The sequence below is a fragment of the Nocardia cyriacigeorgica genome (genome assembly GCF_010868145.1).
Taxonomy (GTDB): domain Bacteria; phylum Actinomycetota; class Actinomycetes; order Mycobacteriales; family Mycobacteriaceae; genus Nocardia; species Nocardia cyriacigeorgica_D.
The window spans coordinates 184,391-225,849 of the sequence record NZ_JAAGUY010000007.1; the positions used below are offsets into that span (position 1 = coordinate 184,391).

The 41,459-nt window shown below is 67.2% G+C and carries 42 protein-coding genes and 1 pseudogene (1 of these 43 cut by a window edge); 17 read left to right on the forward strand and 26 right to left on the reverse strand.

What is annotated here, in order from left to right:
* Positions 1 to 220 carry the 3' end of an oxygenase MpaB family protein gene (locus GV792_RS12100; protein WP_163824159.1) on the forward strand. It extends 629 nt beyond the left edge of the window, so only the last 220 of its 849 coding nucleotides appear in the window; the start codon falls outside the window, past its left edge; it ends in the stop codon at positions 218 to 220.
* Between the two features lie 10 nt (positions 221 to 230).
* Here GV792_RS12100 and GV792_RS12105 read toward each other — a convergent pair whose 3' ends face one another.
* Positions 231 to 857 (reverse strand): TetR/AcrR family transcriptional regulator, encoded by a 627-nt coding sequence (locus GV792_RS12105; protein WP_163824160.1) that lies wholly within the window; start codon positions 855 to 857, stop codon positions 231 to 233.
* A 130-nt stretch (positions 858 to 987) separates the two neighbouring features.
* On the opposite strand from GV792_RS12105, the gene GV792_RS12110 reads away from it, so the two are divergent.
* Positions 988 to 1,845, forward strand: coding sequence for an oxygenase MpaB family protein (locus GV792_RS12110; RefSeq protein WP_163824161.1), 858 nt, complete (start codon positions 988 to 990; stop codon positions 1,843 to 1,845).
* Between the two features lie 10 nt (positions 1,846 to 1,855).
* On the opposite strand, the gene GV792_RS12115 is transcribed toward GV792_RS12110, so the two are convergent.
* The 5 genes from GV792_RS12115 to GV792_RS12135 form a co-directional block, all read right to left on the reverse strand.
* The gene (locus tag GV792_RS12115; protein ID WP_256668415.1) at positions 1,856 to 2,758 is read right to left on the reverse strand and encodes a proline dehydrogenase family protein; all 903 of its coding nucleotides are present in this window, start codon (positions 2,756 to 2,758) and stop codon (positions 1,856 to 1,858) included.
* 44 nt (positions 2,759 to 2,802) lie between these two features.
* Positions 2,803 to 4,443 (reverse strand): L-glutamate gamma-semialdehyde dehydrogenase, encoded by a 1,641-nt coding sequence (pruA, locus tag GV792_RS12120; protein WP_163824163.1) that lies wholly within the window; start codon positions 4,441 to 4,443, stop codon positions 2,803 to 2,805.
* 72 nt (positions 4,444 to 4,515) lie between these two features.
* Positions 4,516 to 5,613 (reverse strand): succinyldiaminopimelate transaminase, encoded by a 1,098-nt coding sequence (dapC, locus tag GV792_RS12125; protein ID WP_175582965.1) that lies wholly within the window; start codon positions 5,611 to 5,613, stop codon positions 4,516 to 4,518.
* A gap of 35 nt (positions 5,614 to 5,648) precedes the next feature.
* Positions 5,649 to 5,972: a ferredoxin gene (gene fdxA, locus GV792_RS12130; protein ID WP_163824164.1), complete on the reverse strand. Its 324-nt coding sequence runs from the start codon at positions 5,970 to 5,972 to the stop codon at positions 5,649 to 5,651.
* A 109-nt stretch (positions 5,973 to 6,081) separates the two neighbouring features.
* Entirely contained in the window at positions 6,082 to 8,667 is a 2,586-nt protein-coding gene (locus GV792_RS12135; protein ID WP_163824165.1) for a bifunctional FO biosynthesis protein CofGH, read from the reverse strand.
* A gap of 99 nt (positions 8,668 to 8,766) precedes the next feature.
* Here GV792_RS12135 and GV792_RS12140 point away from each other — a divergent pair, with 99 nt between their 5' ends.
* Together GV792_RS12140 and GV792_RS12145 are read left to right on the forward strand one after the other, a co-directional pair.
* Positions 8,767 to 9,264 (forward strand): PH domain-containing protein, encoded by a 498-nt coding sequence (locus GV792_RS12140; RefSeq protein ID WP_163824166.1) that lies wholly within the window; start codon positions 8,767 to 8,769, stop codon positions 9,262 to 9,264.
* A gap of 76 nt (positions 9,265 to 9,340) precedes the next feature.
* The gene (locus GV792_RS12145) at positions 9,341 to 11,119 is read left to right on the forward strand and encodes a PH domain-containing protein (protein ID WP_163824167.1); all 1,779 of its coding nucleotides are present in this window, start codon (positions 9,341 to 9,343) and stop codon (positions 11,117 to 11,119) included.
* A 52-nt stretch (positions 11,120 to 11,171) separates the two neighbouring features.
* Here GV792_RS12145 and GV792_RS12150 read toward each other — a convergent pair whose 3' ends face one another.
* The 5 genes from GV792_RS12150 to typA form a co-directional block, all read right to left on the reverse strand.
* A complete protein-coding gene (locus GV792_RS12150; RefSeq protein ID WP_163824168.1) occupies positions 11,172 to 11,627 on the reverse strand; it encodes a hypothetical protein in 456 nt (151 codons plus the stop codon).
* The gene (locus GV792_RS29025; protein ID WP_175582958.1) at positions 11,624 to 11,782 is read right to left on the reverse strand and encodes a hypothetical protein; all 159 of its coding nucleotides are present in this window, start codon (positions 11,780 to 11,782) and stop codon (positions 11,624 to 11,626) included. Before GV792_RS29025 ends, GV792_RS12150 begins: the two co-directional genes overlap by 4 nt.
* 10 nt (positions 11,783 to 11,792) lie before the next feature.
* Positions 11,793 to 12,680, reverse strand: coding sequence for an N-acetyl-1-D-myo-inositol-2-amino-2-deoxy-alpha-D-glucopyranoside deacetylase (gene mshB, locus GV792_RS12155; protein ID WP_163824169.1), 888 nt, complete (start codon positions 12,678 to 12,680; stop codon positions 11,793 to 11,795).
* Positions 12,677 to 14,413, reverse strand: a complete 1,737-nt coding sequence (locus tag GV792_RS12160; protein WP_178124425.1) for an ABC transporter family substrate-binding protein — start codon at positions 14,411 to 14,413, stop codon at positions 12,677 to 12,679. The genes mshB and GV792_RS12160 overlap by 4 nt, the downstream gene beginning before the upstream one ends.
* Before the next feature lie 153 nt (positions 14,414 to 14,566).
* Positions 14,567 to 16,468, reverse strand: a complete 1,902-nt coding sequence (gene typA / locus GV792_RS12165; RefSeq protein ID WP_163824171.1) for a translational GTPase TypA — start codon at positions 16,466 to 16,468, stop codon at positions 14,567 to 14,569.
* A 152-nt stretch (positions 16,469 to 16,620) separates the two neighbouring features.
* Here typA and GV792_RS29030 point away from each other — a divergent pair, with 152 nt between their 5' ends.
* Both GV792_RS29030 and GV792_RS12170 read left to right on the forward strand, forming a co-directional pair.
* A complete protein-coding gene (locus tag GV792_RS29030; RefSeq protein ID WP_175583204.1) occupies positions 16,621 to 16,797 on the forward strand; it encodes a hypothetical protein in 177 nt (58 codons plus the stop codon).
* A 51-nt stretch (positions 16,798 to 16,848) separates the two neighbouring features.
* Positions 16,849 to 17,148 carry a 4a-hydroxytetrahydrobiopterin dehydratase gene (locus tag GV792_RS12170; protein WP_163824172.1) on the forward strand — a complete coding sequence of 100 codons (300 nt, stop codon included), beginning with the start codon at positions 16,849 to 16,851 and terminating at the stop codon, positions 17,146 to 17,148.
* Here the strand turns inward: GV792_RS12170 and GV792_RS12175 are convergent.
* Positions 17,087 to 18,343 carry a mannosyltransferase gene (locus GV792_RS12175; RefSeq protein ID WP_163824173.1) on the reverse strand — a complete coding sequence of 419 codons (1,257 nt, stop codon included), beginning with the start codon at positions 18,341 to 18,343 and terminating at the stop codon, positions 17,087 to 17,089. The two genes, GV792_RS12170 and GV792_RS12175, sit on opposite strands and share 62 nt — an antisense overlap.
* A gap of 360 nt (positions 18,344 to 18,703) precedes the next feature.
* On the opposite strand from GV792_RS12175, the gene GV792_RS12180 reads away from it, so the two are divergent.
* Both GV792_RS12180 and GV792_RS12185 read left to right on the forward strand, forming a co-directional pair.
* Complete coding sequence (locus tag GV792_RS12180; RefSeq protein WP_163824174.1) at positions 18,704 to 19,483, forward strand: Rv1157c family protein; 780 nt, start codon at positions 18,704 to 18,706, stop codon at positions 19,481 to 19,483.
* A 141-nt stretch (positions 19,484 to 19,624) separates the two neighbouring features.
* The gene (locus tag GV792_RS12185; RefSeq protein ID WP_163824175.1) at positions 19,625 to 19,984 is read left to right on the forward strand and encodes a hypothetical protein; all 360 of its coding nucleotides are present in this window, start codon (positions 19,625 to 19,627) and stop codon (positions 19,982 to 19,984) included.
* A gap of 36 nt (positions 19,985 to 20,020) precedes the next feature.
* On the opposite strand, the gene GV792_RS12190 is transcribed toward GV792_RS12185, so the two are convergent.
* The 4 genes from GV792_RS12190 to GV792_RS12205 form a co-directional block, all read right to left on the reverse strand.
* On the reverse strand, positions 20,021 to 20,740 hold the full coding sequence (locus tag GV792_RS12190; protein ID WP_163824176.1) for a DUF1906 domain-containing protein: 720 nt from the start codon (positions 20,738 to 20,740) through the stop codon (positions 20,021 to 20,023).
* A 247-nt stretch (positions 20,741 to 20,987) separates the two neighbouring features.
* Positions 20,988 to 22,130 carry a hypothetical protein gene (locus tag GV792_RS12195; RefSeq protein WP_163824177.1) on the reverse strand — a complete coding sequence of 381 codons (1,143 nt, stop codon included), beginning with the start codon at positions 22,128 to 22,130 and terminating at the stop codon, positions 20,988 to 20,990.
* Between the two features lie 268 nt (positions 22,131 to 22,398).
* Complete coding sequence (locus GV792_RS12200; protein WP_163824178.1) at positions 22,399 to 23,028, reverse strand: CHAP domain-containing protein; 630 nt, start codon at positions 23,026 to 23,028, stop codon at positions 22,399 to 22,401.
* Positions 23,029 to 23,185: 157 nt separating this feature from the next.
* Complete coding sequence (locus GV792_RS12205) at positions 23,186 to 24,628, reverse strand: MFS transporter (protein ID WP_163824179.1); 1,443 nt, start codon at positions 24,626 to 24,628, stop codon at positions 23,186 to 23,188.
* Positions 24,629 to 24,703: 75 nt separating this feature from the next.
* Here GV792_RS12205 and GV792_RS12210 point away from each other — a divergent pair, with 75 nt between their 5' ends.
* The 5 genes from GV792_RS12210 to GV792_RS12230 all read left to right on the forward strand — a co-directional run bounded on the left by GV792_RS12210 (position 24,704) and on the right by GV792_RS12230 (position 28,971).
* Positions 24,704 to 25,183, forward strand: coding sequence for a MarR family winged helix-turn-helix transcriptional regulator (locus GV792_RS12210; RefSeq protein WP_163824180.1), 480 nt, complete (start codon positions 24,704 to 24,706; stop codon positions 25,181 to 25,183).
* 102 nt (positions 25,184 to 25,285) lie between these two features.
* Positions 25,286 to 25,936, forward strand: coding sequence for an ABC transporter permease (locus GV792_RS12215; protein WP_163824220.1), 651 nt, complete (start codon positions 25,286 to 25,288; stop codon positions 25,934 to 25,936).
* Positions 25,929 to 27,101 (forward strand): ABC transporter ATP-binding protein, encoded by a 1,173-nt coding sequence (locus tag GV792_RS12220; RefSeq protein WP_163824181.1) that lies wholly within the window; start codon positions 25,929 to 25,931, stop codon positions 27,099 to 27,101. The genes GV792_RS12215 and GV792_RS12220 overlap by 8 nt, the downstream gene beginning before the upstream one ends.
* An 8-nt stretch (positions 27,102 to 27,109) precedes the next feature.
* Complete coding sequence (locus tag GV792_RS12225; protein ID WP_375154372.1) at positions 27,110 to 27,886, forward strand: ABC transporter permease; 777 nt, start codon at positions 27,110 to 27,112, stop codon at positions 27,884 to 27,886.
* A gap of 140 nt (positions 27,887 to 28,026) precedes the next feature.
* On the forward strand, positions 28,027 to 28,971 hold the full coding sequence (locus GV792_RS12230; protein ID WP_309139102.1) for a glycine betaine ABC transporter substrate-binding protein: 945 nt from the start codon (positions 28,027 to 28,029) through the stop codon (positions 28,969 to 28,971).
* Between the two features lie 122 nt (positions 28,972 to 29,093).
* Here the strand turns inward: GV792_RS12230 and GV792_RS12235 are convergent, their stop codons facing one another.
* Positions 29,094 to 29,543, reverse strand: coding sequence for a MarR family winged helix-turn-helix transcriptional regulator (locus GV792_RS12235; protein WP_163824183.1), 450 nt, complete (start codon positions 29,541 to 29,543; stop codon positions 29,094 to 29,096).
* A 73-nt stretch (positions 29,544 to 29,616) separates the two neighbouring features.
* Here GV792_RS12235 and GV792_RS12240 point away from each other — a divergent pair, with 73 nt between their 5' ends.
* Positions 29,617 to 30,153 (forward strand): MarR family transcriptional regulator, encoded by a 537-nt coding sequence (locus GV792_RS12240; protein WP_256670505.1) that lies wholly within the window; start codon positions 29,617 to 29,619, stop codon positions 30,151 to 30,153.
* A 216-nt stretch (positions 30,154 to 30,369) separates the two neighbouring features.
* Here the strand turns inward: GV792_RS12240 and GV792_RS12245 are convergent, their stop codons facing one another.
* On the reverse strand, positions 30,370 to 30,858 hold the full coding sequence (locus GV792_RS12245; protein ID WP_163824184.1) for an FBP domain-containing protein: 489 nt from the start codon (positions 30,856 to 30,858) through the stop codon (positions 30,370 to 30,372).
* Between the two features lie 92 nt (positions 30,859 to 30,950).
* On the reverse strand, positions 30,951 to 31,496 hold the full coding sequence (locus GV792_RS12250) for a GNAT family N-acetyltransferase (protein ID WP_309138700.1): 546 nt from the start codon (positions 31,494 to 31,496) through the stop codon (positions 30,951 to 30,953).
* 143 nt (positions 31,497 to 31,639) lie between these two features.
* On the opposite strand from GV792_RS12250, the gene GV792_RS12255 reads away from it, so the two are divergent.
* Both GV792_RS12255 and GV792_RS12260 read left to right on the forward strand, forming a co-directional pair.
* The gene (locus tag GV792_RS12255) at positions 31,640 to 32,404 is read left to right on the forward strand and encodes a hypothetical protein (protein ID WP_175584266.1); all 765 of its coding nucleotides are present in this window, start codon (positions 31,640 to 31,642) and stop codon (positions 32,402 to 32,404) included.
* A gap of 126 nt (positions 32,405 to 32,530) precedes the next feature.
* Entirely contained in the window at positions 32,531 to 33,562 is a 1,032-nt protein-coding gene (locus GV792_RS12260; protein ID WP_163824185.1) for an alpha/beta hydrolase, read from the forward strand.
* 16 nt (positions 33,563 to 33,578) lie between these two features.
* Here GV792_RS12260 and GV792_RS12265 read toward each other — a convergent pair whose 3' ends face one another.
* The 5 genes from GV792_RS12265 to GV792_RS12285 form a co-directional block, all read right to left on the reverse strand.
* On the reverse strand, positions 33,579 to 33,791 hold the full coding sequence (locus GV792_RS12265) for a helix-hairpin-helix domain-containing protein (RefSeq protein WP_163824186.1): 213 nt from the start codon (positions 33,789 to 33,791) through the stop codon (positions 33,579 to 33,581).
* 81 nt (positions 33,792 to 33,872) lie between these two features.
* Positions 33,873 to 34,754, reverse strand: coding sequence for a hypothetical protein (locus GV792_RS12270; RefSeq protein ID WP_163824187.1), 882 nt, complete (start codon positions 34,752 to 34,754; stop codon positions 33,873 to 33,875).
* A gap of 230 nt (positions 34,755 to 34,984) precedes the next feature.
* Positions 34,985 to 35,500 (reverse strand): carboxymuconolactone decarboxylase family protein, encoded by a 516-nt coding sequence (locus GV792_RS12275; RefSeq protein WP_163824188.1) that lies wholly within the window; start codon positions 35,498 to 35,500, stop codon positions 34,985 to 34,987.
* A 25-nt stretch (positions 35,501 to 35,525) separates the two neighbouring features.
* Entirely contained in the window at positions 35,526 to 35,954 is a 429-nt protein-coding gene (locus tag GV792_RS12280) for a DoxX family protein (protein ID WP_163824189.1), read from the reverse strand.
* Positions 35,955 to 35,993: 39 nt separating this feature from the next.
* Positions 35,994 to 37,163 (reverse strand): serine hydrolase domain-containing protein, encoded by a 1,170-nt coding sequence (locus GV792_RS12285; protein ID WP_163824190.1) that lies wholly within the window; start codon positions 37,161 to 37,163, stop codon positions 35,994 to 35,996.
* A 291-nt stretch (positions 37,164 to 37,454) separates the two neighbouring features.
* Here GV792_RS12285 and GV792_RS12290 point away from each other — a divergent pair, with 291 nt between their 5' ends.
* On the forward strand, positions 37,455 to 38,333 hold the full coding sequence (locus GV792_RS12290; RefSeq protein WP_163824191.1) for a sigma-70 family RNA polymerase sigma factor: 879 nt from the start codon (positions 37,455 to 37,457) through the stop codon (positions 38,331 to 38,333).
* 27 nt (positions 38,334 to 38,360) lie between these two features.
* Here GV792_RS12290 and GV792_RS12295 read toward each other — a convergent pair whose 3' ends face one another.
* Both GV792_RS12295 and GV792_RS12300 read right to left on the reverse strand, forming a co-directional pair.
* Entirely contained in the window at positions 38,361 to 39,926 is a 1,566-nt protein-coding gene (locus tag GV792_RS12295) for an alpha/beta hydrolase (RefSeq protein ID WP_256671707.1), read from the reverse strand.
* A gap of 284 nt (positions 39,927 to 40,210) precedes the next feature.
* A pseudogene (locus GV792_RS12300) lies at positions 40,211 to 41,459 on the reverse strand (hypothetical protein); the annotation flags it as partial.

The window sequence follows — 41,459 nt, forward strand, 5'->3', positions numbered from 1 at the left end:
CCGTTTCCACCGGTTCGTGACGGCCGGCCTCCTGCCGCCGCACCTGCGCGAGCAGATGGGGATGGACTGGAGCGAGCAGGACGAACGCAGGCTGGATCGCCTGATGCGTGCCGTCGGCGCGGTCGAAGCACGCCTGCCGGTAGCCGTGAAGACCTTCCCGGTCAACGTTTTTCTGACAGATCTGCGGATACGCCGACGCCTCGGCATGCGTCTGGTCTAGCGGTCGCCGATCACGGGATCCGGAACGACACCACCACGTGATCGCGTGCGAATTCCCGCGCCGCCGCGTCGTCATCGAGCGGGATCACCGTCTGCGGCGTCAACGCCAGCGACAGCGCGGTCCTTGCGATCATCTCCGCCAGCGGTAGCGGGTCATAGTCGGGCAATTTGCCCTCTCGCTGCAATCGGGTGATGAACTCGGCAACGTAATCGCGACCCAGGTCGATGACCGGCGCACCCTTGACCGTCAGGTACGGCAGCACGATCTCCGGTTCGGTCTGCAAAAGCCGATCGAGCAGCTTGTTGCCGCGCAGTCCGTCGAGGAAGGCCACGAACAGTTCCACGATCTGATCCTCGGCACCGGCATCCCGCTCGATCTGCCGTTGCACGGCCGCGTCGACACCGTCGATGAACTCACGTGTCTGCTGTAAGCCGACGGCCTGGATCAGGTCGGTCTTGCCCGCGAAGCGCCGATAGAGCGTGGCCAGCGAGAGTCCGCCACGCCGGGCCACCTCGCCCATGCTGGTGCGTTTGATCCCGAAGTCCAGGAACGCGAGCAGCGCCGCGGACAGCACGGTTTGATCCTGATCCTTGCGCTGGGTGCGTACCAGCGGGAGCAGATCGGCCAGCGCCGCCATCTCGGCACCTCCGTCGGATTCGGCGAAACAATGACACACCAAGCATCGCACAATTTCATTCTCGATTGACACACGTTGTGAGCAAATGAGAAAGTTTCCGCGTAACCTTCTCACCGAAATGAGGTCAACGATGACCGCTGTCGCGCCCGCCCCCGGCGGACCCGTCCCCGCGCCCCCGGCGGACTTCGTCGTCGAGGACTACATCGACGGCGTCTCCGCCTTCCTGGGCGGCACTGCCAACGTCATCATGCAGCTGGGTCTGCGGCCGGTGGCCTACGGGGTACTGGAGAGCGATGTCGACAGCGGCAAGGTGATGGTCCATCCGCTCAAGCGGCTGCGCACCACCCTCACCTATCTCGCCGTGGCGATGATGGGCAGCGAGGCCGAACGCGCCGCCTATCGCGACGCCGTCAACAGCTCGCATCGCACCATCCGGTCCAAGCCGTCCAGCCCGGTGAAGTACAACGCCTTCGACCCGACGCTACAGCTGTGGGTCGCGGCCTGCCTGTACTACGGTTTCGCCGATATGCTCGACAAGCTGCGCGGCGGCATCGACGACGCCACCGCCGACGCTTTCTACCAGCACAGCGTCCGGCTCGGCGCCACCTTGCAGATGCGCCAAGAGATGTGGCCTGCCGACCGCACGGCCTTCGACGAGTACTGGGAAACGAACCTGGCCGCCACCCGGATCGATCCGGTGATCCGCGACTACTTCAACGATCTGATCGACCTGAAGATGATGCCGCGGATCGTGCAGGTGCTGTTCGCGCGATTCCAGCGGTTCGTCGTCACCGGTGTGCTGCCGTGGCATCTGCGCCGCGAGATGGGCATGCGATGGTCGGCGCGCGATCAGCGCTGGTTCGACCGGCTGATGCGACTCATCGGCACGGTCGTCACCCGCTTGCCCGAGCGCGCGAGGATGTTTCCACTCAACTTCTACCTGTGGGATCTGCGCAGGCGGATGCGTAAGGGGCTTCCGCTGGTGTAAGCCGGTTCGGTCATCGGCCGGCGAGCGCTCGCAGGAAGAACCCCAGGTTCGCCGGGCGTTCGGCGAGTCGGCGCATGAGGTAGCCGTACCACTGGTTGCCGTAGGGCACATACACCCGCATGGTGTTTCCGGCGACGGCGATGCGGTCCTGTTCGTCGTCCCGGATGCCGTAGAGCATCTGGTATTCGACATCGCCCGCGCCGCGGCCGGTGTCGGCGAGCAACCAATCGGCGGCGGCGATCATTTCCGGATCGTGTGAGGCGACCATCGGATAGCCCTCACCACGCATCAGCACTTCCAGGCAACGCCGGTAGGAGGCGTCGACCTCGCCGCGGTGCTGATAGGCCACTTCTTCCGGTTCCCGGTAGGCGCCCTTGCACAACCGGATCCGGGAGCCGGGGCCTGCGAAGTCACGGCAGTCGGCTTCGGTGCGCCGCAGATAGGCCTGCAATACCGTGCCCAGCCACGGGAATTCGTCTCTGAGCTCGGCGACTGTGGCGAGGGTTGCGTCGGTGGTGGTGTGGTCCTCGGCGTCCACGGTCACCCAGATACCCGCCTGCACCGCCTTGGTGCACAGGGTCCGCAGGTTCTCGGCGGCGATGCCAGGACCGTCGTCGGGCAGCGCTTGACCGAGGGCCGAAAGCTTCACCGACACCTCGAGTGGCGCCGCGCCCGCCGCCCCGAGCGAAACATCCAGCGCCGACAGATCATTGAGCAGCGATAGGTATTCCGCCACCGCCGCATCGGCCTGCGCACGGTCGGTGGTGTTCTCGCCGAGGTAATCGACGCTGATGGCTCGTCCACTCGCCAGCAGCGTCCTGGCCACCGGAATCAGATCCGCCCTTGTCTCCCCCGCCACGAATCGCCGCACGATATCTGCGGTCACCGGCGTGCCGGTGACCAGACGTTTCATCCGCGGCGACCCGGCCGCGGCGAGAATGGCGGGCCGCAGCGGGTTCACGCCTGCGACCCCATATGCGGGTACCGGTGTTCGACCGGCGGTACGAAGGTCTCCTTGAGCACGCGCGGGGCCACCCAGCGCAGCAGGTTCAACGGCGAACCGGCCTTGTCGTCGGTGCCGGAAGATCGCGCACCGCCGAACGGCTGCTGCCCGACGACCGCACCGGTCGGCTTGTCGTTGACGTAGAAGTTGCCCGCCGCGAACCGCAGCGCGGCCGATGCCTGCTCGATCGCATGCCGGTCCCGGGCGAACACCGCACCGGTCAACGCGTACGGCGCCGCCGATTCCACCTCCGACAGCACCGTGGCGTAGGCGCCCGGCTCGGCGTCGTCGTAGATGTGCACCGACAGGATCGGTCCGAAATATTCGGTGGTGAAGGCCTCGTCGCGCGGATCGTCGGACAGCAGCACCGTCGGCCGGATGAACCAGCCTTCGCTGTCGTCGTAGCTGCCGCCGACCGGAATGCTCAGCCCCGCCGACCTGGCGCGTTCGATGGCGGCGACACTCTTGTCGTAGGCGCGCCGGTCGATCACCGCACCACCGAAGTTGGACAGATCCGCGATATCGCCGTAGCTGAGTTTTTCGGTCAGGCCAAAGAAGTCGTCGCCCATCTCCCGCCACAGCGACCGCGGGACGTACGCGCGGGAGGCCGCCGAACACTTCTGGCCCTGATACTCGTAGGCACCGCGCACCAACGCGGTGGTCAGCGCAGCGGGCTCGGCGGAAGCGTGCGCGACGATGAAATCCTTACCGCCGGTCTCCCCCACCAGCCGCGGATAGCCGTGGTAGTTACCGATATTCGCGCCGACCTGGCGCCACAGGAATTGGAAGGTCTTGGTGGAGCCGGTGAAGTGGATACCCGCCAGCCGCGGATCGGCCAGCGCCACCTCCGACAACTCCACGCCGTCACCGGTGACCATATTGATCACACCGGGTGGCAGTCCGGCCGCCTCCAGCAACCGCATCGTGTAGTACGCGGCCAGGGTCTGGGTGGGCGAGGGCTTCCACACCACCGTGTTGCCCATGAGCGCGGGCGCGGTCGGCAGGTTGCCCGCGATGGCGGTGAAGTTGAACGGGGTGATCGCGTAGACGAAGCCCTCTAGCGGCCGGTAGTCCATCCGATTCCAGACACCCGCGCTCGAGCGCGGCTGCTGTTCGAGGATCTCGCGTGCGAAGGCGACGTTGAATCGCCAGAAGTCGATCAGCTCGCAGGGGGCGTCGATCTCGGCCTGCTGCACCGATTTCGACTGGCCGAGCATGGTCGCCGCGGCCACCGTCTCCCGCCACGGACCCGACAGCAGGTCGGCCGCACGCAGCAGGACCGCTGCGCGTTCGTCGAAGGGCAGTGCGCGCCAGCCGGGCGCGGCGGCGATGGCGGCGTCGATGGCATCGCCGGCCTCGGCGTGGGTGATATCGGTGTAGGTGCCCAAGACCTGCCGATGCCGGTGGGGTGCGACGATCTCGTGCCCGGCGCCGATCCCTGGCCGGTGTTTACCACCGATGACCAGCGGTATCTCGACTGTCTCTGCGGAGATCTCGGCCAGCTTGCTCGCCAGCCGCTCCCGCTCGGGACTGCCCGGCGCGTAGGTGTGCACCGGTTCGTTTTCAGGGGCGGGGACAACCGTGACAGCGTCCATAACCAAGGCTAACTCCGGCGCGCAGCACAGCGCAGAAACCACGCCCACCTGCGTTTCGGGCGGCGGGTGGAGCTAGGAACCGGCGAGCCGGGCCGCTGCTTCGCCGATCCGCTCGTCGGTGGCCGTCAACGCGATCCGCACGTGCTCGGCACCGGCGGGCCCGTAGAAATCGCCGGGAGCGGCGAGGATGCCGCGCTCGGCTAGCCAGTCGAGGGTGGTGCGGCAGGGCTCACCGCGAGTGGACCACAGGTACAGGCCCGCCTCGGAATGGTCGATCCGGAATCCGGCGGCCAGCAGCGCGGTACGCAGGATGTCGCGGCGGGCGCGGTAACGCTCGCGCTGCTGGTTCTCGTGCGCGTCGTCACCGAGCGCAGCGGTCATCGCCGCCTGGATCGGGAACGGCACCATCATGCCGGAGTGCTTACGCACCTCGAGCAGTTCGGCGACAAGTTCCGGATCGCCGGTGACGAAGCCCGCCCGGTAGCTGGCCAAGTTCGACGTCTTCGACAGCGAATGCACGGCGAGCAGACCGGTGTGGTCACCGTCGCACACCTCGGGGTCGAGCACCGATACGGCCCGGCCTTCCCAGCTCAAACCCAGATAGCACTCGTCGGAGGCGACGATCGCCCCGCGTTCGCGGGCGAACGCGACCACCTTGCGCAGATGGTCGACACCGAGCACCTTGCCGGTCGGGTTCGACGGCGAGTTGAGATAGATCAGCGCAGGCGACTGCGGACCCAGCTGGGTCAGCCCGTCGGCGCGCGCGATCCTGGTGCCCGCGAGCAGCGCGCCCACCTCGTAGGTGGGGTAGGCGACCTCCGGGATGACCACCAGATCGGCGGCACCGAGCCCGAGCAACCGGGGCAGCCCGGCGATCAGTTCTTTCGTACCGATGACCGGCAGTACCGCGGCTTGGTTTATCCCGGTGATCCCGTACCGGCGCCGCAGCGCATCGACCGCCGCTTCACGCAGTGCGGTTGTGCCGTGCGTGGTCGGGTAACCGGGGACCTCAGCGACCGAGTTCAGCGCGGCGCGGATCAGCGGGTCGACCGGATCGACCGGCGTACCGACCGACAAATCGACGATCCCACCGGGATGCGCCGCGGCCTTGGCCTTCGCGCCGGCGATGGTGTCCCACGGAAAGTCCGGCAGCAGCGAGCTGACCCGCACGCGCGCCGCATTACCGGTATTCGACAACCCTGCGCTCACTCAGACGCCATGGGCGGCAGTTCCTTGATGAACGGCGGGTCGAAGTCGACCTTGCCGACCTTCGTCGCACCGCCGGGCGAACCCAGCTCATCGAAGAAGTCGACGTTGGCGTTGATGTAGCCGCTCCACTGATCCGGGGTGTCGTCCTCATAGAAGATCGCCTCGACCGGGCATACCGGCTCACACGCACCACAGTCCACGCACTCGTCGGGTTGGATGTACAGCATGCGGCCACCCTCGTAGATGCAATCCACGGGGCATTCCTCGATGCACGCCTTGTCCTTCACGTCAACGCACGGTTCAGCGATGATGTACGGCACTGCCGTTCTCCTAGTCTGTCCTCACCTCGGGGGTACTGCGCCCGGCACAAGTATCCCTGGCGCCCCACACGTTACCCTCGGTCAGCCTGCCCTAACTTCGGGCGGGGCTTCAGTGGATGGATAGTTCGAGTCCCGCGACGGGCCCGCGACCCGCGGGAACGCCGTAGGTGGTGGTGCGTTCACGCACCGGACGACCGATGCCCGAGGCGATCTCGGTGAGTTCCGCCACGGTCTTGGCCGACCCGTGCTGGGAGCCTGCCATCCGGGAGATGGTCTCCTCCATCAGCGTGCCACCGAGATCATTGGCTCCGCTTTGCAGCATCACCCTGGTACCGGTGGTACCCAATTTCACCCAGCTGGTCTGGATGTTGTCGATGCGCCCGTGCAGCATGATGCGGGCCAACGCGTGCACCGCCCGGTTGTCGCGGTTGGTCGGCCCCGGACGCGCCGCGCCCGCCAGGTACAGCGGGGCACTCTGATGCACGAACGGTAGCGGGACGAACTCGGTGAAACCGCCGGTGCGGTCCTGGATATCGCGCAGCACACGTAGGTGCCCGACCCAATGTGTCGGGTTGTCGACGTGGCCGTACATCATGGTGGAGCTGGAGCGAATCCCCACCTCGTGTGCGGTGGTGATGACCTCGATCCAGGCCGAGGCGGGCAGTTTGCCCTTGGTCAGCACCCAGCGCACCTCGTCGTCGAGGATTTCCGCGGCCGTGCCAGGGATGGTGTCGAGCCCGGCCTCTTTCAACGCCACCAGCCAGTCGCGCACGCTCTGCCCGCCGCGCGAGGCACCGTTGACGATTTCCATCGGGCTGAACGCGTGGACATGCATCGACGGCACCCGCGCCTTCACCGCCCGTACCAGATCCGCATACCCGGTGACCGGCAGATCAGGGTCGATCCCGCCCTGCATACACACCTCGGTGGCGCCGTCGACGTGCGCCTCCCAGGCGCGGTCGGCGACCTCACCTGTGCTCAGAGTGAATGCGTCGGCATCGCCCTTACGCTGCGCGAACGCACAGAAACGGCAGCCGGTGTAGCAGATATTGGTGAAGTTGATGTTCCGGTTCACCACGTAGGTGACGTCGTCGCCGGACACCTCGCGGCGCAGCCCGTCGGCCAGCGTGGCGACCGCCTCCAGATCGGCACCGTCGGCGGTGGCCAACGCCAGGTATTGCGCGTCGGACAGCCCCGCCGGATCGCGTTCGGCGGCGCGCAGGGCGTCGAGGACGTCGGCGTCCAGCCGCTCGGGGACCGCGGCCAGGTCACGGGCCTGCTCGCGCACGGTGTCCCAGTCGCCGAAGGCGCTGTTGAGATCGCTGCGGGTATCGGTATTGCGGCCGTCGGAATCGATGGCGGTATTGAGGTCTACGCGGCCCGCCGACTCCCAGGACTCGTCGGGCTCCTGCCACGGCAGCCCGACCGGCACCGTATCGGGCCTGGCCAGACCGGTCTCGGGGTCGGTGAGCGCGGCCACATGCGCACCGATCCGCGGATCCACCCACGGATTGCCCGCGAGTACATACTTCGGATGCGCGGAGGTGCGTTCGACCAGCTCGAAGCCTGCGGCGGCGGTGAGCTCGGCGAGGGTGTCGAGGTTGGGCCAGGGCCGCTCGGGGTTGACGTGATCCGGCGTCACCGGCGACACCCCGCCCCAGTCGTCGATACCCGCGTCGAGCAGGGCGGTGCATTCGGCCTGCGAGACCAGGTTCGGCGGCGCCTGCACCGGGACATCGGGGCCCAACAGCAGCCTGGTCACCGCGATGGTGGCCAGGAATTCGTCGATATTCGCGTCGGGGGTGTCGCGCATGGCGGTGTCGCCCTTGGCGCGGAAGTTCTGCACGATCACTTCCTGGATGTGCCCGAACGCCTTGTGCTGCTTACGGATCGCCATGATCGACTCGGCCCGCTCGGCCATGGTCTCGCCGATGCCGACCAGAATGCCGGTGGTATAGGGCACCGAGAGCCGTCCCGCGTCGGTGATGGCGCGCAGCCGGACCGCCGGATCCTTGTCCGGGCTGCCGTAGTGGCAGTTGCCCTTCTCGGTGAACAGCCTGGTCGCGGTGGTTTCCAGCATCATGCCCATGGACTGGGCGACCGGCTTGAGCCGAGAGATCTCCTCCCAGCTCATGACGCCGGGATTCAGATGCGGCAGCAGACCGGTCTCCTCGAGCACCAGGATCGATACCGCGCGCAGATAGTCGAGGGTCGAATCGTAGCCGCGCTCGTCGAGCCACTGCGCGGCCTCCGGCCAGCGGTCTTCCGGCCGGTCGCCGAGGGTGAACAGCGCTTCCTTACAGCCGAGGGCAGCGCCGCGGCGGGCGATATCGAGCACCTCGTCGGGTTCCAGGAACATGCCGCGACCTTCGGCGCGCAGCTTGCCCGGCACGGTGACGAAGGTGCAGTAGTGGCATTTGTCCCGGCACAGGTGGGTCAGCGGGATGAAGACATTGCGCGAATAGCTGATGGTGTTCGGGCGGCCCGCCGATTCCAGGCCCGCATCACGCACCCGCGCGGCGCTGCGACACAGATCGGCCAGGTCATCGCCGGTGGCGTGCAGCAATACCGCAGCCTCGTCGACGTTCAAGGTCACCCCGTCGCGCGCCCGCCGCAGAGCCCGGCGCATGGCCGATGGGCTCGGCGGTGGGGATGGAACGGTCGGCTCGGATAGGTCGATCACGCCCTCGATCATGCGCCACACATCCGGAACTGTCTCCCTCCAGGCTTGTGAGCGTTGACAACTCCCCCGGCGCGCGGGCTATTCCGGGCGCGGCGTGCCACGATGGCAATCATGACGCAGCCGCGCACGATCATGGCCGAGCCGGCCTGGCGTCCCAGTCCGAAGGCGAAGCTGCTGTGGACGCTGCAATCAGTGCTGGCCTGGCTGATCCCGCTGGTGGCGCTGCTGATCTGGGCGGCCTTCGATGCGGGTAACCGCTCGATGCAGGGCACCGTGACGGTGATTGTTCTTGTCGTCGCGGCCGTCAGTATCGGCGTGGTGCCGTGGTGGCGGTACCGCGTGCACCGCTGGGAGGTGACCGACCAGGCGGTGTACACCAGAGCGGGCTGGCTGACCCAGGAGAGCCGCGTGGCGCCGATCTCGCGCATCCAGACCGTCGATACCGAACGCGGGCCGCTGGAGCGGGCGCTCGGGCTGGCGACGGTGACTGTCACCACGGCGTCGTCGGCCGGGGCGGTGGAGATCAGCGGGCTGGAGCTTCCGGTGGCCGAGCAGACGGTGACCCGGCTGACCGAGATCGCGGCCAGGCACCGCGGGGACGCGACATGAGCGAGCGGAGCGAGCGGCGATCGAACACAGCCGAGCATTCGCTCGTGGCCGCGCCGAGCGCCAGCGAGGTGCGGTCATGAGCGAACAGCCCGGTCCGGATATCGATCGCCCCGCTGTCGAGCACCCCGTCGGCGACCATCCGGGATCGGACAGCGACCTGCCGTGGCTCCGGCTGGACAAGCGGATGCTGCTGGTACACCCGGTCGATGAGGTCATCCGTTTCATCCCGGTGCTGCTCGGTACGCTGATCCTCGGTACGAGCAGCGGCAACCACGTGTGGAGCGTCATCCCACTGATCGCGATCATCGCGTATGCGCTGACCCGCTGGTTCACCACCACCTACCGGGTCGGTCCGACCCACGTCGAGCTGCGGACGGGATTGTTGCAGCGCAAACGGCTGTCGGTGCCGCGGTCGCGCATCCGTTCGGTCGATATCGAAGCCGATCTGCTGCATCGGATACTCGGGCTCGCGGTGCTGGTCATCGGCACCGGACAGCACGCCGAATACGGGGAGAAGTTCCAGCTCAACGCCCTCGACGCGGATGTCGTGCCGTCGCTGCGGACCGAGCTGCTCGCGCATACCCGGGTGCCGCGGGTGGCCGCCGATGACCTCGAAGGGCCGCAGGCCGAATCGGAGGCCGTCGATCGGTTCGACAAGGCCGCGGTTCCGGCGGGCGAGTCACGCCAGGAGCGGGTCAGGGAGATCGGGCATTGGCGGCCGGCATGGGTGAAATACGCGCCGCTGTCACTGACCGGGTTCGCGATCGTCGCGCCGATCGTCGGTATCGGTTTCCAGTACGGACTCGGCGAGGTCGTGTTCCGATCCGATGCCGTGCATTCGGTCGAAGGCCGCGGTGTACTGCTGCTGACGCTGCTCGGGTTCGGCTTGGTGATCGCGGTGGTGCTGGTGATGAGCATCGCTGCCTGCGCGCACTATCTGGCGACGTATTTCGGCCTCCGCGTCACCGATAACGGTACGACCCTGCATCTGCGCTACGGCCTGTTCACCACCCGGCAGATCACCCTGGATCTGGCCAGGTTCCGCGGCGCCACCGTCAATGAGCCGCTTTTGCTGCGACTGGCCGGCGGTGCCGCCCTCGAGGCCATCATGACCGGCCAGAACTCGCGGCAGAAGATCCTACCGCAGGCTCCACGAGCCGCTGTCGATCGCACCCTCGCGCATCTGCTGAGCCCGCATGCGGCGAAGTATCCCAACGGGACCTCGCATGCGGCACGGCACGGAACCACCGCCGCACCGGCGCGTGCCAACGGAGCCGCTCTCGCCCCGCCGGGCTCCGACGCCATCGCGGCAGGCACGGTCGCCGGTCCCGCGATCGGCGCGGCACCCGGCCAGGTGGGCCTCACCCCGCACGGACCGGTCGCGCGCCGCCGCCGGTATACCCACGCCATGTGGCCGGTCCCGGTTATCGCGGCCCTGCAACTGCTGCCGATCCTTGCCGGAGAACCGATTTCGCCGTGGTGGTGGCTGCTGCCCGTTGCGCTGGCCCCGATCACGGCGGCACTGGCCGAAGACCGCTATCGCGGCCTCGGCCATGCCGTCCTGCCTGCCACCGCCATCTCACCCACCTGGTTGATCACGCGCTCGGGCTCCCTCGACCGCGACCGCGACTGCCTGGAAGCCCCCGGCATCATCGGCTGGACCGTCCGCCAGACGTTCTGGCAGCGCCGCTCCGGCCTCGCCACCGTCACCGCGGCCACCGCGGCGGGCAAGAAGCGCTATCACGTCATCGATCTACCGCTGGACCAGGCGTGGGCGCTGATCGATGCTGTGACGCCCGGCCGTCTGGGTGAACGTCCGGCCGGCCTTTCCGCCGACGGCGGGTTACACCCCTAGTCACGGCCTTGCTGTGCACGGCCGACCGATCGATCGGCCGGAACGACCCGCGTCAGCGACGGGCTGCCGTCTGCCCCACCTTCGGCCGGTTCGCCTGCAAGTAGACGTAGATCAGGGGCGGCGCCAGACCACACAGCATCAGCAGCAGGGTGCGGGCATCGCTGCCGAGCGCGACGTCACCGCCGGGGCCGGAACTGGCCGCGGCCAGGAACGCGATGGTCCACGCCACGATCGGCGCCAGCATGACTATCGGGCGGGTCGACACCGTACGCGCGCCGAGCACCAGCAGCACATTCACCACACCCGCGAGGAGCGCGGCGATCGGGAATGCGACGCTGCCGAGATACAGGGGCAGGTACAGGACCTCGAGGACCAGCGTGATCACCGCGTCAACGACCAGCGCGATCATGATGAGTGCGCCGAGCGCGATGTTCACGGGCCTGGACAGTCGGAGCCGGGACCGCGGCGGGGCCGGTTCGCCCGCCTGGTCGTCCACTGTGGCGGTCACGCGACCGGCGGGTAGCCGAGCAGCGTCAGCAGATGGCTCTGCATGTCGACGAACGCGTACAGCACCGACATGTAGAGCTCGTGTTGCTGTTGCGCGCCGGGACGCAGGCTTTCCACGAATGCCACGATGGCGTTCTGGAGCTCCCAGTTGTACATGCGATCGAGTTTAGGCGGGGGCGGCGAACAGATCGTGCTCACGTCCGTCCGCCCCTGCCGCCCCGCGCTTGCCCCGGACCAGCACGAAATGTTCCTCGGGCAGCACCGGCTGGGCGATATCGTTCGACAGCGCGAATTCGCGCCCCGAGGGTGCGACGCTGACCTGAGTGGCATGGGCGCGCAGCGCGGCTCGCTTCTCGGCGAGCACATCCGAGACGTCGATCGTGGTGGTGACGGTGCCGCTCGGCACACAGGCCAGCTCACCCTCGGCGGGCAGCCGCCAGCCGGGCGGCAGTGCGCCGGGCAACTCGTCGACGGTGCGGCGGGCCAGCGCCTCGGTGTGCAGGCGCAGCATGTCGGCGTCGGTCACGGTCCAATAGAACTTCGGTGTATCCCAGCCCCGTTCGGCTGCCTCGCGCACCGCGGCGGTGGTGATCTCGTGCGCGCGAACATGATCCGGATGACCGTAGCCGCCATGGGGGTCGTAGCCGACCACCACCTGCGGCCGCAGCTCCAGCAGTATCTCGGTCAGTGCGCCGACCGCCGCCGCGCCCGACCGGACGAACGCGCGCGGATGCTCGGCGCTCGGCGTCCCCGCCATACCGGAATCGCGCCAACGGCCGGCGCCGCCGAGAAATCGGGGCGGTGCCGCGTCGAGTTCGGCCAGGGCGCGAGTGAGCTCGAGGATCCGGTAGCCGCCGAGCTGGTCGGCGTGGCCGGCGGTGAGCTGCGCCCACTGCTCACCGATCACCTCGCCCTCCTCACCGAGCGTGCAGGTCACCACCGTGACCGGAATCCCGCGACGGCGATAGTGCGCGATGGTGCCGCCGGTGGTGATGGATTCGTCGTCGGGGTGGGCGTGCACCAGCAGCAGGCCGCCGGTTGCGGTATCGGTCATCCGACGCGTCGCCAGTTCGCCGCGTCGCCGAAGATGCCGACCTGGATGGCGCCGCTGAGCGAGGCACCGTCCACCGACGGTCCGGACGCTGCGACCACGTTGTCCTGCACGATCGGCAACACCGTCGCCGCCGCCCACAGCCTCGGTTCGGCCCCGGCGAGTACCTTGGCGGTCTCGAAACCCACCAGTGCCCCGTCGATCGCCGGCTGCGCACCCGGATCACAGACACCGGACAGGTTGCTCGGCGCCAGCCGGACCACCTCGGCATCCGGCTCCTGATCCTCCCCATCCGGCCCAGGCGCCTGCACCGGCGGGCAGCCGTAGCGCGACGCCAGCACGGTAGCCGGGTCCGAGCCCGCTACCTCCCAGCCGACGATGGCGTCGATGGTGCCTTCGACCAGTTCCTTGCCGTACAGCTCGTCGCCGGGGACGCTGCGCACGGTGGCGTCGATACCCGCGCTGCGCAACTGATCGGCGGCAGTATTGGCGACCGCGAGCGCGGTGGCGTCATTGGCGACGGCGCCGATGCGGATGGTGAGCGATTTGCCGTCCTTGGCGACCGGCCGGGGGCGCGGTGCGGGCGAGGTCGCCGAGACCGCCGGCGGCGGCTCGGGCGCACGGCCGAACCCGGATTCGGCCAGCAGCGCGAACGCATCATCCTGGCTCGGAGGCGGCGGCGCGGTCGGCACATAGCCCGGATCGGACGGCGAAAGCACTTGTGCGCGTACCGGTTCCACCCAGCCACCGGTCTGTGCGCCGACCGTGGCCAGCAGCGCGGGGTCCAGCAGCGCCAGTACCGCGGTGCGCACCCGTGGGTCGACGAGATCCCCGCTGCGGCCGTTGAGGACGAACTGCAACTCACGCGCCTGCGGCATGATCGCGGTGCGCACCGACGGGATCGCCGCCAGCTGCGCCTGGGTCGCGACACCACCATGTACCAGCGCCATCTGTGCGTCACCGGTGCGCAGCGAATCGGCGACCTGGGCGGGGGTTCCGCCGCGGCGCAACAGAATCTGATCCGGAACCGCGGGCTTACCCCAGTACCGGTCATTGCGTTCGAGCAGAATCTCGTCGCGGCCCTGATCAGCGGATTTGATCTTGAAGCTGCCGCCGGATACCGCGATGCCCTCGGCCAGGGTGCGTTCGAAGCCGCCCGGCGAATCCTTCACCAGATGCGAGGGCAGCAGATTCGCGAACAGCTGACGCCACGCCGGATACGGCGCCGCCATTGTGACGGTGACGGTCTTACCGCCTGCCGTTGAGGCGACATCGGTGATGAGCCGGTACCCCGCCGGATCCACCACACCGGGCTGGGTCGTCATCTGCCGCCACAGGAACCGGAAATCCTCCGCGGCGATCGGCGCGCCATCGGACCAGTTGGCCTGATTGCGCAGCTTGTAGGTGATGGTGAACGGCTGCTGCGAGGTCACTTCGGCCTGCTCGACCAGTGCCGAATCGGGTACCCACAACGTCCCGCCCGGCACCGCCGGATCGGGCACCGGACGAAACGGGCTCGGCAGCACCATCGAGCTCACCGCCGCCGTCGCGGGCGACTGGTCCGAGCGCAGATGCGGATTGAACCCGATGCCGATGTCGTCGATGGCCACCACAACGGTGCTCTTACCCGGCTCGGCAGGTGTCGTCTTCGGGCTGTCGGTGCTCTCGATGGGCGGCGGGGGGTTCGCGGTACAACCGGCGACCACCGGCAGCAACGCCGTCATCACCACAAGCATTGCGCGCCACACAGCGCGCCGTCGCGCCCCCGAATTCACCCTCGGCACTCTACCTCGCCACCTCGCGCTCGGCCGTCCACGCGAAACCGCCGGGCGCTCGGCCCGGCGGTTTCGGTGTCTGACGATCGGTTTTGCCTCTGTCCGAACGCAGTGTTACTGCGCGGCCGCCCGGTCACGAGCCTTACGGCGCGACAGTTCACGAGCCCGGTCGTTGGCGGCGAGCACGACCTTGCGCACCCGAACGACCTCGGGGGTGACCTCGACGCACTCGTCGGCGGCACAGAACTCCATGGCGCCCTCGAGGTCGAGCTGCAGCGGCTTGGCCAGCGTCTCCATCACATCGGCCGTGGAGGACCGCATGTTGGTGAGCTTCTTCTCACGGGTGACGTTGATGTCGAGATCCTCGGCCCGCGGGTTGATGCCGACGACCATGCCCTCGTAGGTATCCGCACCCGGCTCCACGAAGAACTGGCCACGGTCGGCGAGCTGGATCATGGCGAACGGGGTGACGCTGCCCGCGCGGTCGGAAACCAGCGAACCGGTGTGGCGCGCCCGGATCTCGCCCGCCCACGGTGCGTAACCGTGGAAGACGGCGTTGGCGATGCCGGTGCCACGGGTCTCGGTGAGGAAGTCGGTACGGAAACCGATCAGGCCACGCGAGGGCACGATGAACTCCATGCGCACCCACCCGGCGGCGTGGTTGTTCATCTGGACCATCTTGCCCTTGCGGGCGGCCAGCAGCTGGGTGATCGCACCGAGGTACTCATCGGGGCAGTCGATGGTCAGCTCTTCGTACGGCTCGTGCACCTTGCCGTCGACCTGACGGGTCACCACCTGCGGCTTACCGACGGTCAGTTCGAAGCCCTCGCGGCGCATCTGCTCGACCAGAATGGCAAGCGCCAGCTCACCACGGCCCTGCACCTCCCAGGCGTCGGGGCGGCCGATATCGAGCACCCGCAGCGAGACGTTGCCGACCAGTTCCTGATCCAGCCGCGACTTCACCATGCGGGCGGTCAGCTTGTGGCCCTGCACCCGGCCGACCAGCGGCGAGGTGTTGGTGCCGATGGTCACCGAGATGGCGGGCTCGTCGACGCTGATGCGCGGCAGCGCCACCGGCTCGTCCGGATCGGCGAGGGTGTCGCCGATCATGATCTCCGGGATGCCCGCGACGGCGACGATATCGCCCGCGACGGCCACCTCGCCCGGCTGACGCTCGACGCCGATGGTCTGCAGCAGCTCGGTGATCTTCACGTTCTTGATGCCGTCGGCATGCATCCAGGCCACGTTCTGGCCCTTGCGCAGCTCGCCGTTGTGGATGCGGACCAGCGCGAGACGGCCGAGGAAGGCCGAGGCGTCGAGGTTGGTGACGTGAGCCTGCAGCGGGGCGGTCGCGTCACCCTTGGGGGCGGGGATGTTCTCGAGCAGCACCTCGAACAGGGCGTCGAGGTTATCCGCGTCGGGGGCCTGGCCGTTGTCCGGCGCCACCTTCGACGCCTTGCCCTCACGACCGGAGGCGTAGAGGACGGGAAGGTCGAGGGCCAGTTCGGCGGCCTCGGCGGCGTCATCGTCCAGGTCGGAGGCCAGGTCGAGCAGTAGATCGTGGCTCTCCTCGACGACCTCGGTGATCCGGGCGTCGGGACGGTCGGTCTTGTTCACCACCAGGATCACCGGCAGCGAGGCGGCCAGCGCCTTGCGCAGCACGAACCGGGTCTGCGGCAGCGGCCCCTCGGAGGCGTCGACCAGCAGCACGACACCGTCGACCATCGACAGGCCGCGTTCGACCTCACCACCGAAGTCGGCGTGGCCTGGGGTGTCGATGACGTTGATGACGGTCACCGAGCCGTCGGCATTGTGCCGGTGCACCGCGGTGTTCTTGGCGAGAATGGTGATGCCCTTCTCGCGTTCCAGGTCACCCGAGTCCATGACCCGGTCGACCAGTTCGGCCCGCTCGGCGAAGGCGCCGGATTGGCGAAGCATGGCGTCGACCAACGTCGTTTTACCGTGGTCGACGTGGGCCACGATGGCGACGTTGCGAAAATCGCGTGCAGACGACACGCTTGTTCCTCCTGCTGTTGGGTAGATGGTGGCGACGGTGCTCTGCAAACAGGTGGAGAATGGAACTCACCGGGCATCGCGGCCAGATACACCCTACCGGCACCCAGGTGCACCTGGGATCCCACATTCGACTAAGGGTAGGCTTACTCGCCATGGGTAAGGTCAAGGCAAAGAAGGTGTCGAGCCTCAAGCCGAAGAAGAAGTGCTGTCGGAAGAAGACGCGCTGCCTGAAGTGCCCTGTGGTCATCATGCGGATGAAACGCCTGGAAGCGGCGGGTGTCACCGGCAAAGATCTGAAGAAGGGCCTGAAGAAGGCGCGTGCCGCCTGAGGATTTCCCAACCCCGGCCATGATCGTGCGCAAGCGGGGTACAACGAGACAATGACCACTACCCCATTGCTCTCCGACACCGAAATATCCGGGGCACTCGCCTCGCTACCCGAGTGGACCCGTTCCGGGGATTCCATTTCGCGCACCATCAAGGCGGCCACCTTTCCGGCCGGTATCGAACTGGTGCGCCGGGTCGCCGTCGCGGCCGAAGCCGCGAATCATCACCCCGATATCGATATTCGCTGGCGAAAAGTCACCTTCACCCTGTCGACGCACAGCGAAGGCGGACTCACCGCGTTGGATGTGGCGCTGGCTCATGAGATAGACGGGCTGGCCGCGCAGTCCGCGTGAGCAGCCGCGGTGAGCAGATGATCCAGACGAACATCGCCAGCACGCCGATGACGTCGACCGTCCCCAGCCAGGACAGCACCCACGGCCTGGGGATGGTCCAAATCGAGTCCTGGAAGAACGACAGCACCCACGGTGCGCCGACCAGCGCGGTCACCAGCCAGTAGCCCGCGAAGACGCGCGCCCCCGGCACCTCGCGCAGCGGCCCGTACAGCAGCCACAGCACCGTCGGCAGCAGCCAGACCCAGTGGTGTGACCATGAGATCGGCGAGACGAGCAACCCGAACAGCTGCACCATCAGCAGCGTGCCGAGCCGGTCGTCGGGCCCGAGCGCACGCCAGGCGAGCACCGCGAGCACCGCAACGAGGACGACCGAGGCCAGCCACCACGGCCCGGTCTCGACGTCGTAGCCGAGCAACCGGCTCAGCGCGCCACGCAGCGACTGATTCCAGACCGATCCGACAGGCCCGATCCGGTCGGCGTCACCGAGCAGGGTGCCGAAGTAGCGCCGGGTCTCACCGGCCGAGATGAGAAAGCTGAGTCCGACGGTCGCGCCGAAGACGGCCGCCGACCACACCACCGTCAGCCAGCGTCGCCGGGCGAGGAAATACAGTCCGCTGATCGCGGGCGTGAGTTTGATACCCGCGACGACACCGATGAGCGTGCCCGAAATCCACCAGCGCGCACTGCGCACCGCGAGCATCACCGCGAACACCAGGAAGACGTTGACCTGCCCGTAGTCCATGGTGGTGCGCACCGGCTCCAGCCACAGCCCGATCGCGGTCCAGGTGATCGACGCCGTACGCCAACCCGGCTGCCGCGCGGTCTCGGCGCCGAGCAGCAGTTCCAGCGCGATCCGCACGATGCCGTACAGCGCCGCGGCAATCGCCAGCAGCCACGCGATGGCGACCAGCGTGAACGGCAGGTAGTGCAGCGGGAAGAACACCACGGCGGCGAACGGCGGATAAGTGAACGGCAGCGGGAAATCCGGCGTCTTCTCCGCGTAGGTGAAGTCGTAGAGCTTATCGGTGAGCAGTGCCGCCGAGCCGTCGACGTAGACGTGCAGGTCGACCAGGTTCATTCCGTTCGGTGCGAAGAGCATCCACAACAAACGGGCGAGCACCGTCGCGACCAGCGCAGCCACCGCCCAGCGGGTGTGCGTGGCCCAGCGGTGCGGTTCGGCCGATCGGGCCGGCACGGCGGGCGGACGTACGTCCGTCCGAGCGCTCTGCGGGTTCAAATGCGGGACTTTCGATTCGGCCGGGGCTGCCGATCGGCGATTCGGCGGCCTGGAGTGGAAGGCTCCGACTACATTAACCGCAGCGAGGGCCGACACCACGCCGCACCTGGCACACTCACCCTCGAACCACAAGTAACATTTACATCAACATCCCCACCAGTAACATCGATCGGCGCTACCTTCTGATAACACGTTCGTCCACGGCGCGCATTTCCGGCACCGCTGCTGTACAACGTGCGGCGTTGTCCTTAGAGTGACCCCGAAACGACGGCTTTTCAGCGTCGACCAGATGTACCCGAGGTAAGGACGGCAAGACCAGTGCTTCGCACCCGAGGATCGCGGATCGCCTTGTCCGCGCTCGCCATTACGGCGAGCGCCATGCTCGCCGCGCCCGCGACGTCCGTCGCGGCTCCGGCCCCGGCTCCCGCCGCGGTGCCGAACAGCGTCCCCATGGTTCCCGAGGGCGTCCCCGTGGACGCGCTCGCCGCCCTGACGCCTGCCATCGTCGGCCAGATCGCGGCCGCCGAGATCGCGAGCCCGCAGGCCACGCTGCTCGACCAGGCCAAAGCGCTGCTGGCCACCCTGAATCTGCCGCCGCAGATCAAGGCGACGCTGGAACGCATCATCAAGTTCCTCGACGGTAGTGGCGGCGGAGGCCCCGACCTACCGGAGCAGGGACCGGCCATCGCGCAGTTCCTGTACCCGACCATCGGTAAGGGCTGTATCTCCGCCTCCGCCGATTCGGTCGGCACCGCTCTCGCGGTTCCCGGCCCGGCGCAGCTGCCCCCGCCCGGACCGCAGGCCGGCCAGACCGGCTTCGTGTTCACCGCGCTCGGCACCAAGTCGCCGACCGATGTGCAGAACCCGCCGATGACGGTGCAGTGGCTCAACCTCGACACCCGCCAGTCCGGTGTCCAGCCGCTGACCAACGAGGCGAAGATCAACCCGGATGGCCCGGCCACCCTGTCCGCCATCGCGAACACCGGCTCCGGCCGGATCGTCGCGGTGATCGGCGGTTCGCTGACCACCCAGGCTGCCGACGCCGAACCGCGCACCTGCAACTTCCTGCCGACGCTGGGTTTCTTCACCGTGGCTTGAGTTTTTGCTCTTCGAGGCCCGGCAGCATCGCTGCCGGGCCTCGTTGCCGTTCAGAGCGGTTCTGACCATGGCATGGTCAATGGTTAACGAATCGCGGAACACCTCTCCCGAACCGCCCATCGCATGTGGTAGACCGAAGCAATGGCGACTATCGAGCGTTCGATGAAGTCCCGCGATTCGGTCCGCAGCCGGCGTTCACGCCGGTCGATTCTGTCCATCCGGTCCGAAGGTTCGATCCTGTCCATCGGCTCCGCCTACTCGATCCTGTCCATCGGCAGCGTCGGGTCGGTGCTGTCGATCGGTTCGGTGGGCTCGTTCGCCTCGGTGATCTCGTCGGGGTCATTCGCCAGCCTCGGTTCGGCGCTGTCCGGGCTGTCTCGCTGGTCGCTGTTGTCCTGGCTGGGTAACCACGAGGCACCGGAAACCAGGCCCGCGTTGCGCGTGGTGCCCGATGACGAGCCGGATCTGCGGGTGGCGCCGGTCTGCCACTGCCAGACATAACGGCGGCTGTCCGCCCTGACGACCGACGACCGGTGGCTACCAGGCCCCGTATTCGGCGATGAGGACGTTGTTGAGGTCGACGCCGATGCCGTCGATGGTGCGGTCGTCGATCTCGAATTGGTGCAGATGCGCCGCGGCATTCACATGCCCCTCCGGCGTACCCCAATCATGCTGCCAGTACCAGGAACCCAGGCCCGCGGCGACGGCGAGGTCGATGGTGGGCGAGTTCGCGTAGACGCCGGTGTTCTCCCGGCCGACGACGGCATGCCAGCCGAGCAGATAGGGCGCGATCATGGTGGCGAAATCGGCGGCGGAGGGGTTGTCGTCGATCGACGCGTAGATCGGCGCGCCTTCGGGGCCACCGGCCGCCATATGCAGTTCCAGGCCGCGTTCGGCGTGCCGCTTGCCCGCTTCCAGGCCGCCGCGCCAGTCGGCGGTTGGACCCTTGCCGAACTGATAGCAGGACACGATCTTCAGTCCGGCCGCATTCAGGTTCTCGACTTCGGAGGCGAGCAGCGGCTTGCCTTCCATCCATTCCGCGCCGGGACGACGGTCGGAAACGTAGCGAATGACACCGATATGGCCCGCATCGCGGATGGCGGCGGCGGAGGGGACTCCGGCGGCGTAATCGACGAGGGTGCCGAGGGAATCGGCGCCCGCGCGTGGCGCTGTGAGGACGGGGGCTCCGAGGGAACCGACCACGGCCGCGGCAGCCGCGTAGCCGAACAGATCACGCCGGGACAGAGATGAACGCATCGCAGGACTCCTTCGCGCCCCCCAGCCGACCCAACTGTGTTCAATTCGTGCCGATCGCGGCGCCCTCCGTGGTTTACGCTCCGCTGCCGCCTCCGGGCGCGTCGCTCACGACACAGCGTGCCCGGCGCACCTTCCCCAAGTGTCACTCGCGCGCCGGGGGCCTCGAACGTAAACTCATTTCACCACATTCACATGCGAATCGCCAGACCCACTGGGCACTCTCATCACTCGTGCCACAGCAGGGTGTTCACACGCTGCCGTCGATGCGCGCGGCCACGTCGATCGTGCGGCCTGCCGGGTCGGCCAGCTCCTTGCGCACAACCTGCGCGACCTGTGCGATCACCTGTTTGCGGATACCGGCCAGCACGCCGAGAGTGGCCGCACGCATGCCGACCGCACGGAATTCGAGCCGGATGTCACTGCGGTCCGGCGGTGGCACGTCGATGACGATCAGCAGCGGATCCGCCGCCCGTGCCGTGAGGACCAGCGGTATACGCACGTCGGCGCGGTAGCGATTGGCTTTGAGCACATCGACGGTGATATCGAGCCACACCGGTAGCAACAGATCGAAGGTGACATCGGAATGGTCGGGATCGGGGCGCGGCCGTTCGGTGAGTTCTGGCAGTCGGACGGCGCCGCGCACGGTCACCGTCGCCGAGTCACGCGGCCCGGTGCGGAACGGCCCCACCTCGATCGGACGACCCGACAGGCCTTGTACCACGTCGAATACCCGCTCACGGGTGACGATCAGCGGGAAGAAGCGGTGGCCGAATTCGTCGTAGCCGATCCACTCGAATTCGCGGGCTCCGCGATGCTTCGACGGCACGCCGGCGACCATCGATTCCACGTCGAAGATCCGGGAGCTCCGCGCCTGCGGGTCGGCGAGCAGGGCGTTGACCCGGTTGGCGATCTCCCGCTGGAGGACACCGGCGATCGGATCCAACAGCCATTCACCGGCGGTGTCCACGGCCTGTGCCCGCAACACCACGCTGACGTCGGCGGGTCTGATGGGCGGAATATCGATGACGATGAGCAGCGGCGCCGCGGTGCGGGCGTGCAGGGTCATATCGATGGCGACGACCGTCTCCAGGCGCAGTTTCTTCCCGCCGAGCAGCACTTTCACCGACAGCGAGACCGGAACCCGCATCTCGAAGGTGACGTGCGGGCCACGGCGGACCACCACCGGGCGACCCACCTTGCCCTCGGCAACCAGACCGGCCAAACCGGCAGGCCCCACGGAGAACGGGCCGAATTTCATGCCTGTGCCCGCGATGCCCGCGACCGCCGCCTCGATCCGGTCGGTCGTCACCGCATGGGTGACGAAACGTTCGCCGAATTCGGCGTAGTCGATCCAGGGCGGATCCTTGCGCGCTTGCTCTATCGGCTGCATCAGACGTTCCGAGACCCTCACCTCCAACGGACTGTTCGACACGGTACGCGATGTGGGTGTCTACCAGACCGCATGTTGGTGACGGCCATGTCGTGAGATGAATGATCCCCGTCCTGCCGATGAGGGGACAGCAGGACAGGGATCGGCGGCGGCGCTGCCGGGCGCCTCCGGGGTACATGCTAGGCGCCGAAACCCCGTCCGACGAGCCCCTTGATGTGCGAGAAGCGGTTTCGGAGCTTCTCGGGCCACTGCTGGCTCGGCCAACTGATCAGATCCGGCCATAACCAACCACACCGGGGACTTCGGCGAGGGTGAATCGGTGGATGCGCACCGTGCCGAACTCATTACCACCGATGGTGGTGACCACACCGTTCTCGGAGCTCAACACGATATTGGTGTGCTGAGTGAAGGGGCTGCTATCGCTGTAGAGCAGGACGTCACCGGCGCGCGGTTGATATTCGGCATCGATCGGAACGAATCGCCCGGCGGACTCGTAGTACTCCTGCAGCGTGTACACCCCCGGGATGCGCCACGACCCCGAATGCGGATTCGACAGCGGCGCTCCCGCTTCCCGCATGACCCAGCTGACGAAGTCGGCGCACCACGGTTCGGTGATGCCGTCGGCATACTTCGGCCCGTCTCCCGGATCACTGAACTCCCGCTCCAGCACGGCCACAACCTGCGCCTGTTGCGGTGTCAGAGCCGAGGTATCGATCTCAGGGAACCGTCCGAGCGATTCCCCCACGACCGCGCCGCCCGGACTCCGCTCCTGCCACCAGCGGACACCGGCCAGGCTCGCGACGACCAGCGCGATGATCACCGCGCCGACCACTACCCATCCAACAGGACCGAGGCCGCGCCTGCGCGTCCGAACCCCTGTGACTCCCCGCTCCGCCATCTCGGCTCCATTCGTCCCCGGGCTCCACACGATGCCCTACTTGATTGGACGTTCGACACGGCGCTTCGGTTCCCCGGCCCGCGAGACCAGGACGACCGAACGCGTCGGCGGCGGGCCCGAACAGCCCCGCCGCCAACACGTTCGGTCGGTCTGTGCGCTATGTGGAGACCTCGGCCTTCGCCTTGTTCCCCATCGGGATCAGGGCGGTCAACACGATCGCCACGACCGCAGCCGCCACCGAGATGAGGAACGCGGTATGGAAGCCATCGCGTGCGGGCAGCGAGTGCCCTGCCAGCGTGATGGTCATATTGGCCAGCACCACACTCATCACCGCCGCCGACGTGGAGGTTCCGATAGAGCGCATCAGCGAGTTGAGACCATTTGCCGCGGCGGTCTCGCTGATCGGCACCGCGCCCATGATCAGTGCGGGCATCGCGGCGTAGGCCAGACCGACACCCCCGGCAACGATCACTCCGGCAAGGGCGATCTGCCACACGCTGTTCATCATCACCAATGCGCACAGATAGCCGATGCCGATGACGGCCGACCCGACGGCCAGGGTGAACTTCGGCCCGCGCGCGGCCGATAGCCGCGCAGACACCGGCGACAACAGCATCATCACCAGCCCGCCGGGTGCCATCGCCAGACCCGCCTGCACCATGGACAGCCCGAAGCCGTATCCGGTCGCCTCCGGCGCCATCAGCAGCTGCGGGAAGGTAAGCGACATACCGTAGAGCGCGAATCCGACCGCCACCGACGCGATATTGGTGAACAGCACCCGCGGCCGCGCCGACACCCGCAAATCCACCAGTGGCGAACGCTGACGCAACTCGAACGCACCCCAGCCGAGGAACACCAGCACCGAGACGGCGAACAGGCTCAGGATCGAGGCACTACCCCAACCCCAGTCGGCACCCTTGCTGATCGCGATCAGCAAGGCCAGCAGGGCGATCGACAGCCCCGCCGCGCCGCCGAAATCGAAACGTCCGGGTGTGCGTACCGGCGACTCCGGTACGAAAGCGATCACCGCGACCAAGCAGAGCAGGCCGAGACCGGCCGAAATCCAGAACAGCACATGCCAGTCGGCGTTCTGCGCGACGAAGGCCGAGAACGGCATCCCGATCGCACCGCCGACACCGAGCGTCGCGCTGATGGTCGCCATGGCCGCACCCACCCGCTCCGGTGGTAGCTCATCGCGAATGATGCTGATGCCGAGCGGAATCGCACCGACCGCCATACCTTGCAGTGAGCGGCCGATGATTGCCGGGAGCAGCGCGGTGGACAGCGCACAGATGATCGATCCGATGATCACGGCACCCAGATTCACGAACAGCACCCGGCGCTTGCCGAACATATCGCCGAGCCGGCCGCTGATCGGGGTGGATATCGCACCGGCCAGCAGCGTCGCGGTGACGACCCAGGCCGCGTTGGACGCGGAGGTGTCCAGGTAGGTCGGCAGCGACGGAATGATCGGGATGACCAGCGTCTGCATCAGCGAGACGACGACACCCACCGTCGAGAGTGTCGCAATGAGGACAGCGGGCGCGGGTGTGCGCCGGTTGTCGGTCGTGTTCGACGACACGTCGGCTACAGCGGTCATGAATGTGTACGATACATATTATGTGTATGGTGCACAATTTGGATTTCGCGTGACACGCGCGACATAGTGGTGGCCATGTCCGATTCGGGTGATTTCGGTTCGGCGGCGGAAAAGCCGCTGTCAGGGCTGTCGTTCGAGCTGACCCTGCTGTCCCGCCACACCCCCGCGTCGCGCCATCCCCGCTTTCAGCTGGACCGTTCGGCGTTTCTGATCCTGACCCGGCTCGACCTCGGCTGCCCGTTGAGCCTGCGCGAACTGGCCGAAGCCCTGCGCCTGGACATCTCGACGGTGAACCGGCAGGTCGGTGCGATGCTCGATCAAGGGTTGGTCGAGCGCGTACCCGATCCGGATGGTGGCGTAGCCCGCAAAGTCCGTCCGAGCGACAAGGGCCGGGAACTGCTCGACGCCGACCGCACCGTCGGCCGCGACGGCATCGGCCGAGTGGTCGCCGATTGGCCCGCCGCGGACGTCGAGCAGTTACACCAGCTCATCAGCCGGTTCAACCAGTCGGTGGAACGCCTCGAAGGCAATCCCTGGCCGCGGCCCAGCTCCTGACCGCACACGCGAATCACGCACCGAGACCGTCGAATACCGCGCGGCGCACGGCCCGGTCGATACACTGACCGCGACGCCGAGGGATTCGGGGAGGCGGAAACTCTGGACACGCTGTGGACTTTCGTGGTGAACCGGCGGCACCAGCTGCTCACCGACTCCTACCTGCATGTATCTGCCGTCGTGCAATCGGTGGTGCTTGGTGCGATCGTCGCAGTGGCGATCGGTGTCGTTGTTTATCGCAGTCCACTGGGGTCGTCGGTGGCCACCGCCGCGGCGAGCACCATTCTCACGATTCCCTCATTCGCACTGCTCGGCTTGCTGATTCCGCTGCTCGGACTCGGTGTCGCACCGACCATCACCGCGATGGTGCTCTACGCGTTGCTGCCGATCCTGCGAAACACCATCGTCGGGCTCGCCGCGGTCGACCCGGCGATCACCGACGCGGCTCGCGGGGTCGGAATGAACCGGCTGCGGGTGCTGGCCCGCATCGAACTTCCGCTGGCCTGGCCTGCCATCCTCACCGGAATCCGCATCAGCACCCAGATGCTCATGGGCATCCTCGCCATCGCGGCCTACGCCAAAGGGCCGGGGCTCGGCAACCTGATCCTGTCCGGCCTGTCCAGGCTCGGCACGCCGAACGCGGTGCCACAGGCCCTGACCGGCACCGTACTCATCGTGGTGTTGGCGCTGGTGCTGGACGGCCTGCTGCTGCTCCTCGGCCGATTCACCACGTCGAAAGGGATCCGTGTCTGACTCCGAACCCGTGTCCGGCGTCGAGATCGTCCTCGACTCGGTCACCAAACGCTATGGCGACCAGCAGCAACCGGCGGTTGACAATGTCAGCATGACAATCCCGGCCGGCGAGATCGTCGTCCTGGTCGGGCCGTCGGGCTGCGGTAAGACCACGACCATGCGGATGATCAACCGGTTGATCGAACCGACCTCGGGCACCATCACCATTGGCGGCAAGGACGCGCTGTCCATTGATCCCGACCACTTGCGCCGCGGGATCGGCTATTCCATCCAGCAGGCCGGGCTGTTCCCGCATATGACCGTCGCCAGGAACATCGCGACCGTGCCTGGTCTGATCGGCTGGGACCGTAAGCGGATCGCGGCACGTACCGACGAAATGCTCGACCTGGTTGGACTTGATCCGGATACCTACCGCAGCCGGTATCCGCGCCAGCTCTCCGGCGGCCAGCAACAGCGGGTCGGGGTGGCACGGGCGCTGGCGGCCGATCCGCCGGTGCTGTTGATGGACGAACCATTCGGCGCGGTCGATCCGATCACGCGTGGGCTGTTGCAGGACGAGCTGATGCGGTTGCAATCGGAACTGCGCAAGACGATCGTTTTCGTCACCCACGATTTCACCGAGGCCGTCAAACTCGGTGATCGAATCGCGGTGCTGGGCAATCGGTCCCGCATCCTGCAATACGATACTCCGGCAGCGATCCTTGCCGATCCGGCCGACGACACCGTCGCCGGATTCGTCGGCGCCGACGCTTCGCTCAAACAGCTCACCCTCACCAGGGTCCGCGATGTGGACCTCGGCTCCTGCCCGACCGCGGCCGAGGACGAGCGGGTCGACCGGCTGCGCCACGAACTGGGCGGCCGCGACTGGCCGTTGGCGCTCATCCTGGACCAGCAGCAACGCCCGGTGCGCTGGGTGTCGGCCACGCAGCTCGTGCACACGGATTCGTTGCACGGCGTGGGAAGTCCGGTAGGCCAACTGGTTTCGCTGCAATCGACCTTGCAGGATGCGCTCGAAGCGCTGCTCGCGGACAGTACGGCGACGGCGGTGGTCACCGGGCGACGCGGTGAGTACGCCGGGCTGATCACCATCGACACGCTGGTCGGGCACCTGTCGCAGATGCGGGCCGCGCACGCGCCCGGGATGGCTGGAGGTCGCCGGCCGTGACTGCATCGGTGACCACATCCGTGGCCGGACGCCCGACCTCCCCCGCGACTCAACGACGGGCCGAGCGACTGCGGCTGTTGGTCCAGCCGGCGCTGGTGGTGATACTGGCCGCAGGCGTGCTGATCTGGGCATTCAACCGTGACCTGACGATCACCCAGCAAGCCGGTCTCAATGCGTCGAATATCGCGAAGGTGACCTGGCAGCATGTACTGATCACGGCGACGGTGGTGTTGATCGTGGTGGCGCTGGCGGTCCCACTGGGCACGCTGTTGTCGCGGCCGCGCTACCGGAAGCTGGCACCGTTCTTCGTCGGTATCGCGAATATCGGCGCCGCCGCCCCCGCCATCGGCCTGATCGTGCTGTTCTATCTGGTCACCAAGACCACCGGGTTCTGGATCGGCGTGGCCCCGATCGCCTTCTATTCGCTACTTCCGGTGCTGCGCAACACGATTCTCGGCTATCAACAGGTGGATAGAACGATCATCGATGCCGGTCGCGGGCAGGGCATGTCGACGCTGACGGTATTGCGCCGCATCGAATTCCCGCTCGCCGTGCCCTATATCCTGGCCGGTCTACGGACCTCACTTGTGCTCGCGGTCGGCACCGCGACCTTGTCGTTCCTGGTGAGTGCCGGTGGCCTCGGCATCCTCATCGATACCGGCTACAAGTTGCGCGACAACGTAACTCTCGTCGTCGGTGCGGTCCTCGCGGTCGCCCTCGCGCTGCTGGTCGACTGGCTGGGTGCGCTTGCCGAAGAATTCCTCGGGCCACGGGGGTTGCGATGAGCGCCCGCCTCGCATCACCGGATACCCCTGGGCGTCCGGCCGCGTGGGCGGGTTCTGCATATCGCGGACAGCCGACGGTATATACAGGCAGATTACACCGGTCCGCCGGCGCCGCGCCTGCTCGGCTGACGCTGCTGGTGGTGGCTGTACTGCTGCTGATCACCGGCTGCGGACTGGAAGCGGGGAGCGCGGTGCCACTGCGGGTCGGCCCCGGCAGTATTCAACCCGTTCCCGCGCTGAAGGGCGTGCCGATCACGGTGGGGTCCAAGGACTTCACCGAGCAGAACATTCTCGGCTATCTCATCGAATTCGCCATGGTCGCGGCCGGCGCCGACGTGCGGGACCTGACCAATATCCAAGGCTCGAACAGCCTGCGCGACGCGCAGCTGCACGGCCAGATCGATATCGCCTACGACTACACCGGCACGGGCTGGATGAACTATCTCGGCAACGAGACCCCCGTCCCAGGTGAGCTCGCCCAGTTCGACGCCGTCCGCGACGCCGACCTGACCGACCACGACATCGCCTGGGCAGCCATGGCACCGATGAACAACACCTACGCGCTGGTCACCAATGCGGCCACCGCCGCCGAAACGGGTGTGCGCACCCTGTCCGACTATGCCCGCCTGGTCGCCACCGACCCGGGCCGGGCGCCCACCTGCGTGGGGACCGAATTCAATGTCCGCCAGGACGGATTCCCTGGTATGGCACGCAAATACGGTATCGATAACGACGCCGTACCCAAGCGCCTCGTCCAGGACGCCCTCGTCTACACCTCCGTCGCCGACGGTCGCCAATGCAGTTTCGGCTCCGTCGCCGCCACCGACGGTCGCATCCCCTCCCTCGGCCTCATCCTCCTCGACGACGATCAGCACTTCTTCCCCACCTACAACGCGGCTCTGGTCATGCGCCGCGATTTCGCCGAAGCCCACCCCGAAGTCATCACCGTCATGGAAACCATCTCCGCCCTCCTCACCAACGAAACCATCACCGAGCTCAACCGCCAGGTCGATGTCGACGGCCGCGAACCCTCAGAGGTCGCCCGCGACTGGCTGGTCGCCGAGGGATTCGTCACCGAGGGGTGATCGCTTACCTGGGCGGTGCCTTTCAGTTGCCGGTTGCGCTGCACACCTCACATGTCGGTCGCGCGCGGTGCCATGGGCTCCAGTTGCATTCGCGCCTGGGCGGCGCGACGCCGACAACTCGATCAAGCCTGGTCACCGCCAGATGTACCGGCCCCCTTCCTCTGCATTCCCGCGACGAATCGGGTGAGTAGGTCAGCGAATTGGGTGCGTTCGGGCGCCGTCCAGGTGTGCATGGCGGAGGTGAAGGCGTCGATGCGGCGTTGGTGGGCGGAGTGAAGAGCGGAACGGCCGGTGGGGGTTACCGCGAGTAGGGAGCGGCGGCCGTCGGATTGGTCGGCGATGCGTTCGATGTAGCCGGCGTCGACAGCGGCGGCGACGAGGCGGCTGGCGCGGGGGCGGTCGACGGCGAGGGCGTCGGCGACGGTGGAGACGGTGGGTTGAGTGGTCGCCGCGACCACGTCGAGGACGTCGAAGGCCTGGCCTGCGGGTTCACCCTGAGGGGCCAGGGTGCGGCGGGTCTGACGGCGGCGGATCTCCACCATGGCGCGTTCGACTCGCTCTACGTCGTTCATAGCGAAATGGTAGCTCCATACATCCGGTTGTAATATGACAACTAAATCGCCAACCTACGGAAAGAGGCTCCTCATGCGCTACCTGCTCTGCGCTTTGGCCGTACTCACACTCACGGCCTGCGCATCGCCACCCCCGGAATCGAGTTCGACCACCACTCCCCCGGCGTCCTCCGGCTCCGATCAGGACCGCATGATCGGCTTCCGACTCAAACGACTGGATCAGCTGATCGAGACCACCTTCGATCGACTGCTCGGCAACGCCGGACTGAACCGCCGTGAATGGCAAACGCTCAACGTCATCAGCCGCCGCCCAGTCGACGAAATCCAGCTCACCGATGCTCTGCGCCCATTCTGGGAAGCCAACGGCGAGAAGGTTTCCGGCGTGGTCGACAGCTTGTCGGCCCGTGGCTGGATCAACCGCGATGCCGATGGGCGGTACACGTTGACCGCCGCCGGACATGATGCCCACGCGGCCGCGGCGACGGAGGTCGGCAGCCTGCGCGACCTCATGGCCCAGGACGTCAGCGCCGAGGAGTTCACGCAGATGATGGACGTGCTGCAACGCATGACCGTCAACCTGGAGAATGGCGCGGCGCCGTCCGGCAATTGAGCCGATCTCCCTCAGCCCACAGATGAGAGCCGCCTGCTCCCGAGGACTTCCCTACGAACGACACGGCCCGTTCATCCAGACCTTCTCGACCGAAGAGCAATCCTGTGCATCCCGAGTTCTGTTGTAAAGCTTCAGAACTCGGGATGCGGCGGACTGGTTCTCTGATGTCGGCCCATGGCATCTACCTCCTTCGACGTCGTGTCGGTCATGGATTGATCAGCTGGAGAGCCGGGAGATGAACGCGCTCAAGTTCTCTCGGACTCGTTCGATCTTTTCCTCGGTGCTGAGGTCCTCGCGATAGCGACTGCCGAGGGCGGGCCGCTTCTTGCCGCGCGCATACAGCGAGCACGCCAGATCGGTGCACATGTAGGTGCCGACCGAATTACCGCGCCGGCCCGATTCACCCGCCTTGTGCGCGGTCAGCAGCGAGACGCCGCCGCCGGTGTGCGTGGTGAGGCAGATCGTGCACATCTGGGCGCGGCCGGATCCACCGGTCTCATAGCGGAACGCGACGCCGACGAGCCGATCGTCACCGGGCGCGACGAAATAGCAGCGTCCGGGAAACGACGGGTCGCTCCAGCCGAGAAAATCGAGATCGTCCCATGGCCGCTGGTCCAGGTCGCGAGGGACGGGTAATCGCTTGGCTTCTCCTTTGGAACAGTTGATGAACGACGACCTGATGTCGCGTTCGGTGATGGGTTGCATGGTGGCGCTCCCTTCGGGTCGTTGATCGACAAACCGAAGAGACGTTAGGGGACCGCACCGCGACGGACAACCGGTTTTCACACCGAGCGGTGTCAGTCGGTGCTGGTCACCGGTCGTTCGAAGCTCAGCGCGACGAGAAGTTGTCCCGACGGGGTTGCCGTCTCCTTCGGCTCGCCCACCTGCACGAATCCCGCCTTCACCAGGGCACGGCACGAGGCGGCGTTCTCCGGGACCGTACGCGCTTCCAGCATCGTGATCCCCACATCTCGCGCAGCCGAAGCGACCGCGGACACCGCTGCGGGCACCGCACCGCGACCGCGTCCCCACGGCGCCAACCAGAACCCGGCCTCGGCGCGGTCACCGCGCACATCGAACACCACGATGCTGCCGAGCAGTTCGTCGGTCGCGGCGTCGGCGATAGCGAGCACCGCCAGCGAACCGTCGGCCAGTCCGTCGGCGATCACACCGTCGATCTGTTCGCGCACGATCCCGGGGGTGTACTCCGGAAGCGGCAGATGCCCATACCGTTTCACATCCTCGTCCTCGGCCCCGCGCGCGAACGCTTCGGCGTCGGCGTGACGCAATTGCCGGACCCGTACGCCGTGCCGGTCACGAGGGAGGGCGTCGACCAATCTCACAATCGCATGCCTTTCACGAGTTCTGTTCGCTGCCGACGATACTCAGCGCCCTGTGTGCGCAGGCCACGCGAAATCGACAGATCAGCACAGCTGTGTGGTTACACTCGGGCGGCACAGGTATCCACTGACAAAGGCGGTGGCTCATGGCGTTCGCCAGGTCGATATCGGTGCTCGGTGCGGCGCTCACGCTGACACTGACCGGCTGCGGATCGTCCAGCGACGACACCGGGCCCGCCACCCAGCTGGCCACCACGACCCAGGCGGGACCGGCGGCCCAGTCGGCGCCGGACAGCACGAGTCCGTCTGCGACCACAGCCCAGACCACCACGGCTTCCGACTCAGCGACCGAAGTCATCTCCCTGACCGCCGTCGATGCCGCGGGCAAGCCCACCGACGGGTTCACCGTGACCAGCCCCGACCCCTTCGGCACCCTCAACTGCCGCGACGCCACCGCGAGCTTCTCGGCCACCACCGCGAACATCTACCACTGCGGCGCTTCCGCCGACGCCGCCGATGTCTGCTGGCCGACGCCGGCGATGAACGAACTGCTGTGCGCCAACGACCCGTGGAAGCGTGAACTCCGCCGCTACACCGTCGACCCGCCGCTCGAGCCCATCGACGCCACCGAGGCGCCCGAACCCTGGGCCCTCGAACTCGCCGATGGACGGCACTGCCGGATCCGCGTCGGCGGAGCGTGGGGCGGCCGGTCCGATGGCATGGTCGGCGCGTATTCCTGCACGGGCGGCTCCGAGGTCGTATTGCAGGCCGCCGACGCCCGCACTTCGATCGACAAGTCCTCGGACACCTGGCAGGTCGCCATGGGTGAGCTCGGGGCGGGCGAACCGGAGTTCCCGCCGCCCACGATGGTCGACGTGCGCACCGCCTATTTCGCCGCCACAGCGAACTGACCGCAACCGCCTGCGGTGGAACGCCGTGGTTCGGTAACGTCCCGACACAGGACCGACCGAGCACCACGGATGCACCGACCACGAACAGGCGGGAAATCAGTGAAGCTACGAATCCGAACTATCGTCATGACCGGCTGCCTGGCAGCCATGGCGGCGATTGCCCCGGTCAGCGCGCAAGCGGCGCCGTCCAACGATCCGATCGTCAGCTCCGGCGCCCTGCTCGCCAGCCCTGTCGCACCGAACGGATCGCGGATCACCGGGGTCCGCATCGCAGACGACCGCAATGTGAAATTGCAGGTGTACTCCACCGCGATGGGACGCGAGATCTCCGTCTCGGTGCAGCGGCCGCGTGACGCGAGCCAACCCCGCCCGGTGCTGTATCTGCTCAACGGCGCCGACGGCGGCGAAGGCACGGCGAACTGGGTGAACCGTGCACCGGACGCGCTGACCTTCCTCGGCGACAAGGACGTCAACGTCGTCCAGCCGATCGGCGGCGCGTGGAGCTACTACACCGACTGGCGCGCCCCCGACCCCGTGCTGGGGGTCAACGAATGGAAAACGTTCCTCACCCGGGAACTGCCACCACTGATCGATGCTGCCCTCGGCACCAATGGTCTGAACGCGATTGCCGGTCTGTCCACGTCGGGCACCTCGGTGCTGAACCTGCCCATCGCCGCACCCGGTCTGTACCGAGCCGCCGCTGCGTATAGCGGCTGCGCGCAGACCAGCGACCCCTTCGGACGCGAAGCCGTCCGGCTCAGTGTCGAGGTGTGGGGCGGCGGCAACGTCGAGAACATGTACGGCCCGCCGAACGACCCGCTCTGGGTGGAGAACGACCCGTACGTCAACGCCGAAGGCCTACGTGGCCTCGAACTCTTCATCTCCTCCGGCACCGGCCTGCCCGGCCCATACGACACCCTCAACGGTCCCTACGCTCTCCCCGGTATCGACGGCCTGGCCAACCAGGTCGCGATCGGCGGCCTCATCGAAGCGGCTACCAACTACTGCTCCCACAATCTCGCCGCCCGCCTCGACCAACTCGGTATCCCCGCCACCGTCGACTTCCCCCCGGTCGGCACCCATTCCTGGGGTTACTGGCGCGACGCGCTCATCCACTCGTGGCCGGTACTGGCGCGCGGGCTCCAATTACCGGCGTGATCGCCGCGTGGCTCATTCACTCGCCCGCGAACGATATCCCGTGGTTCTGAAGCGCCTCGTCGAGAACGCGGGCAGCCTTGGGGCCGAACCCGTGCAGGGCCAAGAGTTCGGCGCGGGTGTGGGTGGCGAGTTCGGCGAGGGTGGTGATGCCTGCGCCGTGCAACGCTCGAGTGGCAGGCTTGCCGATCGAGGTGGGTAGGTCGCCGGATTCCTGAGCCCGAGTCGTCACCGGCACAGACTACGACCGGCCTCCGACAGTGATGTGGAAGCCGGCTGCGTAGCCGTATCGACCCGGGTACCGAGCCGCGATCTATTTCTCGCCACCAAGAATGGGGCCGGGCACACTCTGTGGCTGCACCACAATGCCCTGGGGAGCAGGCGCAACCTGCGGCTGCACCACGACGCCTCGGGGAGCAGGCGCGACCTGTGGCTGAATGGCACGGTCTTCAGGTGCCGGCCCCGTACCCGTCCGCGGCTGCATCATCGTGCCCTCGGGGACCGGTGCGACCCGCGGCTGAACCACCGCGCCCTGGGGAACGGGTCCGGGTGCGACCCACGGTTCGGGCCCATTGCCCGGCATCGGCGCACCCGACGGCGGCGACTGTGGAGCATCTACGGGCCGTCCCCGCGGTGCATCCGCCACCCCGGGTTGCGGCCCGTGCCCGGGCTGCATCTGCATACCGGACGGCTTCTGCTCGACCGGAGCCGTGACGCATGTGTCGCCGCCCGAGGCAGCCGCCGGCGATTCATCGGATCCGCCGGTGATCAACATTGTGCCCACCACCAACGTGGCAGCGATGGCTCCAAGAGCCGCGGCCGTTGCGGCCAGCTTCTTCAGCGGCGACGGCTCGCTGAACGGCATCAACGTCGGTTCCGCTGGAGGATCGTCGCCGGGCCCGAGCGGCATCAGCATGTTTTCCTCGCGGCGTTTCAATTCGGCGTCATATGCGTCGAACGCATCCTTGGCCATCATGTAGTTCCACGATGCGGCATTCTGGGCAGCACGTAACCTCTCGATGTCGTCCTCTAGCTCATCACGCAGTTCCGGATACTCACCGATCAGACCGTTGAGCCGAGCCCGCTCCCTGGCCGCTTCCTCCCACGCGGACTCATACTTCTCCATATCGCGGGCCTTGTTGTCCCGGTAGCGGACGAGATCGTCGTATTCGTACTCTTCGATTCCGATGGGCATGACATTCCGTTTCGTTCGATATCGCCGACCTTTTCGGCCGGCACGGGAAACGTATGTCCGGACCACCATCGTGCGCGTCCGTGTGAACACCGCGGAACCCTCCGTGGCAGCACGGTGGTGCGCCAGTGCGACTCTGCGCAGCGATGCCGAACGCGGAAAGTGGCCACGACAGGCTGCCGCCGCGGACGGAGTGGCCAACTCCATCCGCGGCCGAGACCTCCACCTGATGGTCAGTCCGCGACGGGCGTCCACTGCTCGGCGGGCGGGCGGCCGGGCAGCGGCTTGCCGATCACAGCCAGCGCCACGAAGAAGTTCACTTGGCCGATGGCCATCGCGAGGGTGGCAATGGCCTTGTCGTTGTAGTGCTCGGCGGCGCGGGCGTACAGCTCATCCGACACCCGCTCGCCGTGCGGCGAGGGCTGTGCGATGGCTTCCGCGAGCGCGAGGGCCGCACACTCGGCGGCGGTGAAATACGGGGCGTCCTGCCAGGTGGCCACGGCGGCGATGCGTTCCTCGGATTCCCCGGCGGCGCGGAGATTGCCCGTGTGCAGAGCGACGAGGTAGGTGCTGCCGACGATCTGCCCTATCCGCAGCTGGACCAGGCTGATCGTGGTTCTGGGAACGGTCCCGTTTCCGGTGGCCTTGAACAGCGCCGCTCCGACTTCTGCGAGTTCGGGAACGAGCTGCTGTGGATTGCGCAGCCGGGATTCGGTGCGCTCCTGCGTGGCGGTCGAGTTGTTCGACATGATTTCTTCCTTCTCTCAGGGTTGATCAGACGTATTGGGGACGACGTCCGGAGGCGGCGAACTTCTGCATCGCGGCAGCGGTATCGCCCTGTGGCAGCCAGGCGCGAGCCGCCAGTGCGCACGCGGCGAACATGGCGGGCATGGCCCACTTATCGGCACCGTCACCGACCGCGATATGCGAGGCGGCGGCACCGCCGTAGACGAAGACCAGGCCGGCGTAGGCCCACTCCTTTGTCCGCGGATGCCCGGGGGTGAGGATCGCGGCGAGCGCGGCGGCTTTGGCGGTACCGAGCACTGTGGCGAAGTACATCGGGTAGCCGAGATGATCGAATGCTTCACGGACGTAAGAGATCCGGGCGAGGTCCCAGTACGAGCCGACCGCGGTTTCGGCCAGCACTGCGGTGACGGGAATCCAACGTGCGAGCTTCAGCGCACGGGTGCTGCGAGTAGTCATGTCTTGTACTCCTGTTGAGGCGTTGAGCTGGGTTGTGAGTCAGGCGGCGAGCGTCTGCCTGACGTCGGCGGCAGCGCGATGGACGGCGGCAGCCAATCGGGCGTTCTCCGGCGCATTGAAGGCGAAAGCCGCCCGGCGGCGGGTGTACCCATAGGTGAGCGCGCTGTGCGGGTCGACGAATCCGTCCGAACCCGCCGATCCCGCGTGTCCGAAGGCGTGCACGCCGAGGAACTGGTAAAGCAATCCCTTGGCTTCGAAGCCGAGCGAATAGGGCGCTTGGCCGCGTACCAAATCTGTCCCGCTGGAATGGATTTCCGAGATCACCTCGATGGTGCCGAGCGACAACAAAGGTGGTCGGCCGTCGACCCCCGATACCGCCGCCGCGTACATTCGCGCCAATCCGTGCGCACTGCCCACGCCGCCGGCCGAGGCCTGGCCGAGCCGGCGCAGCTGCCTATCGTTGGGCAGTGCCATCACATCCGCGGCGGTGAACCCACGGGCATTGAGGTTGTAGGAGATTCCCGCCATCCCGTTGGGGTTGGGTGAATTCGCCGCGAAGGCCGCTTCCCTCTCGGGGATCGCATGCCACGGCAAGATGGGCAGGTAGCGGTGGTCCAGTTCCTCCGGCAGGCCGAGGTACACATCCAGCCCGTATGGCGCACGGATCCGCTGTTCGAACAGCTGCTGCACCGTGCTTCCGGTGACCGCGCGCACCACTTCGCCGAGGATCGCGTACATGACGAACCCGCCGTACCCGTGCGCGGTGCGCGGTGCGAAGTAGGGTCGCTGCCCGACCAATCGTTCGGCGACGACTCGTTCGTCAGCGAGTTCGGCGACGGTGAATCCGCCACCCGCGCCGACGATTCCGGACCGGTGCACCAGCACATCGCGGACAGTGATGTGCTCCTTGCCCGCCGTGCCGAACTCCGGCCAGTAATGGGCGACGGTGCGGTCGATATCGAGGACGCCGTCCTGGATCAGCATCGCCATCACCAAGCCCGCGGCGCCTTTGCTCGACGAGTGCAGCCCGGTCAGCGTGGTGCCGGTGACCTCGGGCCCCGACCACAGATCGACGACCTGCCGCCCACCAAGGTAGGCGGCCAACTGGGCACCGGACTGCTCGTTCTCCTCCTCGACAGCGGCGATGAACTCCTCGCGCACCTGCTCGAAACCTTCGGCGACGGTGCCATGGACCTCGATCTTGCTCATGGTGTTTCCCTTCGGTGGCGGCCGGGGTTCGAGTTGCGGTAGCCGCTGCGGATCGTCTTCTGGTGCACTGACGTACGGCCGCCGAGAAACGTGACCGCAAGACGCAAAGCCGCAGGTGAACAGGGTTACGGACCGGATTGGAGTGCTGACTTGTGCGCCGTCGGTCCCGCCGCGCCGGTTCGATGGCCGAGCGAGGCCGGGCCCGTGGGATGGGCGCACGCGAGCAGTACGGTCACGTTTGCCGTCGCCGGTTCGTCATCGGTATGAAGGATTGATCCAGAGGAGGACCCGGTGAACGATGAGCAATTCCTGGCGGACCGGTTCGAGGAGCACCGCACACACCTGCGGTCGGTCGCGTATCGGATGCTCGGCTCGGTCACCGACGCCGATGACGCGGTGCAGGAGGCGTGGCTTCGCCTGGCACGCACCGACACCTCCGATGTCGGCAATCTCGGCGGCTGGTTGACCACAGTGGTCGGACGGGTCTGCTTGGACATGCTGCGCACGCGTAAGGTCCGGCAGGAAGAGCCGCTGGAGATCGAGAACCTGCCCGATCCGGTGGTCGGCGCTCCGTCCGGACCTGATCCGGAACACGAAGCGCTGCTTGCCGATTCGGTGGGGCTGGCGTTGCTGGTGGTGTTGGATTCACTGAGTCCCGCCGAGCGGCTGGCCTTCGTGCTGCACGATATGTTCGCCGTGCCCTACGAGCAGATCGCTCCGATCGTCGACCGTACGCCGCAGACCGCCAAGAAGCTGGCCAGCCAGGCCCGCCGCCGCATCCAGGGCGAAGTGCCGTCCCCTGATACCGACCTGCCCCGTCAGCGTCGCGTCGTGGACGCTTTCCTCGCGGCCGCCCGCGATGGGGAATTCGACGAATTGGTGCGCATCCTCGACCCCGACGTCGTGTTGAGGGCCGATACAGGCGACCTGCGCGTCATCCGCGGACGCACCCTCGTCGCCGGACAGGCCGAGACGTTCCGCCGCATGGCCACCCTGTGCATCACGCACCCCGCGGTCATCAACGGCGGCGCCGGGCTCGTCAACACCATCGACGGTGCGCCCTTCTCGATCATGAGCTTCACCGTCGTGGGGGACCGCATTTCCGCGATCGACATTCTGTCCGATCGAGAGCGTCTTGCCGGGCTGGATTTGACCGCTGTTCTCGGATAGGGCCAGTCGGTGTGGGCCACCGCCGGATCAGTCGAACGGCGACTTGTCGATGGAGCACCCGGTGTTCTTCGGTGGCAGCTGCCCGGTGAACAGATAGTCCCGTTTGACCTGCTCGGCGCAACTGCTCGGCACATACATGCTGCTGTGGCCCGCACCCTCGATCACCACCACCTGCGCGTCGGCCAGCTGCGCGGCTCCGGCGTACGCACCTGCCATCGGTGTCGCCGGGTCGTACCTGGTGTTGAGCACCAGGATCGGCGCGGCGGTGCGACGGTTCCAGGGCCCGGTGTACCGATCGGCGTCGCGGCCCTGCCAGAACGCGCAGGTGGCGCTGCTGAACACGGCGACTCGCCCGAAGTACGGCACCCGCTGGTCCTCCGCTACGGCCGCACCGCTGTACACGCCGGGGTCGGTCGGGACCGCGCTGTCACTGCATTGGATCGCGTGGTACGCCTCGGTGCGATTCCCCGAATACGACCTATCCCGTGCCACGGGTAGCAGGCCGGGCACGGTGGTGCCCGCCTCGAACAGCCGCTGCAGCAGTACCGCGAGATCCGGGTAATTCGACGACTGCGACAGACTCGCTGCGGCACCGACTACCGAGGCGTACGTCCATGCCTGCCCGTCGAGCCGGATCGGGGCCAGTCGCGCACGTTCCGCCAACGCGATCCACGTGAGCTTCGGGTCCCCCGCGGAGAACGCACACCGCGGTCCGGCTTCCGAACACTGCCGCAGGAAGGCGTCGAAGGTGGCGGCGATCCCGGCGGCGACGTTCTGGCGCGCATCGAGCGGAACCGTCGCACCTTGCGTCCCATGACCATTGACATTGCCTTCGAAGTCCATCGACCCGTCGAACGCCATTGCCCGCACCCGGCTCGGGAACATATTCGCGTAGATCGCGCCGACCTGTGTTCCGTACGAAATGCCGTGATAAGTGAGCTTCTCATCGCCGACCGCACGGCGCAGCAGGTCGAGGTCGCGCGCGGTATCAGCGGTGGAAGTGTGATCCAGGATAGGCCCCGCATGCTGGCGGCACCGATCAGCAAAATCCTTGGACCAGGCGAAGAATTCGGCCTCATCCCCCGCCGAGGTCGGCAGTTCGGGCATGGACCCGAGGAATCCCACCTGCTCGTCTTCATTCGCGAAGCAGTTCACCGGCGCACTCTGCCCGACCCCACGCGGATCCCAGGAAACCACATCGAACCGCGCCCGCAATTCCTCCGAGAACAACCAGGGCCATCGACCCCGCTCCCGCAGCCGGTCCACCCCAGACGGACCCGGCCCACCGAAGTTGACGAACAGAGTTCCGATCCGCCGCTCGGGATCGGACGCGGGCAGCTTGATCACCGCCAATTCGATCTGCTCGCCGCCTGGCTGGTTGTAGTCCAAGGGCACCTGCGCCGAGGAGCATTGGAATCCCTCCGCGCAGTCGGCCCAGTGCAGCGCAGGTGTTCGCGCCCCTTCGGCCAGCCGGTCGATGAAAGGATCGGCGTGCGGCTCCGCCGAAGCCGGTGCGGGTGTACCCAGTACGCCGATCGCGACCACCAGCGCGGAAGCCGCGGTCCGAATCCAGCGAGAACTGTTGGTTCCCAACCTCAGAACCAACGAAAAGCCCTCCTGTGCACCCGATCACCGAACCAGGTGATCCTGTCACACTTCGACGACACCGCCATTGCGGTCTTCGTCACGGCCGGGAACCCCGACGCGCTCGCACAGAGATCTGTACCTGTCGAGACATCGCGGTAAGCGTCGATCCTGAGCCGCAACACGGGTCAACGACTCCGTGACTGCTCCCCGCCTTCGACAGCGTCCTCCGACGGCACAGCCGGCGCCGGAGCACACGGGCGTTCACCGCGCAGCGGGCGGCCGAACGGAGCCTACGAACCCGACGACGATCCGCCACCCGGACAGAACGAACCCGTGCACGGCATCTCCGTCTCCCCGGGAAGGGTCTGCCAGGTGAGGTGGACTACGCCATTGGATTTTCCGGTGCCCGAAGTCCCCTGGTAATAGCGGACGTCCGTCGCACCGGATTCGGCGAAGGAGCGTCCCCCGCCGCCACCACCACCGCCGCCCGAGCCACTCAGGAAGCTCGCGCCGTGCCCACGGCCGCCGCCGTTGTATCCGCCACCGCCGCCACCACCGGCTCCGCCTTGGGAGCTGCTCGCCGGGGCGTCCGTGCCATGCCCACCGTGCTTGGAGCTGTTGCATCCACGGCCGGGTGGGCGCCCGCCGCAGCCGCCGGAGCCGCCGTCGGTGACATCGGTATTGGCGTCGCCGCTGTTGCCGTCGTGGGCCGGGTTTCCGCCCGCGCCGCCATCACCGCCCGCACCGTCGCTCGCACCGCTGTTACCACCGGCACCGCCACCACCACCGGCCACGACCAGGTAGCGCTTACCCACCGGGGCGTGGACGCCGCATGCGCTCATCGTCGACTCGACCGCGGTGGACCCACCGCCCCCGGCGCCGGAGGCCGCGCCCGAGCCAGGGGCCGTCCCGTGCCTGCCGCCGTGGCCGTCACCGAATCCGCCGTTGTCGTGGCCCCACTGCCCGACAGTCACGGCCAACTCGGTCCCCGGAGTCACCGCGACCGTCGCCGTCACGCCCCCACCGGCGCCACCGATTCCGGTATCGCCGAAATGCCCGCCGCCTCCGCCGACCGCATCGACGGTCACCGACGTGACACCCGAAGGAACGCAGAAGAATTCGGTGTGGCCGCGGTACTCGAAGGTCTGGTAGCCGATCTTTCCGGTCGTGATGATCACCGACCCGTTGCCAGCTTCTGTGCTGGCGCTGAAGGTGAAGTCGCGCACTCGACTCTCGTCGACGTGGGACAGTCCGCCGCCACCGCCGTCGCCGCCACCGTTCAGGTTCTGTCCGCTGCCGAGCTTGCCGCCCTTGCCTGCCTGATAGCCGCCACCACCCCCGCCACCGGCGCCGCCGGGCGCATACGGCGGCGTACTCCCACCAGACGCGCCTGCTTCGCCGTGCGTGGTGTGCAGACATCCGCCGCACGTTTCGGGTCCGGAGCTGTTGCCGCCAACGGCACCGGCCCCGGCCGGGTTGCCGCCGTTTCCACCCTCGCCACCTCGCCCACCGTTGCCCTCATGTGAGGAACCACCACCC

What these genes read in the sequence shown, in the direction of transcription:
- GV792_RS12170 (WP_163824172.1), top strand. Translation starts at nt 16,849, where the DNA reads ATGACCACTACCCCATTGCTCTCCGACACCGAAATATCCGGGGCACTC.
- GV792_RS12205 (WP_163824179.1), bottom strand. Translation starts at nt 24,628, where the DNA reads ATGACCGCTGTAGCCGACGTGTCGTCGAACACGACCGACAACCGGCGC.
- GV792_RS12160 (WP_178124425.1), bottom strand. Translation starts at nt 14,413, where the DNA reads ATGCTTGTGGTGATGACGGCGTTGCTGCCGGTGGTCGCCGGTTGTACC.
- GV792_RS12115 (WP_256668415.1), bottom strand. Translation starts at nt 2,758, where the DNA reads ATGAAACGTCTGGTCACCGGCACGCCGGTGACCGCAGATATCGTGCGG.
- GV792_RS12235 (WP_163824183.1), bottom strand. Translation starts at nt 29,543, where the DNA reads ATGAACGACGTAGAGCGAGTCGAACGCGCCATGGTGGAGATCCGCCGC.
- GV792_RS29030 (WP_175583204.1), top strand. Translation starts at nt 16,621, where the DNA reads ATGGGTAAGGTCAAGGCAAAGAAGGTGTCGAGCCTCAAGCCGAAGAAG.
- GV792_RS12140 (WP_163824166.1), top strand. Translation starts at nt 8,767, where the DNA reads ATGACGCAGCCGCGCACGATCATGGCCGAGCCGGCCTGGCGTCCCAGT.
- mshB (WP_163824169.1), bottom strand. Translation starts at nt 12,680, where the DNA reads ATGACCGATACCGCAACCGGCGGCCTGCTGCTGGTGCACGCCCACCCC.
- GV792_RS12245 (WP_163824184.1), bottom strand. Translation starts at nt 30,858, where the DNA reads ATGCAACCCATCACCGAACGCGACATCAGGTCGTCGTTCATCAACTGT.
- GV792_RS12210 (WP_163824180.1), top strand. Translation starts at nt 24,704, where the DNA reads ATGTCCGATTCGGGTGATTTCGGTTCGGCGGCGGAAAAGCCGCTGTCA.
- GV792_RS12275 (WP_163824188.1), bottom strand. Translation starts at nt 35,500, where the DNA reads ATGTCGAACAACTCGACCGCCACGCAGGAGCGCACCGAATCCCGGCTG.
- GV792_RS29025 (WP_175582958.1), bottom strand. Translation starts at nt 11,782, where the DNA reads ATGTACAACTGGGAGCTCCAGAACGCCATCGTGGCATTCGTGGAAAGC.
- GV792_RS12105 (WP_163824160.1), bottom strand. Translation starts at nt 857, where the DNA reads ATGGCGGCGCTGGCCGATCTGCTCCCGCTGGTACGCACCCAGCGCAAG.
- GV792_RS12285 (WP_163824190.1), bottom strand. Translation starts at nt 37,163, where the DNA reads ATGAGCAAGATCGAGGTCCATGGCACCGTCGCCGAAGGTTTCGAGCAG.
- GV792_RS12135 (WP_163824165.1), bottom strand. Translation starts at nt 8,667, where the DNA reads ATGATCGAGGGCGTGATCGACCTATCCGAGCCGACCGTTCCATCCCCA.
- GV792_RS12255 (WP_175584266.1), top strand. Translation starts at nt 31,640, where the DNA reads ATGGCGTTCGCCAGGTCGATATCGGTGCTCGGTGCGGCGCTCACGCTG.
- GV792_RS12190 (WP_163824176.1), bottom strand. Translation starts at nt 20,740, where the DNA reads ATGCGTTCATCTCTGTCCCGGCGTGATCTGTTCGGCTACGCGGCTGCC.
- GV792_RS12260 (WP_163824185.1), top strand. Translation starts at nt 32,531, where the DNA reads ATGACCGGCTGCCTGGCAGCCATGGCGGCGATTGCCCCGGTCAGCGCG.
- GV792_RS12185 (WP_163824175.1), top strand. Translation starts at nt 19,625, where the DNA reads ATGGCGACTATCGAGCGTTCGATGAAGTCCCGCGATTCGGTCCGCAGC.
- GV792_RS12200 (WP_163824178.1), bottom strand. Translation starts at nt 23,028, where the DNA reads ATGGCGGAGCGGGGAGTCACAGGGGTTCGGACGCGCAGGCGCGGCCTC.
- GV792_RS12280 (WP_163824189.1), bottom strand. Translation starts at nt 35,954, where the DNA reads ATGACTACTCGCAGCACCCGTGCGCTGAAGCTCGCACGTTGGATTCCC.
- pruA (WP_163824163.1), bottom strand. Translation starts at nt 4,443, where the DNA reads ATGGACGCTGTCACGGTTGTCCCCGCCCCTGAAAACGAACCGGTGCAC.
- GV792_RS12270 (WP_163824187.1), bottom strand. Translation starts at nt 34,754, where the DNA reads ATGCCCATCGGAATCGAAGAGTACGAATACGACGATCTCGTCCGCTAC.
- GV792_RS12195 (WP_163824177.1), bottom strand. Translation starts at nt 22,130, where the DNA reads ATGCAGCCGATAGAGCAAGCGCGCAAGGATCCGCCCTGGATCGACTAC.
- GV792_RS12145 (WP_163824167.1), top strand. Translation starts at nt 9,341, where the DNA reads ATGAGCGAACAGCCCGGTCCGGATATCGATCGCCCCGCTGTCGAGCAC.
- GV792_RS12110 (WP_163824161.1), top strand. Translation starts at nt 988, where the DNA reads ATGACCGCTGTCGCGCCCGCCCCCGGCGGACCCGTCCCCGCGCCCCCG.
- GV792_RS12240 (WP_256670505.1), top strand. Translation starts at nt 29,617, where the DNA reads ATGCGCTACCTGCTCTGCGCTTTGGCCGTACTCACACTCACGGCCTGC.